Genomic DNA, 57,671 nt, shown 5'->3' with positions numbered 1-57,671 from the left:
GCAGATGCGTCGCTCGTCGTCGCGCCCTATTACAACAAGCCTACGCAGGAAGGCTTTTACCAGCACTTCAAGGCGCTGGCCGAAGCCACGGACCTGCCGATCTGCGTCTATAACATCCCCGGCCGCACGGGCAAGAACATCGAGCCCGAGACGATCGCCCGGATGGCCGAGTTGAAGAATATCACGATGGTGAAAGAGGCCACCGGCTCGATGGACCAGGCGTCGCAGGTCCTGGCGCTAACGAATCTCACGGTGCTCAGCGGCGACGACAGCCTGACGCTTCCCCTCTTGGCGATCGGCGGACGGGGTGTGATTTCGGTCGTGGGCAACATCGTGCCAGGGGACATGCTGGCACTGCTCCGCAGTTTCGAAGCCGGCAACTTGGCCGAGGCACAGCGCTGGCACAAGAAGCTGTTCCCCTTATGTCGCGACATGCTGGGATTGGCGACGAACCCGATTCCGATCAAAGCCGCGATGCGGTTGTTGGGACGAGACAATGGCGAGTTGCGCTTGCCGATGACGCCCCTTAGCGTTGCCGAAGAGGCGAAACTGCGCTCGACGCTGGCCGGATACGGTCTGCTGTAACCCCGTCCACTCGCGGCGAACTCGCCCGTCACTTCAAGGATCGCGCTCGAATGTCGCGCGTGCTGTTGCTGTTCGAGTACGCGACGCTCAACGGCGGTGAACAATCGTTGCTGGCCCTGTTGCAACGGCTGACGTCGCGCGGATTTTCCTTCCACGCTCTCGCCCCCGGCCAGGGTTCGCTGGCTCGTGAGCTAATGGTGCGAAACGTCGAAGTCCTGCCGCTTGAGGCAATCAGCGAAAGGCATCGCTCCTCACAAGAAGCACTTCGCCAGCAGATCAGTGCCGCGATCGAGCGAGTGCGTCCAGCGCTCGTGCATGCCAATAGCCTCTCGATGGGGCGGCTCGCGGGTCCCGTGGCCGCGAGCGCAAGCGTACCGAGCGTCGCACATCTGCGTGACATTATTCGGCTGAGCAATCAGGCCATCGCGGATCTCAATCAGAACACACGCCTGCTGGCCGTTTCGCAGGCCACGCGCGACCATCACATCGCCCAGGGCCTGTGCGTCGAGAAAGTGTCCGTTCTTTACAATGGCATCGATCTAGCAAAGTTTCAACCACGCCCGGCGACCGGCTGGCTGCACTGCGAATTGGGACTTCCGCGCGACGCGATCCTGATCGGTACGGTCGGACAACTCGTGCTGCGCAAGGGGCACGATGTGCTAGCCGCAGCCGCGCAATCTCTTGCGAACCACCTGCCTCACGCTCATTACATCATCGTCGGCGAGCGATACTCGACGAAAGCCGAAGCTCACGAACACGAACGAGAAGTATGCGAACAATCCTCGACGGGCCAGCTCGCCGGCCGAGTCCACTTCCTTGGTTACCGCGCAGACGTGCCGAGCATCCTTCCGGAGCTCACCTTGCTCGCACACCCGGCCCGGCAAGAACCGCTCGGGCGCGTATTGCTCGAAGCGGCGGCCACGGGCATCCCGATCGTGGCAACGGATGTTGGCGGCACAGCGGAGATTCTTCCACCCGGCGCGGCGCTGCTTGTCCCCTCCGACGATCCGGCTGCACTGGCAACTGCAATCCGTCAACTGGTCGACGATCCAATCCTGCGCCAGCGGCTGGCCGCGGCGGCTCTTGAGCGCATTCGCACGACATTCGATGCTTCGACCGCCGCAGATTGGCTTGCCAAGCATTACGCGGCGACAATTTCCTCTCAGTCCGATACACCTCAGGCGTGACACACCCGGCCGCCGGTCGGTAGATTAAGGGTCTTTCCGCCGCCCGATGCCCTGCGATACATCCCGCCCCGTGAGCCCTCGATGAGCCCCACGCATTCGCCACTCGTTGACGCTTACTGCAAACGCACGCCGGCGTCGGCTCAACTGTACAAGCGTGCCAGCCGCGTCTTTCCCAGCGGCGTCACGCATGATGGCCGCATTCTGGAGCCGCATCCCATCTATGTCGAACGGGCTGCCGGATCGCATAAATGGGACGTCGACGGCAACGAGTACGTTGACTACGCCGGCGGACATGGCGCGCTACTGCTAGGGCATAATCATCCCATCGTCACCGACGCCATCGCGCAGCAATTGCCTCGCGGCACGCATTACGGTTCAGGGCATGAGCTCGAAGTGCGCTGGGGCGAACTGGTTCAGCAACTGATGCCGTCGGCCGAAATGGTGCGATTCACCAACTCCGGCACCGAAGCCACGATGCTCGCGTTGCGACTGGCCCGCGCCTTTACAGGCCGTACCAAGGTGCTGCGGTTTGCGGGGCATTTTCACGGTTGGCACGATCACATGGCATTCGGTGTCGGCTCGCACTTCGACGGTACGCCCACGCCGGGTGTTCTGCCGGGCGTGGCTGATAACGTCCTGCTAGCGCCCCCGGGGGATATCAACGCGACCCGCGCCGTACTCGATCAGCATCCCGACATTGCCGCCGCGATCATCGAACCAACCGGTGCGAGCTGGGGTCAGATTCCCGTCGCGCAGTCATTCATCGAATCCTTGGTCGAGTTGACGCGCATGCGCGGCGTGCTGCTGATCTTCGACGAAGTCATCAGCGGCTTTCGCTGCTCCCCAGGGGGCGCTCAAGCTCATTACCGCGTAAAACCTGACCTGACGACGCTGGCCAAGATCTTGGCGGGCGGATTGCCGGGGGGCGCGCTCGTGGGGCGGCGCGACATCATGGAGCAGCTCGATTTTGCCAAATCAGCCGCCGCAGGGCGCGAAAAAATCTCGCATCACGGCACCTACAATGGCAATCCTCTCTCAGCCGCGGCCGGCATCGCGACGCTCGATATCGTTCGCACGACCGACGCCTGCGAACGTGCTAACGATTACGCTGCACGGCTGCGCGAGGCCGCGAATCGCATGCTGCGCGACGAAACAGTGCCGTGGGTGGTTTACGGCTCGTTCTCGGGCTTCCACATCTTTACCGACCCCACCGAGGTGCGCCCCTCGCAGACGGACATTGACGCCGGCAAGCTCGATTACCGACTGTTCAAGACGCCCGCCGCGCGATCGCTGATTATCAAGCTGCGGCTGGGAATGCTGCTTCACGGTGTCGATATCTTCTCCTGGCCTGGCGGGCCGACATCGGCCGTGCATACGGACAGCGATCTGGAGCAAACCGTGGACGCGCTGCGTCAAACAGTGCGTATGCTGCGTACCGAAGGCGAGATCGCATAAATGCTATCGCGTTCCATCCAGACAACAATTTAGGGATGTCCACGTCATGACCGTCTGGGACTCGCTGAAACTCGACGGCCGGCGCGCACTCGTGACCGGTGGTAGCCGCGGGCTGGGGCTCGAAATGGCCCGGGCTTTAGGTGAAGCAGGCGCCGAATTGGTACTCGTCGGCCGCGACAAGGATCAACTTTCCGCCGCGCGCGACGAATTACAAAGCACCTGCGCAGCCCCGATTTCGCTGCTGCCGGCCGATCTCGGCGTTCCGGCCGTGGCCGAAGCGATGTGCCATCAGGCCCTCGAGCAATTCGACTCAATCGACATTCTGATCAACAACGTCGGCGGCCGGCGAATCAACGTCCCCACCGAAGACCTGCCACTGGCGGATTGGCAGCGCATTGTCGACCTGAACCTGACGCAAGCATTTCTCTGCACGCGGATCATTGGCGGCGCCATGCTGCCGCGGCGCCGCGGACGCGTCATCAACGTCGCGTCAATCTCGGCCCTGGTGGCCGGCAAGCAGATGCGCGGCCGAGCCTACGAAACCACCAAGGCCGCCCTTGCCATGTTCACCAAGGCCGTGGCCGCCGATTGGGCGCCGCATGGCGTTACCGTGAACGCCATCGCGCCAGGCACGTTTCTTACTGATGCCAACCGTCGCTGGTTCGCCGACCGCCCCGAGCTGCGACAGGAGATCGAAGGAACGATTCCCATGGGCCGATTGGGCGACCCGCGCGAAATCGGCGGACTGGCACTCTTCCTGGCAAGCGACGCCGCCAGCTACGTCACTGGATCATTAATGGTCGTCGACGGCGGCCGACTACTGTGGTGAATTTCGCAGCGACAGCAGGGTTGTTAATGCGTCAACCGTCGCGAAACCTCGGTCACGTCCGAGAAGTACGTATGGCAGTGCGGGCACAGCGTATAGCACACCCGCACTTCGCGTTTGCACTTCGGGCAGATCTTGGTGTCGCGCGCCGACATGCTCGATTGGATCAAGCTCGAGCCTGAGCTGCCCGCCAGATCATGCGGACGAGGTTCCTCATGGACCGGGCGATCGTCCAAAGCCGGCGGTGGACCAATCAAGTCCGCGATCGCATCTTCGGATAACGGTTCCGGCAACTTGGGAACCAGCACGCGTGCCTGGCACTGAGGGCACAGGCCTGTCTGCCCCGCGTACTTATCTTTGACCTTCAACAGATGCCCATTAGGGCACTTGAACTGAATGGACATCGATCGACCCTCCGGCTGTGCGTTACAGCCAAGAATGTCGTTGCGTGATGCCTCGCTGCAGTAGGTTGCAGCGCTCTATCCCTGCTTTTGGCCACGCGCCAAAAGTTGTCCTGTCATTCAGTGGTAGCGCGTTGCCGCGCGTTCACGCGATCAGTTGCCGACAAGACGGAGAGCGAATGAGAAAAATGAAGAGATGAACCAGCGCCCCCCGTCACGCCTGGAAGCCATGCGTTACGCACAGTCGCAAACCGCACGTCTTCCCCTCCCCTCAATTTAGTGTAGCCAGCACATGACAGAAAATCCATGAAAGTTCAGGCGTGCGGTTCAGAGGTAGGATCCGACTAGCCAAGGCCTACTCCAGAATCACGTCCACCCGCGCCGGTTCGTTCCTCGGTCGGGCGATGATGCAGGACAACGGTCGTCTCGGCTGGCTTTGGTCGAAATGAGCCTGGATTTCCTCGGCGGCACGTTGGTTAGGGAGGACGGCGAATACCGTCGGCCCCCAAGACGATTGTGCGACGCCTGCCACGCCGAGCTTACGCAATTCGTCGACAGCCCACGTCATCTGGGCCGAGCCATAGACGCCTCCCTGCTGGGCCGCGAAGCAGCGCCCGGCGTCCTCGCCGAACCGAAACAGGGCACTGCTGAACGCCGAATAGTCGCCTTCGATCGCGGCCGGGATCATCTCCAGCAGCAATTCCTGGCACATCCGCGCCGTCACTTCGACGGGAACCGGGGGCAAGCGGCCGAAGGCCTGCCGCTCGTTCTCGCCCGACAGCCCCTCGCTCTCGGCCGAGCGGATCAGCAGAAATCGCCAATCCTCGGGGAGCGCGATCCGGTGCAACAGCGGTGAGATCTCTTCTTCCGAGCGTTTGCCCGCCTCGACGATCAGACCGCCGTGCCAGAAGCCGTACAGCCCGACCGCCGATCGTCGACCGCGGCCAACGGCTTGCACCAATTGAATCAGGTCCGGCGTCGGGCAATCAAAGAATCGGGCCATACCGGCTGCCACGGCCAAGGCCAACTGCGTACCGCTTCCTAACCCGGCGTGCGGTGGCGGAACGGACATAATCTGGATCTCGCAATCGGGCGTACGTCCGAACCACGGAGCATCGGCGATCGATTGCGCATGTCTCAGGGCAACCTCGGCCAGCGGACCGCTCGTTTTCAATTGCGTGGACGGCGAAATACGCAGCGCAACCCCCGCCGCATCGATCATCGCCCCGGCGCCGCCGAACTCGCGCACCCCGCGTTGGCCGAAGGAGAGCATGCCAAAATGCAATCGGCAGCCGGTCGTCACCTGAACCACACGGCGGGGCATAGCGCTCACTTACGGTGCCGATCCAACGCGTGGAGTAGTTTGTTGCGCAGCGGACGTCGATTTCGCTGCCGATGCCGCGGAGATACTGCTGCGAATGTACTGCGACAGAAAGTCGAATGCACGTCGCTCTTGGTCGCCCCCCGTTTTTTCGACCATTACCACGAGCCGCGCGAGCTCATTCAACAGATCAACGCCCTCGAGCAGATGCACACGCGTGGCGAGAATTGCCGCCTCGACGACCGCATGCTTGGCGCGGTTGAATCCGAAAAACTCGCGCAGGTGACCGTGGTCGACGACATCGGCCTCCATACGACTACGTGCCTCGCGAATATCGGCGTCGCGGACTTCGAAGGCGAACCATCGACACGAATCGGCCAGAATCCAGCCTTCGACGCGCTCGGCACGCACGAGCGGCGGCATGCGGTCAATCCGATCAATCGCCGCATGCGCGAGCAGCTCGACGTCGTCCGTGACATGGAACACCCCCTGCCGCGTGCGCATCAGGTTCTGGAACGTCGTCGACGTCTGAAAAGGGCGCAGCGTCAGGTGTGTGATTTCGTCATCGACCAGTGGGCCCATCGGCGCAATATTCACCGTGCCGTCAGCGTTCACCGTGGTTACGATGCCTTCAAGAATCATCGAGATTGGATCGCCGAGAGCGAAAACTGAGGAAACATGGCGGGAATGCCCGGCAGGCCAATCTGCCCGGGACCGTTCAGCATACCTGCCAAGGGCCGATCGCTGAAGGATCGATAGCCCATAGCTCTCTCACACCGTGGGCCCTGCGGAATCTTCCGCCCGTGGTCGCCCCGCGCCGCGGTGGCTCTTTTCTTCGACCGTCAAAAAGCCCCATTGCAAGGCCTCGTCCTGCCGATAGTCCTTGCCCAAGGTGAGCGCCGTTCGCGCTTTCGCCAACTCATACCCCAGATAGAACGCGTGTTCCGGGTTGAGCGGCCGGCGTGCCGTGGCCTGCATTTGACCGAGCAGTACGTAGGGATCGACACCACTAATGTGCAAGCCGACGCTAATTACGTGAATTTCTCCACGCGCGACGAATATCCGATAATTCGGATCTTTGATGTCGCGCGCCAGTCGCTCCAGTTCTTCGACCGTCGGTTCGTTCACGCGCGGATCGCGGAGCATCACGAGCCCCGGCTCGACGCGCTTCGGCAGCACCCGATTCGTAACGGCGTGAAATACCAGCCGCCGCGCCAGATCACATTCGCGGACGGCCGATCGCGACCAGTTGATTACTTGCGTTGTCAGAACGCTCTCGATCCCCTGCTCCTGGCAAAACCCAATCAAAATAGTGTTCACGCCCGCCGAATCCACGTCGGTCAGTTCGGTCAGATTGCCGATCCCCATCATCATGGGAATTTGCGGATACCGGGACCGGACGTCGAGATACCGCCCCAGGCCGCGTGCGAAGCCAAATCCGATCGGCTCCAGAATCGGATCGATCCGAAAACGGACGCCGGCTTGCTGCAGTCGGGCTACATTCTCTTCCAGGCCGGACAGGTCTTCCGTAGCGTCCGGCACCACGACCACCTCGCATCCCCAATCGACGGCCCGCTCGATATTCGTGGAATTGACGGACAACACCAGCTCGGCCCCGGCCTGAACGGCCGGCTCGATCTCGTCGACGTTCATGCTGTCGATCGACACACGCAACCCGGCATCGCGCAGCATCCGCACGGCGTCCGCCACCCCGGACCAGGTCTCGCCCGGATTGCAGCCGACGTCGATCACGTCCGCGCCGGCCGCTTTCAAAGCGTTCGCTGCCGCCAGCAATTCGCCCTGTGATAGGCGCGGAGCATGATTGATCTCGGCGATGATCTCGATCGAATAGGCCCCGTAATCGCCGCGATCGCCGATAGGGCTCGAAAACCAATCCGGCAGGTCCCGCAAATCTTTCGGGCCCCGGTCGACAGGCACGCCCGTCGCAGCCTCGACTTCCTGCAAATCTCCCGAGCAGTATCCGGGCAGCACCACGCGCGTCGTCCCTGCCGGCGGCGCCACGCGCTGCGCAACCCAACGTGGTGTCATCAGCGCCGCAACCGAGATGCCCAGCACGCCGACCGAATAGTCGAAATCGACGCGCGGCGCCATCTTGCCCAGCACATGGCGCAGGCTCTCCTCGGCAAGTCGACCGGTAACGAAATGGACGTGCCCTCTACTCATCGAAAAACATTCAATGTCCGCCATTCACGGCCACGATCTGCCCCGTAATAAAACTCGCGGCGGGCGAGGCCAAAAATCTTGCCACCCGCGCCACATCTTCCGGTGTCCCCCACCGTGCCAGTAGTGATTCTCGCACCGCTCGCTCCTGCCAGGCTTGCGGCGCGTTTTCACCCCAGGCTGTTTTGATCCAACCGGGCGCGAGACAGTTCACCCGCGCCTGCGGCGCAAGCGATCGGGCCAGGCTTTTCGAGAAAGCCATGATCGCCCCCTTCGACGCGGCAAATAGCTCGCCGCTGTCGCCCGCCATGCCGCGCTCGGCCTGATCCCAACCGACGTTCAGAATGACGCCATGTCCGGCCGCCTGCATCCGTTGGCCGATCGCGCGCGACAAAAAGATCGTGCCGCAAACATCCACCCGCCACAGAACGTCGAGCTTCTGTTCGAACGACCATCGCGCTGCGTCCCCCGTCAACGTGTCGGCGCCGGCGTTGTTGACCCAAATGTCCACGCCCCCGCGCCACTTCCAGGCGCGCTCGACGAGCTGTCGTCCTTCTTCGGGGTCGGCGATATCGGCCAACTCGACCGCGGACTCGGCGCCCCGCAGTCGAACAGCATGCACCGTCTCCTCGGCGGCGCTTCTTGACTGCCGCGCATGCACCAGCACCGCGGCGCCCCCCGCGGCCAGTTCCAGGGCAATCGCCCGGCCAATACCGCTGGAGGATCCGGTCACGACGGCCGTAAGGCCTGTAAGATCGCCCGTCGCCGGTTGTTTTTCACTTTCGATGGGCATCGAGAATTCTCATTGCCAGCTTATACTTGCTTTGTAATCCCAACGTGGGCTGCGGACAAAGGCCGCCCGGTCTCGACCGAGACTCGTGCCGCACAACATCCGCTTCCCGCCCGTTCACTTTCGACCCTTGCTGGCCGGCCCCCCGAATTCCCCTCTGTTTGCCGGCAAAGTCCGTAATTCGCCCTGACACCGTCCGGTGTCGCCCCAGCGCCTCGCCCGTCCAACGAAGTTCGCGGAGAACCGATCTGACGACATGGATAATCAAATCCGCGCGGACTTGATCCGCGATCGCCTGGCGACCACAGCCTTCGCCTTCCGCGGCTACAACAATACTAACCTGGGGCGGACCGCTGAACTGCTCGAACATCGGGTCTACGGCCCCGTCCTCGAGCGCTATTTGCGCGAAGATTCCGAAGCCTGCTCAACCGCGACCGGACGGAAGTTCGATCTGGTCGCCCGGGTTCGCTCCCGCCAGGAGAGCTCGCTGGAGACTTTTGCCGAAGATATCCCGCTGATCGTCGCCGTCGAACGGGCCCACATCGCACTGCTTAAGGAATTCTTCGATATCGACTACCGGCGATCCCGCCTGGCGTTCGGTTACAGCATCGGCGAGATCGCGGCCCTGGTTTGCAGCGGCGTTTACACCATGCCGGACCTGCTTCGCCCTCTGCTTTACCTTTCGGACGACTGCGTCGAGCTGGCCAAAACCGTGACGATGGGGGTCGTCTTCTCGCGCGGTCCCGCGCTCGACCTGGATGCGATCCTCAGGCTTTGCACCCGCATCACGGCCGAGTCCCATGGCGTGATCGACATGTCGAGCCACCTGGCGCCGAATACCGTGCTATTGCTTGGCCAGAACGAAACGATCAACCGCTTCAAAGAGCTCATGCCCGAGGCGCTGGGCAAACAGATCCACCTGCGTAAGAACTCTTACAAGTGGCCTCCGTTGCATACATCGATCCTGTGGAGTCGCAATCTTTCGAATCGTGCCGCCGCGATCATGCAAACGGTGACAGGGGGCTTCGTCGCGCCCGTGCCGCCGATTCTTTCGATGGTCAACGGCAAAGTTGCCTACAACGACTACAACAGCCGCAGCCTGATGAATCGCTGGGTCGACCATCCGCAACGGATGTGGGATTGCATCAACGAGTTGCTGACGATGGGCATCGACCTGATCTTGCACGTCGGTCCCGAGCCGAACCTGATTCCCGCAACGTTTCAACGGATAAGCGAAAACGTCAACGCCCAGGTCAATCGTTGGGCACTGAAGAGTAGCCTGGGCCGCCGGGCCGTGATGGGGATCGTGCGCCGGCCGTGGCTCGCGAAGGTCATCACCTCGAAAGCCGCGATTCTGCGCACCCCCTTCGTCGCCCACGTCGTCGTCGAGGATTGGTTGCTCGCGCAAGAAGTGAAATAGTGGTCCGCCGCCGCAGCGCGCGAACCTGGCAAAGGAGCTACTTCGCCGACGCACCTTCGAGAGATGCATCCTCGGGCGGGATATCATCGCCCCCGGTGCTGTCGGCCAGCGGCAATTCATAGCAGACCGCTTCCTCGTGGTTACGCACCAGTAGCTTGCGCCCCGAAATCGCCGGATTGTTCCAGGTCTTGGCCGTCAGGGCCGTGATACGTCCCAGCTCGACGAACGATTTCGGATTCGTTTCGACAAGCGCTAGCTCGCCTGCCTCACCCACGACCAGGAGCAACTCGCCCACCAGCAGCAACTGCCCGTGCTGATAGCGCCCGCCCCGCCAGCGGCGCTTGCCGGTCTCGGCCTCGATGCAACAAAGCACGCCGTCGTCAAGCGCATAGACGTAGCCGTCACGAAGCACCATGTTGGCAAACTTCGACTTCAGATTTCGCAGATTGCGGTCCGCCCACAACTGCTCGACGGTGAAGTTGCCGTCGCTACCGGGAACGATTCGTAATAGCGCACTTCCCAGCCCATAGCCGGCCGAAACCAGCACCGTATCGTCGCCGATGACCAGCGGCTCGGCACATTTCGGATTGGGCATCGGCCAGTCGTATTGCCACAGAATATGACCGTCGGCCGGATCGTGCCCCTCGACGTTCATCCGATTCACGATCACGATCTGCCGCCGCCCGGCCAACGTTGCTAATAGAGGCGAACTGTAGCTCGAGGGTGCATCACCGGCGTGCCAAAGCTCCTGACCGGTCTCCTTGTCGTACGCCACGAGCGAATGTCCGTCAGGACCGCCGGCCGATACGACCACGGCATTGTCCACGACCAGCGGCGAACAGCTCTTGCCCCACTCGGGCTTGCGGTCCGGCGTATCCGCGCCATTCTCAGCGGCCACGTCATGCGACCAAAGGCATTTTCCGGTTGCTCCGTCCAGGCAGTTCAAAAGCCCCAGCGCCCCCAGCGTGTAAACCCGACCATCGACCACGGTGGGAGTCGAACGCGGCCCCACGCCGGCCAGCACTTCTTCGAAGCGCACTTTGTCCGCGTGGTACCACACGGGCTTGCCGGTCGACAGTTCGTAACAGACGACTAGCTCATTCTCGCCGCGCTGCTCTTGCGTGACGGCATAATTCCCCACGATCGCGAACGAACTCCACGCCGCGCCAATCGGACGTCGCCAAATTTCGCGAGGAGGAGTACCTGACCAGTCACGGGCGAGCGCAGGGCCCGCGACCATGCCACGGCGGTCCTGGCCAAGAAACTCTGGCGAATCCTCGGCCGTGGTGGTCGACAAATCCGCCTTGCCGCCGACCAGGTCCGCAAATTCCGCGGCCAGCGCCACGTCGTGTTTGGGGGTCCAGCGCCACGCCAGCTTCGGCACGACGTCCCCTGACGTTTCGTCGATGCGCACCAACTGGAAGAAAACGCCCACGGCCGCGCCGAATCCGACGATCGTTCCCATCCGGGACAGCCATGACCAGGGCGCGGTAACGACCAGCCAACCGAAGATCAGTAGCGCGGTTCCGGCAATCGTCGACGCGGTAATGAGAAACGCGACCTGATGGTCTTTGTTCTCGCGAAGCTGTGCCCAGGCACAGACCCCCACGGCCGCCACGATCGCAGCGAACACCAGACCGAATCGCAACGCGGCGTTCGGGCTGACGGCTCCTTGAAGCCAGCGTCGAGCGGAATCGGTCATCGGCACAGTTCCTATTCCGTACGGCTGGTGACTTCCAATAGATGCCAGCCGAACTGCGTTCGCACTGGCCCCTGCACTTCGCCGACCGGAGCGCTGAATACGACCTTGTCAAACTCCGGCACCATGCGGCCCGGCGAGAATTCGCCGAGCGCGCCGCCATCTTTGCCAGACGGACACTGCGAGTGCTTCTTCGCCAGGTCGGCGAAATCGGCGCCCCCCTCGATCTGCGATTTCAGGTTCTCGCACGATTCCTTCGTAGCGACGAGTATATGACGCGCTGATGCTTTCTTAGCCATGACGGCCTCCAGAACTAATACAGAGAAGTCGTCTCTTTTGCCGACGAGCGTCCCGTTCGATGGCAATCCCCGCGAATCGCCCAGCCTATCGGACAGGTGCGGGGGAATTATAGCAGGAACGTATTCAATTACGTAACGCCGGACTGGCGACTTCGCTTTGCGTATCACCTAAAATGGGGACGCTGCCTCTCTCGTTCGAAACGGCCAGAGTCAATCTGTTCACCTCGAAGAAAGGGCAATCCGCCGATGGACACCGCCGAAGATCATCGTGCCGAGCCGCGCCGCGTGGCACGCTTCACCCTGGCGACGATGCTAGTCACGGTGACGGCCATCGCCATCGGATTATTTCTGTTTCTGGAAACTTCCAAGGTCGAAGTGACAGCTTATTTACAAGTCAAACGGTTGCGTTCCGACTCCGGCTGGCCAAAGGTTTTCAGCGACGCGGAAACGGACGAGGAGTACGGAAATTTCAAACGTACTCAGGTCGAGCTGATGCGCAGCAAGTCGAACCTAACCCGCGCTCTGCGCGATCCGGCCATTTACGGCGTCCCCTCTTTACAAGTTCACCGTGACCCTGTCGGCTGGCTGCAAGAGAATCTGAAATTCGACTACCCCAACGATGGCGAACTGCTGCGGGTTCGCCTGCTGACAGGCAGTCCCATGGAAGGGATGAAAGTCGTCGACGCAGTCGTCAATTGTTATTTCAAGGAGGTCGTTGAGCGGGGTGTGCTCGATCGGGCAAAGACTGAGCAAAAGCTGCGCGAGATCAGTGCTCGTGCCGATGAACAGCTGTTACTCGACAAGCACGAGCAGATCAATCTCCGCCGCGCGCTCGGCGAACGTGCCGCGACGAGTCCAGAATTGGAAGTGCGCGAGCGGCGCATTGCGATACAACAAGAAGCGGCCAACGAGATCGATCGCCAGCTTCAGCGCCTGTTGATCATCAAGCAAATGCCCTCGCGCGTGCAAAAACTCGACGATGCCACGGCCACGCCCTGATGCCTATCGGCAGATCGGCACGTAACGCCCACCAAGCGCGGAGTACCTGGTTCAGGCGCCAACGACGTCCGCAGCCGGCGCAATCGCGCGCGACCGCTTTACGAACGGCGCCGTCCTACGGCCGGGGCTGGCCCGGATTCTCTTGCGTCCCACCCGGCGGCGGCGAATCGACGTTCTCGCTGGGGGGCGGAGGCGTGTAATCCTTGTCCGATTTGCCGCAGCCCGAGCAAGCCAGCGAGGCGAGCAGTACCGCGACCGAGAAGAGCTTGGCTTTCAACGTTGACTTCCTTGTGTGAGTTAGAAACCTTCCCAATGACATCGAAAGCGAACGCCCCGCCGGCGCGGAAATTCGTTCGGCGCCGGCGGGTGTCGACCAATGATTCTACGTTTACTTCTTCGGCGGCGAGGCAACACCGATCACACCCACGGCCACGCGCCCTCCGGCGTCACCAACAGGCTGCGTGAACTTGTCGGGATTGGCGTGTACGACCAGTCCGCGGCCGAGAATGCTGTGGGGGCCGTCGAGTTCGAGCATGCTGTCCTTGATGTCGATCGTGGCTGTTCCGTCTTCGCCAGCGGTGATATTGCCCAGGTCGCCGACGTGCCGTTCCTTGTCTTCGGGCTTGCCGTGTGGCTTGTTTTCGGGATTGAAATGGCCGCCGGCCGATAGGCCATCGCTCATGCCGGTCACGTCACCGAACTGATGCACGTGAAATCCGTGCTGGCCGGGCTTTAGGCCGGTAACCTTGCCCGAGACATGAACCGCTTTGCCATCGCGCGAGAAATAGACCACGCCCGTAACACCGCTATCTCCGGTGGGCAGCAAAACCGCCACGGCGCGGTCGACGCCCCCTGCTTCGCCATGTCCGGCTGGCGCCTTGGCCTGTTCGGCGGTCACGACCCCGGCAAGCAAAACGACTGAGACAATCAACGCAATCATGGCACGCATAAGTTGTTTCTCCTCGAATGGAAATCTCGCTGGCTTGGAAGCGCGGCGTGGCGCTCAGCGTGCAAAATTAGGGGCTAATCGTCGTGACCGCAAGTGTCGCTCGGCGTTTTGACCTTCCTGGCGTCGCAAAAAGGGTCCCCTTCGCCGGCGCGAATGTCCTTTTGGAACCCGCGATCGGGCGGTAAGATAGCCGTTTCCACCCCGCGCCCCGTATTGCCCGCGCCCCGTATTGATTGAGTGCCTCCTCGTGGGGAGCATTCACAGTGGCCGCGAAAAATGCCCACCGCGAATTACCGCTCCCACCCGCTTTGCAGGGAAATAAAGGAAACCTATTAATGCGAATACTTACCGTCATGATTCTTGCCATCGGCATGACCTCGCCCCTGTTGGCGCAAGGGCCCAAGCGGACCCCGGTCGCGAAGCCGCCGGGCGAAGCCCTGCCGAAAGCCAATGCCGCCGATGCCAGCTATTCGATCGGCTATCGCATCGGCTCCAACTTCAAGCGAAAGAGCCTCCCTATCGATGGCGCCGCTTTAATTAAGGGATTGCAAGAAGGCATGGCCGGCACCAAGCCGACGTTGAACGACGAAGAGATGGACAATGTGCTCAAGGCCTTCGAGCAAGAAGTCTCGGCGCGCATTCCCGAACAGAACAAGAAAGACGGCGAAGCCTTCTTGGCTGCCAATGCCAAGGCCGAAGGCGTGAAGACGACCAAGTCCGGCTTGCAATACAAGGTTCTCAAGGAAGGGACCGGCAAGTCTCCGGCGAAAGCCGACACCGTCACGGCCCACTACAAGGGAACCCTGATCGACGGTACCCCGTTCGACAGTTCGTACGAACGAGGCGAACCCTTGAAGATTCCCGTCGGCGGCGTGATCCCTGGCTGGACCGAGGCGTTGCAACTGATGAAGGTCGGCTCGAAGTGGATCCTCTACGTCCCCTCGGACTTGGCTTATGGTCCCAACGGCAGCCCGCCGGTCATCGGCCCGAACGCGACATTGATCTTCGAGGTGGAGCTACTCGGCATCGGCGGCTAGTCCCTTGACATCGAGGGCTAACCCGTCGGCTGGTCGCGTTGCACCGGTTCAGGTAAATCGAAATCCGCGTCAGGGAGAATTCACGTGATCCATGTGATCGCCACGATCACCGTGGCTGCGGGCAAGAGGGCCGAGTTCCTAAAGGAATTTCATGCCCTGGTGCCTTTGGTACATGCCGAAAATGGCTGCGTCGATTATGGTCCGACCGTCGACGTTGCCAGCGGCATTCCGGTGCAAGGAGCGTTGCGCGACGACGTTGTCACGGTCGTCGAACGGTGGAAGGACCTCGATGCCTTGCGCGCCCACCTGGTCGCGCCGCACATGAAGACCTATCGCGACAAGGTGAAGGACATGGTCCTGGGCACGCAACTGCAGGTTCTGTCCCCGGCATAGCGCCCAACCATTCGCGACTTGCTGCGCGGCCGCAGGCCTGCGCAGTATAATGCCAGCGAACCGCGTTTCGATGCCCCGGGCCAGACGATGATGCGTGAGCTCATACCTCAGCTTCTAGAAAGCCTGTCAGCCGGGCGCGCTGTTGCTCATTGCCGGCTGGTGGAAACGCGCGGCTCGACACCGCAAAAGGCCGGCGCCGCGATGCTCGTGTTCGCGGACGGATCGCAGGCTGGCACCCTGGGGGGCGGTTGCGTCGAGGCCGAGGTGAAGCGCCGGGCATTGGCCGTCTTGGAGCAAGGCGAACCCGAATTGTGTTCGTTTCAGCTCGATAACGACTACGGCTGGGACGATGGACTGATTTGCGGCGGCCGGATGCTGATTCTGGTCGAGCCGCTCCGTTCGCTTTCCGAGGCGGCCTACTTCGCACGCCTGCAAGAACAGCTCGAACGGGGCAGCGGCTGCGTCGAGGCGATCGTCTTCGACGCCGAGAAATCTGGGCTGCCGGCCCCTACTTGTTATCTGGCAAGCGATGCCGGCCAATTGCTCTCCAGCCGTCACACAGGCGATACAGCCCCGTTGCCCGGCGTCGTGCGCGACGTGATCGCCGAAAGTGCTGCTCGCCACCGGCCGCAAGCGATCTCAGGCGTTGCTTATTTAACGCACCGCGCCCGCTGCCGGTTATTGATCGTGGGGGGTGGACATGTCGGTCAGGCCGTGGCGAATATCGCCGCGGACCTCGATTTCGATGTCTGGGTGCTGGATGATCGCGCGGAATACGTGGCGCGCGGCCGTTTTCCGCGCGCTGACCGCCTCATTCTCGGCAATATCGGCGAGTCGTTATCACAGCTCGAAATCACGCCAGATACTTTTGCCCTGATCGTGACGCGTGGCCACAATCACGACGAAGAGGCGTTATATCATCTGGTCGATCGCGGCGCACGGTACGTCGGCATGATCGGCAGCCGGCGCAAGATTCGCCTCATTTTCGACGACCTCGTTGCACAAGGGGTCTCGCCCGAAGCGCTGGCCAAGGTGTTCGCGCCGGTTGGAATCGAAATCGGATCGCAAACCGTGGCCGAGATTGCGGTGAGCATCCTGGCAGAGTTGGTCGCGCACAGAAATTGTGGCGGCCAGGTGCCCGGTCGTCCAGCGTCACTTCAGGCGTGTGATTCGTGAGCCGATCCATTTCGCCAGCCGAAGTGGTACCGAGATTCTTTGGAATCGTTCCCGCAGCAGGCCGCAGCCGGCGGATGGGAAAACCCAAGCTGCTACTCGACTGGAAGGGGCGTCCCCTCGTCGAGCATATTCTCGAACAATGGCGCGGCAGCCGCGTAGCGCTCGTCGTCGTGGTCATACATCCGGACGACCATGCACTTGCCGAGCATTGCCGACGCGCGGGAGCCGAAGTCGTCGCTCCGGACAATCCTCCGCCCGATATGAAATCGAGCGTTGGTCACGCCTTGGATTGGATTCGCGCGAATGCCTCGCCGCGCGCCGTCGATGCCTGGATGGTCGCGCCGGCCGACATGCCCCGTTTGAGCGCGGCGCTCATCGATCGCGTCATCACGACATATCGTCCGGATCTGCCGCAAATCATCCTGCCGGCAAGCGGTGGACGGACGGGGCACCCGGTGCTGTTTCCGTGGCCGCATGCCGCCGAGGTATCGCAGCTTGGGTCCGACGAAGGGCTGAACGCCCTGGTTGCACGAAGCGCGGTGAAAGAGATTTCCTGGGAGGATCCGACGGCTTTCGTGGACATCGATCATCCCGAGGATTATGAAAAGTTGATCGAAGAGGAAACCGACTAAACGAAACGTTTGCACACTACGCATTTACTGCCTATAGAACGCTTTTCTCGCGATTGCGTGTCCCTTAAACTCGAATGTAAGGTCATATTCGAAGCGCAGAGTAAGACCGGCATCTCTTCACTCGTTCGAGTCATCTTGTCAGGCCAGGCAGTAATCAGTCATGGACGAATCCCCTGGCATCGACAACCTTTCGCCACAGGATCAGCCACCCTCCTCGGCGTCCAATGGCGAGCCGGTCAGACGATTTGCGTTTCTGCGAAGACGTTGGAAGTCGTCGCTGTTGATCGTGGCCGTGATCGCGGCACTTGTGACTTTGATTGTCCGTCGCTCGACGCAAGACGCAACCAATGCCGCGCGCATCGCCGCCCAAGAAGCGCTCGACGAAGATAGCAAAGTGAAACGCCCGATTGATCCCTTCTCATTCGGACCATTCACACTTCGCCCGAGTGAAACGGATCGCGTCGAATCCGGCATCAAGCCGGGCCATTGGACAACGGGCTCGCTCGAGACCCGCGCGAATTTCGACGATTTCCGCGGCGACCTGGTCACCGAAATGGTGACCCCCACCGGCGACCCGGTCGACCTGGACGGCCAGGCCTTTCGGATGCGCAGCTCGCGTCCGGCGCTCTTGGCGAAAATGCAAAAGAAGATTCTCGATGTAGAAGTCTTCACGCCGACGCATAGCCCCCATCGGCAGATAGCTACCCGCCTACTCTCGTCGGGCGGTCGCGATATGTGGAACGCCCGTGAATTACTTACGCTGGTCCCCAACGAACAATTCTTCTTCGTTGTGTTAGCGCAGCAAGTCGAAGATTATCGGTACCTGCACACGCTTGACTCAATTTGGGCGCCGCGTGGCAGTATCGAGGATCGTGGCGCGCAGGCGCACTACCGCGTGCTGTTGCCCAAGATCACGGCCGCCGCTCCCCTGCCCGAACAACCGCTCTTCTGGACGAACACCGCGGTCGTGCTCTGGGACAGCCTCGATCCCAAGCTGCTCACGCCACCACAGCAACAGGCGATGCTCGACTGGCTTCACTGGGGAGGGCAATTGATCGTCAGCGGCCCCGATTCGCTCGATCTGCTGCGCGGCAGTTTTTTGGAGGGGGTTCTCCCGGCCGGCCCAGGCGACAGTTGGGAAATGGGCACAGACACTTTGGCCCCGTTGGCTCGCGTGTCGCCCGACGATTCGCGCAAACTACAGACTGCTCAGCCGTGGACCGGCCAGCATTTGAATACCGCTGACCGCGCAGCGAATATTCTGGCCGAGGACGACAGCAACCAGGCATTGGTCGCCGAACGCGCCGTCGGCCGCGGTCGCACCGTGGTCACGGCATTCCGACTCACCCAGCGAGATTTGGTCGAATGGCCCGGGTACGACGCCCTCTTTCATTCCCTGCTGTTGCGCGGCACGCCGCGCCGTTTTGTAAAAAGCTACGAAGATAAAGTTGGCGTCGGCTGGGCCGACGGTGTGTTGGACGATTCCGCTCGCGTGTCGCAGATGCGCTTCTTCACGCGCGACGCGGGCCGGTTGGCGATCGCGCCCCCAGCGCTCGATCAAATGCCCTGGAAAGGCGGGCTGCCACCACGCCGCTTCTCGAACAGCGCGGACCCGGCGATGCTCATTTTGCCGAATGCCGGCGAATTGGGCGGCGTCAACGGCGGCGTCGCGGCCTGGGACGATCAAAGCCAGGCGTCGCAAAAAGCGCGCGAGCTACTGAGAGAAGCCGCCGCAATTTCGGTTCCCCGCGCGATGTTCGTGCTCTATATGCTGGGTGCATACATATTCGTCCTCGTCCCGCTGAACTGGCTCGTGTTTCGTTCGCTGGGTCGCGTCGAATGGGCCTGGGTTGCGGCGCCGTTGATCGCCATTGTGTTTGGAGGGCTTGTCGTCCGGCTGGCTCAGTTGGACATCGGCTTCGACCGCTCGGCCACCGAAATCGCGGTCGTTGAAATTCAACCCGAATATGCTCGCGCACACCTGACGCGTTATTCGTTGCTGTATACCTCGCTTGCGACCAACTATTCCGTCGAGATGGCCAGTCCTTCGGCCGTAGCGTTGCCATTCGCTTCTGGCATAAACTTTCCCGTCCGACAATCCCGCGCCACGGTAACACTGCGTCAGGAGCCCGTCACCACGACCGCCGACCAGTACCCGCTGCAACTGACGAACCTCGCCGTTTCCTCGAACGCCACTGGAATGGTTCACAGCGAAGAAATGTATCCGCTCGCGGGACGGCTCCAATGGACCCATCTTGTCGATTCGGACGTCTATAGGCTGCACAATGGCACCGGGCTCGACCTGCGGAAAGTGATGATCGTTATTGATCGAGACAAGCCGTTTCACATCGGCTCCTTGGCCGCGGACGAAACACTCGATATCTCATTGACGGCACGCACCGCAAGGGGAAAGAACGGCGGCGAAAGAAACCTCGTGCCCGAAAAGGAAAATGCAGCCACCGGCCCGCTAGAACTTGATTCGCTAGTGGATCTTGCGCAAAGCGAAGTCGCCGCCGGAGAAGTGCGGTTGATTGCTTGGACGGGCGACGAGTTGCCCGGCGTCACGATCACGCCGGCAGCGACTCAGTCTCGTCGAGCATCGATCGTGGTCGCCCATTTGACTTACGGTCCAGCACTGCCCATTCAGATCGACTTCAACTCCCGGGCGCAAGTCGGCAACGACCTGGTCGACGAGGAAGTTATCGACTTCTTGCGTCAGCCCGCTGAGAATACTCCTTAAACCAAATTGCTGGCCTCTAGCGAGGCCACTGATCGACAGGACATGATCGAACTTATCGACTTCGGCAAGACTTACGGCGAATACGTTGCCGTCGAGTCGCTCAATCTCAAGATCGAGGCGGGTGAGCTCTTTGGCTTCATCGGACCCAATGGTGCCGGCAAGAGCACCACGATCCGCTTCCTTGCCACGTTGCTCAATGCGACGCACGGCGAGGGAATCGTCAACGGCCACAGCGTCACGCGCGATCCGCTGGCCGTGCGCCGCAGCGTCGGCTACATGCCTGACAATTTCGGCGTCTACGACGGCATGAAGGTTTGGGAGTTTCTCGACTTCTTTGCCGTCGCCTACCAGTTGCCGCGCTCGCGTCGCAAACAAGTGATCGGCGACGTGCTTGAGCTATTGGACCTGACCCACAAGCGCGACGATTTCGTGAACGGCCTGTCGCGCGGCATGAAGCAGCGTCTGTGCCTGGCCAAGACGCTGGTTCACGACCCGCCGGTGCTGATCCTGGACGAGCCCTCGAGCGGCTTAGACCCTCGCGCCCGGCTCGAGGTCAAGGCCTTGCTGCGCGAGCTAAGGCGGATGGGCAAAACGATTCTTATTTCGAGCCATATCCTCACCGAGTTAGCGGACTGCTGCACCTCGATCGGCATTATCGAACGCGGCCAGTTGTTGATGCACGGACCGATCGACGAGGTTTACAAGCGCATTCGCCGCAACCGCGTCCTGGAAATTCGCTTTCACGAGCGGATGGACGCCGGCCTGTCGATCATTCGCAGCCGGCCGGAGACGCTCGATTTGCAAATCGAGGGGACCCGGGCTCGCGTCGAAATGGCGGCCGATGATGCCTGCCTGGCCGCATTGCTCGAAGAGCTTGTCGCGGCCGGCGTTCGCATGCATTCCTTCGCGGAACGCGATCCTTCGCTGGAAGATGTGTTCATGCTGGTGACGAAGGGGCTGGTCGCCTGAGCGACTCGCGCTCGCGATCTCCCCGATAAGAGAACAGAGAAACCGCCTGGCTTGTTACGACGAGACCCGGCGACGATTGAACGCGGAAACGGAACACGAGGCGCCGCGCGACCATGTATTTGCGAGAGAATCCCGTCCTTCAACGCGAGCTGCTCGTAAACCTGCGGATGAACCGCGCGTTCCTGCTGCTCCTCACGTACGTATTGCTGTTGAGCGCCGCGGTTATGTTCGCCTGGCCCAAGGCGCAACGCCTCGACATGAGCGCCAATCCCGAGGACGGCAAGACCCTGGTCGAGCTGATCTTCCTCGAACAGTACTTGCTCGCCTCGTTGATGGCCCCCAGCTTTGCGGCCGGCGCAATTACCGGCGAGAAGGAACGCAAGAGCTACGAAATGCTGTTGGCCAGCCCCTTGCGCCCCGAGGCGATCGTGCTGGGCAAGTTGCTAGCCTCGCTGACCCACCTGGCCGTGCTGATCTTCTGTAGCCTGCCGATCGTGATGCTCTGCCTGCCGCTGGGCGGAGTGTCTCTCTACGAGGTACTGGCCGTATATCTGGCAGTGATTCTGTCGACGATCACCTTCGGCATGATCAGCTTGGCCGCCAGCAGTTATTTCCGCCGCACGTCGTCCTCATTGGTCGTGTCCTATCTGCTGGTGCTTCCGTTGGCACTCGCAGGCTTGTTCTTTTGGCAAGCGTTGGCCAACCAGCCGTCGCTGCGGCTACTCGCCTGTGTCACGGTGCTGCCTGCCATTACTCTGCTGATTTGCACGCCGCTCTTTGTTGCAACAAGCCGGCGGTTGTTGCATCCTCCCGACGTCGGCAGCGAAGGGAAAGAAGTCGTCGACGAAGAAGCCGAACAGCGGCAGGCCGTCGGGCTGATCATTCAGCGTGACAAGTTCCCGGACATGCTCTTTGCCCCGGCCAAGCGAGACGACCTGCTGGAAGACGGCGCGAATCCGATCTTCGATAAGGAAATGCGTAGCGAGATTTTCGCGCAGGGGACCCTGATGCTGCGCGTCGTCATCATGGTCAGCATGGCGCTGGCCGTGCCGATGATGGCTGGCTTCCTGTTTTTCTGGCCTGATCAGGCGCCGTGGTATGTCAGCTACGTGATCCTGTTCAATATGTTGGTGGGCCCCGTGTTCTCGGCCGGCAGCGTCACGAGCGAACGCGAGCGAGAAACCCTCGACCTGCTGCTGGTAACCTTGCTTTCCCCCTGGCAGATCCTGTGGGGCAAGTTGGTTTCCGCGTTGCGCGTGGCGACCGTGCTCACCTGTTTTTTGCTGTGGCCGCTGGTGCTGGCGTGCGGACTAGTATCGACATACTGGCCGAACTGGCAGACGGTGCTGGGCTACGTCGCGATCGTTTTGTTGACCTCGGTAACGACATCCACGTTGGCACTCTTCTGCTCAGTCGTTTTTCGCAAGACGTCCGTCGCCATGATGATGTCGTATCTGTTGATGGCTTTGCTCTTCATGAGCCCGATCGCGCTGGTCGAGTTTGGCCGCAGCTTCATAATTGGCGCAACGTCATGGCTTGATGGCGTCGCGTTTCTGACACCGTTTGGCGCAGCGTTTAGTTTGCCGCTGGACCACCGACTGCTCGGCGACCACGTCCGGGCCGGCAACTGGAACGTCTGGTTCGGTTTCGTCGCCTTTGACTTGGCGCTGATCGGCGCTCTCATCGGCGCCATGCTGTGGCTCTTCAAAGTGCGGTGGCGCGTGGCGTCTTAGCGATCGCAGCAACTCGGACACGTTTGCTAAATCGTCGGCGCGGCCACGGCACGGTTCCGCCCGGCCAGCTTGGCCGCGCGCAGGGCCTGATCTGCAGCTTCAATGATCAGAGCCTCGCCCAACCCACGCTGGGGCGAGAAGCAAACGTAACCGACACTGGCCGTCACGGCATCGTCCGAGGGCTCTGCGCGAGACGTCGTCCGCTGCCGCAACCGCTCGACGATCGTGGCCGCAGCGATTTCGCTGATATTGGTCAGCAGAACTCCAAATTCGTCGCCTCCCAGCCGGGCGACCGCATCGCCGCTTCGCACCCCTTGTCGCAAGGCTTGGGCCACCTGCATCAGCACCTGGTCCCCCGCCGAGTAGCCCTGCGTTTCATTGATTTGCTTGAAGTAGTCCAGATCGACAACCGCAAGACAATGCACCACGCCCGCGGTCGCGACATCTCGTAACTGGGCGTGCAGCACGCGTTGCCAGGCGCGGCGATTGAGCAAGCCTGTCAGCGGGTCGGTATCGGCCAGACGTTGCAGCCGCTGGCGATCGCGTCGCTCGCGCAACGCGCGCCGCCGCAGGCGCACGTTCTCCCCTAGCAAACGACAGGCGAGCACGATTTCTCGGGCCGTCGCCTCGACGGGCAAAACGATCGCATTCCGCGCAAGCGTGTCCGGCGAGAAACCCACTGCCGCCGCATCTCCAACGAACACAACCCCTTGACCGTGCCGCGCGAGCAGTTCCTGGCAAGTAGGGTCACTCACCCTGTCGATCGGAACGACCAGGACGTGGGGCGGCCGCTTCCGGCCAAGCTGCCCGCTTGCCCGCTCGCCCGTTACATCCGAGGGCGTTTCGAACAAATCGTTCGCGGCCAAAGCGTCCCGCCAACGAGCGGCGAGCGACACGTCTTCAAGCGAAATCTGCACGATAATAGGTGACTTCCGAGACATCTTGCGCATTCTAACAGGGGCCATGGCGAGGAAAGATGGCATTGCTTGCAGCCCCCTGCCCCGCTGCTAGAATCTGTGCCAACAGTTTGCGCGGCAGGATGCCGACTCTCTGCGCCCACGGGGAACCACGAAATGAGCACCAAGGTCGGTGAAATAAGCGCCGTGCCCGCTGCCTGGACTCGGCGGCATTTGCTTGGCTTAGAAGATCTTTCCGCGGAAGAGATCACGCTGATTCTGGACACAGCCGTCTCGTTCAAGGAAGCAACCGGCGGTTGCAAGAAGAAGCTCTCCTCACTCGCCGGGCGGACCTGCGCGAACCTGTTCTTCGAGAACTCGACCCGCACCCGCACCAGCTTCTCGCTCGCGGCGCGACGCCTGGGGGCCGATACGGTCGATTTCACGGCCTCGGGCAGCAGCCTGTCGAAAGGGGAAACCTTCATCGACACGGCCAAGAATATCGAGGCGATGGGCATCGACCTGGTGGTCGTGCGGCACCGCACGCCCGGTACGCCGCATCTGCTGGCCCAAAATCTCTCCTGCGCGGTGATTAACGCCGGGGACGGTCCCCACGAGCATCCCACGCAGGGTCTGCTCGACATCATGACCATTCGCGAGCAACTGGGAAGCATCAAAGGGCTGACCGTCGCGCTGGTTGGTGATATCGCCCACAGCCGCACAGCCCGCTCGAACATTTGGGGCCTCAAGAAGCTCGGCGCGCACGTGATTCTGTGCGGCCCGTCGACCTTGGTGTCGCCGCTATGGCGTGACGTGGGTGTCGAGGTATCACACGACTTGGATAAGATTCTGCCGCGCTGCGATGTGCTGAACTTATTGCGCATCCAGTTCGAGCGTCAAACGACCATGCCGTTCCCCTCGGTCCGCGAATACGCCCTGCTGTACGCGATGAACAGCGAACGACTGGCCAAGGCCAAGGAAGACATCCTGATCCTGGCCCCCGGACCGATCAACCGCGGCGTGGAACTGACCCCCGACGTGGCGGATGGTCCGCATTCGGTGATTCTCGAACAAGTCACGAACGGACTGGCCGTGCGCATGGCGGTACTGTGGTTGATTTGCGGCACGTTATGAACGAGTGCCTGATGGATTGACTGCATAGCGCAGAATCATCGGGCCTGACTCGATGCTGGTCCCATCGAATTCGATAGTAGTCACTTTAGCCACAGCGAAAGCGCCTTTATGTCACGCATCTTGATCGAGGGGGGACGCGTCATCGATCCCAGCCAGCAGTTGGATCGTGTCACCAACCTGCTGATCGAGGATGGCTGCATCGCCGGCTACGACGTCGCCGCGAATGGGCAGGATCTGATCCTCGACGCGCGCGGTAAGATTGTTTCGCCCGGCTTGATCGACATACATGTTCACCTGCGAGAACCAGGACGCGAAGAAGACGAAACGATCGCCACCGGCACGGCCGCAGCACTAGCCGGCGGATTCACCTCGATCGCCTGCATGCCGAACACCGAGCCTCCGCTCGATACGCAGGCGCAGGTCGAATTCGTGCATCACCAGGCAGCGCTCGCTGATAATTGCAACGTCTACGTCGTGGCCTGCGTCAGCCGAAATCGCGAAGGCAAGGAACTGGCCGAGATTGGCCAGCTTGTGCAGGCCGGCGCCGTCGGTTTCACCGACGACGGTACGCCCGTCTACGACGCCGAGCTAATGCGCCGGGCTTTCGAATATTCTTCGATGTTCGACAAGCCGATCCTGAATCACGCCGAAGTGCGCGAGCTAACCAGCGGCGGCGTCATGCACGAAGGAGCGGTTTCGCTGCTTTTGGGTCTGGCCGGCATGCCGGCCGCCGCCGAGGATGCGATGGTGGCGCGCGACATTCTGCTGGCCGAGGCCACGGGTGGCCGCATTCATGTCATGCACATTTCCACGCAAGGCAGCGTCGAGCTGGTCCGTCGGGCAAAGCGTCGCAACGTGCGCGTGACGACGGAAGTCTGTCCGCATCATTTCACGCTGACGGATGAATGCCTGCGCACATTCGATTCGAATTGCAAAATGAGCCCGCCGCTACGCGCGGCCCGCGACGTGGCCGGCTGCATCGAAGGATTGGTCGACGGCACGATCGACGTCATCTGTACCGATCACGCACCGCATGCCTTGGAAAAGAAAATGCAGGAGCTCGACCGAGCACCGTTCGGCATCGTTGGGCTGGAAACGGCGCTCGCACTGGTCGTGACGAAGCTGATCGAGCCCGGCATCCTGACCTGGCCGCAGGCGATCGCCAAGATGACGATCAATCCGGCCCGCGTCTTGGGACTGGAAAAGGGAACCCTGGCCATCGGCGCCGATGCCGACGTCACGATCATCGACCCGCAACGCAAGTGGCAAGTCGACGCCAGCCGCTTCGCCTCGAAGAGCAGCAATTCCCCGTTCAACGGCTGGAACCTGACCGGCCGTGCTGAAACCGTCCTGGTCGGCGGGCGCGTCAAGTATCAGGCGCCGCAAAACTAGCCAGAGCCTGCCTGTCTTTCGCGCGACTATTCTCGAAAATCGCTGGCATTCCGCAGAGGCCAACTCGCCGCGATTCTTACGTCGCTTTCGCGGGGCGCAGCGCACTTTGGCTGACCACGAATTTCTTCTGGCCGGCACCCGCGATGAACGCCACGGTCGCCGTGCGTCGCAGTCCGCTGCCGGACAGCGCGACGACCTTTCCCAGTCCGTATTCAGGATGACGAACCAACATCCCCTGAAAAAATGCATCCGGTGCAAGGCTCGGTGACAGCGGCGCCGCATCCGCCAACAGCTCGGCGGCCGTCTGCAACGATTTACCATGCCAGGCCGGCCCTACTGGACGCGCCACGGCCGGACTCGGAACCGATTGCTCAGGATCGTGCGACGACGATTGCTCCGAAGCTCCGAAATCGAACGATACGTCGTCCCCTTCGTCGTCCGGCGCGACTTGGCTCACGTCGTCATCAGCGTGACTCGGCGAGTAATTCGCAGCGGCCATCGGATCCAACCAGGTTTCTTCGGTTTGCTCGATTTCCTCCAGCGGCAACTCGAACAGAAACATGCTGGGAATGGTCATGCGACGCAAACCGCGGAACTCGCGGCTTTGCGCCAGGCTCAGGTGCAATTCCTGCTGCGCACGCGTGATTCCGACAAACAACAGCCGCCGTTCCTCTTCCAGGTCGTCCGCCTCATTCCGGCTGCGTTCGTGCGGAATTAATCCGTCTTCCACGGCCACCAAATGCACGACGGGGAATTCCAACCCCTTCGATGCATGCAGCGTCATCAGCGTCACGCGATCGACGTCCGACTCCCAAGCGTCGGTGTCGGAAGTAAGGCTCGCCTCTTCGAGAAAGTCTCCCAGGCGCGAATCGCCCGCGTGCCGCTCGTCGAACTGTCGGGCCGCGGTGAGCAATTCTTCGATATTGGCCAGCCGCTCCTGATCTTCCTCGAGTTCACTGTTGGCCAGGTACTCGCGATAGCCAGTCTCGGCCAGCACGTGTCCTAGAATTTCTTCCACTGAGCCGCTGGATAAGGCCACCAGACGATCGATCATCGCGACGAAGCGTCCCACGACCAAGGCCGTCTTCTTTTGCAGACCTTCGACCACGCCGCTCTCGCGGGCCGCATCGAGCAGCGTCAAGCGATATTGATTCGCGTGCCGCGCCAGTTTCTCGAGCGTCGTCTTGCCGATGCCGCGCGTGGGCGTATTAACAACCCGAAAAAAGGCCACGTCATCGCGCGGATTGTTAATCAGCAGCAAATAGGCCAGAACGTCTTTAATCTCTTTCCGCTGAAAAAACTCCAAGCCGTTCACGATCTGATACGGAATGCCCTGATCCCGCAGCGCGAACTCGAACACGCGCGACAGCGCATTGACACGGTAAAAGATCGCGAAATCGCGAGGCCGGCGGCGGCCTGCCCTTACTTCGGTGGCGATCCGGGCGGCGATCGTCTCGGCCTCGGTCCGTTGGGTTGCATAGCGGACAAAGCGGACCGGAGCCCCTTCCTGGTTATCCGTGAACAAGTCCTTATGCTTGCGGCGCTTGTTGTTGGTGATCAATTGCGCCGCGACGCTCAGAATTCGCTTGGTGCTGCGGTAATTCTGCTCGAGCCGCACGATTTCGACGTCCGGAAAGTCCCGCTCGAATTCCAGGATATTGCTTAGGTTCGCGCCGCGCCAGCCGTAAATCGATTGATCGGGGTCTCCCGTCACAGCCAGATTCGGATAGTCGACCGACAGCGCGCGCACAATCTTGTATTGGGCCAGGTTCGTGTCCTGGTATTCATCAACCATGATGTAGCGATAGCGCGCGTCCAACTCGGTGCGGACCTCGGGATGCTCGTGCAGCAGCGTCACGGTGTGGACCAGCAGATCATCGAAATCGACAGCGCTCGAGTTCAACAACCGCGATTGATACGCCGGGTAGACCCGGGCCACGATGCTGGCCAGCGGATTTCCGGGGCGCGCGGCGAACTGTTCGGCCGTCACCAGGCGATTCTTGGCGTTCGATATCACGGCCGCGATCTGTTGCGGCGTGTAATGCGTCGCGTCGATCTGCAATTCATCGATCGAACGTCGCAAGGCCTGCAAACTGTCCGACGTGTCGTAGATCGTGTAGTTCTCGCGCAGCCCGACTAACGAGGCGAACTCGCGCAGCAGCCGCGCGCAAAAGCGATGAAAGGTGCTGAGCATTACCGGCTGCCCAGGCGCTAGCATGTCGACGCGATTGCGCATCTCGTCGGCTGCCTTGTTCGTAAATGTCAGCGCCAGAATGCTGCGCGGCGGGATCCCCTCGCGGAGCATATTCGCGATGCGGTGCGTTACCACGCGGGTCTTGCCGCTGCCAGGGCCTGCCAAAATCAAGAGCGGCCCCGTGATGTGCTCGACGGCGGTCCGCTGAGCGTCGGTCAGCCCTTTGAACAAATCCTTCAACGCTGCGCCTTTCGTGAACTCAAAATCGGACGAAATGCAGGGCCAACGACCCTCAGAATTATAGGCATTTGCCGCGATTTTGTGATGGGGCTCGCACGCTGTGCCGCCCCCTTGGGAAACATCACCGCACGCGTTTTTGTGGTCGACCCAAGCGCGACGTAACGACACATCATCATCATCGATCGCGCTTCGGACAGCACTCCATTCGCTTGACGTGCTAGCACTGCATTATTACAAGTCGGCAAAAATTGCTAGGCGAAAAGCGCTCTCCCTCGCTATACTCACGCTCGACTTAGTTGCCGGTGACGGCTTCTGGCATGGATGCCGCCGCCCATCGTTAATGCAAACTCTAGGGAGGGAACCCATGACGCGCATTCCTTTAAGCGCCGTCGACGAGAAGGCCAAGGAACTGACCGAACGCCTGGAAATGAGCACCGCCGAGATCGGCCTCTCGGTGCGCACCACGAACTGTCTGGAAGAGCGCGGCATCTTTACCGTGCATGATCTCCTGCAGTGTACGCGCGAAGATTTGCTCAGTATCTCGAACTTCGGCGAGAAAACGCTCGACGAGGTCTACAAGGCGCTGGCCAGCATCGGCTTTGCCCGCCGCTGCAAGCCGCAAGCGGTCCCCGCTTAATACGCGTCAATTCGCGGGCCCACAGTACAAGCGACCAACGAGGCTCGGCGGAGTCGCGGCGAAAGCGTTCGTCGTCCGTCTCCGCCGGGCTTTGTTATTCGTTAATTCAGTTGCTCGCTAATTCATCGGATCGCGGTTTTCCGATCGCTCACGGCTGCGTTTCAAAGCAGCTCAGCCCTTCTTTGCTGCGTACGTAGATCCGGCTTCCCACGATCGCGGGCATGGTCCACGTCTCGCCCTTGGTGAGTTGGCTTGCCCCCATCTCTCGATACGCTTCGGGCCCCAAGCCGAGCACCGTCAGCCGGCCTCGCTCGTTGAGCGCAAACAGCCGCTGCCCCGCCACGATCGGCGACGAATAATACCCCTCGTTCCCGCCCGTCCATAGGGCCTTCCCATCGGCGAGACGCAAACAGGAAAACTCGCCGCCGTCGTTCATGCCGTAAACGTAATCGCCTGCGACAACCGTGCTCGACAGGTAGCTCGACAGGATTTCATTCGTCCATGCGACCTGCTTCGTCCATTTTCCTCCGTCGTGACTAATACGAAGTGCCGTCAGTGGACGGCCGGTTGCCGTAATCAGAACCATGCCAGGCCCAATGGCTGGCGTACTGATACTTTCGTCATATTGAATCTGAAACGGATGGCTCCATAAAAGTGCGCCCGTCTCGGTCGCCAGGCCAACCACGCGTGGCCCGGTCATCACGACGACTTGCACGACTCCGTCGAACTGCGCAATGACAGGCGACGAATACGAAACATTTTCATCAAGCGCCCTCCAGACAGGGCGGCCCGTGTTCTTATCGAAAGCGATAATCGTCCCGCCGCGTTCGCCGCCGACTGGGGTCACCAACGAGTTTCCACTCAGTGTTGGTGAACCCGTATATCCAAAGAGCGGAACCGGCCCCCCTTTGCCGTTCCCCAGCGGCACCGTGACATCGGTCGTGCCGTTCACCCGCGCTTTACCACCCGGCAGCGGGCGCGGCTCGCCAAACATCGCGGGATAGTTGACCTCCCAAATAAGTGCGCCGTCCGTCGCTTTACGGCATTCGAGCCGACCGGCGATCCCCACTGCATAAACCTTGTCCTCGTCCACGAGCGGAGTCGCCTTCGGCCCATTGCCGTGTTGCCGGCCGACCGGATGCGGATCAAAATCGACCGCGTGCCCCTCGGCCCAGATCTCGCGCCCGGTGTCGGCATCAAAGGCCAACATGCGTTCCGTGCCGTCGGTTCGATCGGTAATAAAGACCCGCCCGTCAGCGACGACGGGACTGGACCAGCCTGTGCCGAGCGGCGCGTGCCATAAGCGCTTCGGCGCACCGCTGGGCCACGGATTGGGAAGCGTGTCGGTGCCTAGAACAGCCCGACTGCCGGGGCCTCGCCATTGTGGCCACGTGTGCTGGCCCTGCACTTCCGCAAGCCGATCCGCTGCGATTCCGGAATTGCCCGCTGCCGCCAGGAAAATGAAAACCAGCCCGCAGAGAAATGCCAAACTTGTACAATGGACGCCGCCGTGGCGCAGTTGAATATGGTCCGAATGGCAGGCGATCGAATTTCGGCGCGGATCAATAGATGTCATCGAAGCAAAACGTTCTTTTTCAAGTGCCTTGTCGGGCCGCGCTCTCGTTTTGCCCGGCTTCCTGCTGCGGTAGGGCGTCATTATAGGACGTGCGGCAAGCCGCGGCATAGGTCGCGCAGGTCGCCGGACCGATTCGTCACATTCAGGGCAAATTCGCAGAGGATTTCGAGTTGTTCAGGTGGTCGCTGATCTTCGGGAAGAAACGCGGTGAACGTCGTACGGGATCGACGGTCGCAGGCCGCGCCGCGCTCGGTTTGTTTGCAGCATTCTTCTTCACGGCCGGCATCATCTCGCTCGTCTTCATCTTGCTCAAGTTCTCGATTCCGGAATGGCGGGCGAATCACAACTTTGCAGAAACCACCTGCCAGATCATCAGCACCCGTACCGCCGCCGACAGCGCTGGCGCCAAGCGCCCGGAAATCGAAGTCGCATACACGGTTGACGACCGTCCACAGACCGCTTGGAGCACGTACGACATCGCGGCGGTCTACCAGGCTGATGGCGCTTTCACGGAGAAGATCCTCGAAGAGTTCACGGCCGGAACGGAATGCGATTGCTGGTACGACCCGCGCGATCCGCAGACCGTGGTGCTGGCGCGCGGCTACACCTGGTTCGCCTGGCTGATGCTGCTGGTTCCCATCGCGTTTATTTCGCTGGGGGGCGCCGGCCTGGCCTTAGCCGTGCTGACGTGGGGCAAATCGACCGAGCGCATCGCCGCCACCACGCAAAACACGTCGAATCTTGATTTCCTTTTGCCCACGCCTGCTGCGCCGGCTCAGCCGTTCCCATTCGTGCCCGATCCACATCAACTGAACGACAGCCCCGGCACGTTTCTCTCCTATCGATTAACCCCCGGCACCGCCGTGTGGAGCACCGCAGCCATCGCCGTCGTGTGCGCGATGTGGAATCTGGCCGTGATCGTCTTCGGGCGCATGTGCGTACTGAGCTTTCGCAATGGCGAACGTGACTGGTGGCTGGCACTTTTCCTGCTGCCGCTCGTGGCAGGCGGAGTTTTCAGCCTGATCCTGTTTGTGCGTCGCTTGTTGATCGCCGCGAATATCGGACCAACGCTGGTCGAGATCTCGGCCCATCCGCTGGTGCCGGGCGGAACGTACGAGATCTATCTCTCGCAGGCCGGTCGCCTGGCTGTGAAAAAATTCGATTTGAAGCTGGTCTGCGAAGAGAATGCCACGTACCGGCAGGGGACGAACACTCGGAAATCGACGCGGCGGGTCTTCGAAGAATCGCTGGTATCGCGCGAGTCTTTCAAGCTGGGGCCAGGCGTTCCCTTCGAAGCTCGCGCGCGGCTATTCGTGCCATACGACGCCATGCATTCTTTTAAGGCCGGCCACAATCGCGTCGATTGGAAAATCGTGGTCGCGGGAGACGTCGAGCGCTGGCCCGGGTTCGAACGCACCTTTCCGATCGTCATTCGCCCCCGCAAGCTCGTCGAGGACAACTCGTGACGCTTGCCGAACTCAATCTGTCATTTCACGACGAGCGCACGGAATTCGCGCCTGGCGAAACACTCACGGCCGAATACTTCGCCGGCGAATCGTGCAGCGCCGAAGTCGAAGCTCTCGAGATCTCGGTTCTCTGGTTCACCGAGGGAAAAGGGGACGAGGATTTCGCCGTGCATTATTTCCAGCGCACCGAAACCAGCGAGGCGGCGCCGGTCGACTTTCGCCAACCGCGGCAATTCAGCACCATGCTGCCTAACTCCCCCCTCAGTTACGACGGCGTCATTCTGAGGATTCGCTGGTGCGTCCGGCTGCGAGCCTTCCTGACCCGCGGCAAGCAACTCGTCGAGCAGCGCACCTTTCGCCTGGGCAATGTCCCCGTGGCCCGCGCCGTTCTGCCATGAACGACTCGCCTGCCGATTCGCACGATCGCGCCCGTCAATCGCAGGCTACTGGCGACGGCATTCCCACTAACCCCTTCGCGTCGCGATATATTCGGCCCGGTGCGTTGCCTTACCACTTTCAGCAGGGCGAAGACGCCGCGACTCTCATCGCGCGGCTGCAAGCCCTCGGCTGGTGGGGACAGATAACCGGTCCGCACGGCACCGGCAAATCGACGCTCGTCGCGGCGCTATTGCCCAAGATCGAACGGGCATGCCGTCGCCCGCTTCTCATCACCCTGCACGATGGCGAACGCTCGCTCGTGGCCCACCGTAGGCGCCTTGCGCGGTGCGACGCGGTGACGTTGCTCGTTATCGACGGCTACGAACAACTCTCCCCTTGGAATCGGTTTTGGCTGCGCCGCGCCTGCCGCCAGCGCAAGTGCGGATTGCTGGTCACCGCTCATAAACCGGTAGGCCTTCCAACGCTTACAAAGACGGCAGTCGATGCGGCGCTCGCGCGAAACGTGCTTTACGAATTGCATCCTGCGGCCACGGCCGAGCACGAGGCCGTGCTCTCACGTTCGCTGCTTGCGCACTCCAGTAATCTGCGCGAAGCCCTTTTCGATTTGTATGATTTGGAAGAGTTGCGCAGGCGACGCTGACTCAGATTTTCTCTCTTCCCTGCAGCCTGACGTGACCTAGGGTTAACCGAAGTTCGTATTGCTACTGTTTTCTGGGAAGTTCTTTAGCCAGCAAGGCAGAGACGCCAGCAATCACTACAAGCGTTGCAAGCGGCACAGATTCGCTAGCTATAACGAGCGACCATTTGGTGCATTTACCCCGTCTAATGCTTGACAGGTACAGACGGAATATCTCTAACGAAACTATGCGGACCCATCCAATGCGTCGGGGGAGCAAAAGCATGCGTCGAACCATCCTGCGAAACGTGGCGATCGTAGCGGCCTTCTCAGGTCCGTTGCTTGTCGGACCAACCGAGAGCAAGGCGATTTTCCACTGGTGCCGCGGCTGTGGTGCGGCGCCGGCAGCGCCTCCTGCGCCTGCGTATGTTCCTCCGCCCGCAGTCAGCTACTACGCCCCGTGCGCTCCGCCCACGGTGGTGAACTACGTGCCGCAGACGTATCTGCGTCCGGTCGTGGTTAACACGCCCGTCACGACGTACCAGCCCGTAACCAGTTGCGGCTTGTGCGGACCGACGACGACCATGCGTCCCGTGACGACGATGGTGCAACAGACGCAATACGTGCCGTACAACTCGTACCGGCTCGTCTATTCGGCGGCGATGCCCGTCGTGACCGCGAACTATTTGGCGCCGGCGATTGCCCCGCCGCCGGTAATGGCCCCGGCGCCACCGCCCGCGCCGGCCTGTTGTGGTCAGGGAGCACCGGCCGCGATGGCTCCCGCACCACCTATCGGCATGGGCTCCCCGGCCCCCGGCATGTCGAACATCACGCCCACGCCTTCGTTGAATGGCCCGGTGCCCAACTCGTCGGGCTACGGCTCAGCGACGACTCCTTACGCGCCGTCGCCGTACCTTACTCCCAACACGGCCCCCAACATGCAAACCTATTCGCCCCCTGCCACGCCAGGCAGTGCCAACTATGGCCCGACATGGCCTGGGGCTACGCAGCCTGGGACCACGTTGCCAGGAACTACCGGGACCACGCAAAACTACGGTTCGTCCAGCAACTCGAGCAGCACGGTGACACCCAGCGCGCCGGCGAATAACGGCACGGCTCCGTCGTATGATCCATTGAATCCGACGTCGCCGCCGGACATCCACCTGAAGCCGGTGCCCGAGGATCCTGCTCCGCAAGCGGGCCCAACGTCGCGCCCGGCCGACGCCGATGCACGCACGGCCTCACGCACGATGGGTGGCGCGAAAGCGATGCCGACCGGCGTCATTCCGGCCATGTACACGCAGCCGACGGCGCCCATGCCGAACGTTGACTGGCGTCCCTCGTCGCGCTAAAGAATGCGATTACAGCCACAATCGCAACGACCGCTCACACGCTTCTAAGACCCACGCCACCCGATCCGCTTGCTCACCCGTGAGCTTGCTGGTCGGGTTTTTCATTTCCTGACGCATCATTTCACGCGTGCAAAGAAATCGAGAGCACCAGCGGATGCTCCAGGTCGTAGTAGTCGCGGTACTTCATGCGAATCGCCTCGCGGTGCGAGTTCCCTTCAAAGACAATCTCGTCGGCCCATGATAACGATTCGTCGATGATCGTTTCCATGCCCAGTTGCGAGCCGAAGGGCGGCATCGCGCCAACTTCGCAATCACGACATATCAGCGAGATTTCTTCCTCGCGAGCCAACTCGACTCTGACCAGGCCCATCGCCTGCCGGACCTTCTCCAAATCAACCCGGCTCGAGGCGGGCACCACCGCGAGGTAGTAGTACGGTCCCTGCCCTGCTTTCAACACGACACTCTTCGCGACCCAGTCCCCCGAGACATGCACCGCCTCGGCCATGCGCTGCGCGCCGTAAGCTGCCGGATGCTCGATCAACGTGTAGGTCGTGTGCCGCCCCTTCAAGAAATCTTGAACCTTCATGGCGTTCCCTTCCTGACGCTGAGTCCGTGCACTTCATTCTCCCCATCTGCAATCTTACCGATTTGCCCGATCCAGGTCGCAAAGACGATGCCAGCCAGCCGTGAATCACCACGGGCTGCCGCCATGACGCGCTACTGGGCCAGGGCCAACGAGTCGATTACTGGCGCACCACGTTCCGGACCGGGCGCCACGTTAAGATCGCCGCTCGACAGTTGGGAAAAGGCAATAACAAACAGCAGCGGTCGCCCCCAGCCGGTCTGGCCGGCTTACCGCAGCTTGCCCCGGGCCTCGATCGGCCATACGACCTCGACCCGGTCGTCCCGCAGGCCGTAGATCTCCTCGTGAAAAACGGTCGTCAGGTCCGCATAACCGGGAATCAATTCCAGCCGGTCGCCAATCCGCAGATCGCGCGCCGTGGGGCCGAGTTCGAGCGTCCCATGCTCGGCCGAGAGTCCCTTCACGCGGATGTCGTCGCGACCGGCGACGATCGGCATGGAAAGTTCCATGCTCAAAGATTTTCGTCCCGCGTCGATGATGGCGCGGTCCGGAGTCGGACGGCTGACGATCGTCGTCAGCACCGTCATCGCGTAAGCCAAATCGGAAATTTGGCAGCGGTTTCGATAAAACGCATCCATGAAGATGGCGCCGCCTGCTTGAATCTCGGTAATCCCCGGCTGCTCGACCGCGTACAGATAAGAGCCTGTTCCTCCGCACGAGACAATGTCGCACGGCATCCCCGCGCGCCGAATCGATTCGGCGCTCTCCGTCAGATCGCGAAGCGCCGCGCGAATCGCTGATCCCTTCTCATGCGCATCGTTGACCGTCAACAAGTGCCCCTCGTAGCCCATGATGCCCGCCAATTCGAGGCCGGGGCTTTCGACGATCTGTCCGGCCAAGGTCAGTGCGGCTCTGCCCGGCAATACTCCGACGCGTGCCAAACCGATGTCGACTTCGATCAACACGCGCAGCTTCAAATCTGCCTGGCTCATCACCTCGGAAAGCGCGGCGATCTGATCCACATGATCCACGCACACGATCGGATCGGCGCAGCGTCGTAGCTCGACCAGCCGCGCCAGCTTGATTGGACCGACGATCATGTTCGCGATCAACAAGTCCGTGATTCCCGCTGCGGCCATCACTTCGGCTTCGCCGAGCTTCGCACACGTAATGCCGATCGCTCCCGCGGCCAACTCTCGCTGCGCGATCGCGGGCACCTTGTGCCCCTTGGCATGCGGTCGCCAAGCAACTCCATGCGCGCGGCACGTCGCGGCGATGGCCTTGATGTTCGCTTCCATCACTGCCAGATCAACACATAACGCGGGAGTATCAAGCGCCGCCTTCGTACATTCCGACAACGCGGGTATTGGCTCAGTCATGCTCACGGCAACAGAACCTCTGCGGGACAAACGTCGGGTAGGCTCGGCGAGGAGGGCGAACCAGTGGGGAGTGACGGCAGGTGGGCGCGATACCCATGATCTTAGAAAACCCACCGGCGAAGTGCAAAATATTCCCCTTCCTTCGCCGCGAACGATTATCTGAGAACATTACGGTCAAACGACTTAAGCTGTTCTTTCGACGGAAAAAGCACGCCCATCTTGAAATTAAAACACTTGTTTTATACAATCATTTGAAACGCACGTTCCATGCTCTTACTCGGTGTATCCACGGGCGGAGTGGCGAAACACATGACCGACGACACGAAAAATCGATTGCTCGAAGCTGCGGGCGAGACGTTCGCAGCTCGCGGCTACGAATCAGCAACCGTTCGCGAAATCTGCGAGCGCGCCGGCGCGAATCTGGCCAGCGTCAATTACTACTTCGGTGACAAGCAACGGCTGTACATCGACGCGGTACGCCAGGCCCAGTGCGTTTGCGTCGAACAAGTTCCCACGCCCGAGTGGGATCCCGATTTGCCGCCGGTCGAGCGGCTGCGAACCTACATCCACACGATGCTCAGCCGCATGCTTTATGTCGAGCGTCCCGCGTGGCACCTGGGCTTGATGCTGCGTGAGTTGGCCAATCCGACAGGCGCGTGCGTCGCGGTCGTCGACGATTACATTCGCCCCATGGCCGAAGAACTCGAACGCATCCTGGTTGATCTGTTGCCGGACGGGACGCCTCGCCCGCAAGCTTATCTCACCGGTTTCAGCATTGTCGGGCAGTGCTTGTTCTATTACGTGCATCGCCCCATCGCCGAGCAATTGATCGGCGTCGACGAATATCGCCAGCTTTCAATCGATCGTCTGGCGGATCATATCGCAAGATTCTCCCTGGCGGCATTGGGCTATGGACAGCCGTTGGCCACCCCCACTGGCAAAGGGTAGCGCATGAATTGGGTCGCCTGGCGAATGCTGACAGGAGATCGCGCCAAGTATTTGGGCACGATCTTTGGCGTGGCTTTCGGCACGTTGCTCATTGCGCAACAGACCTCGATCTTCGTCGGACTGATGAGCCGCACGGCCAGTCAGATTCTCGACATTCGCGAAGCTTCGATCTGGGTCATGCGTCCCGAAGTGCAAAACGCCGACGAAATCAAACCGCTCGGCGAGAACGACGTCTATCGTGTGCGCGGCGTCCCCGGTGTCTCTTGGGCCGTGCGTTTCTACAAGGGGCTGGCCCGGGCGCGCGTCAGCGACGGCAGTTTTCGCCAGGTCATGCTTATGGGACTGGATGACGATACGCTCGTCGGTGCCCCCACCGAGATGCTGCTTGGCTCTCTCAAAGAACTGCGGCATCCGGACGCCATCATTATCGACAAGGCCGGCTACAGCTATCTCTGGCCGGATCAGCCACTCTCATTGGGAAAAACGCTGGAGATGAACGACCAGCGGGCGATCGTCGTCGGCATTTGCAAGGCGTCGCCGCCGTTCCAAACCTTTCCCGTCGTTTACTCGCGATACACGCAGGCAATGGAATTCGTCACCCAAGAACGGAACCGCATGTCGTTCGTCCTGGCCGAGCCCGACGGTGCGACATCGACCGCGGAAGCTTGCCGACAAATCGAAGCGCAAACCGGTTTGCTTGCCATGTCGCGACTGGACTTCGTCTGGCGCACCGTCGGCTACTATCTGCGCAGCACCGGCATCCCGGTGAACTTCGGCATCACAATCGCGCTGGGTTTCATCGTAGGCACGGCCATCGCCGGCCAGACGTTTTATCTGTTCACGCTAGAAAATCTTCGCCAGTTCGGCGCGCTCAAGGCCATGGGCCTGAGCAACGGACGACTGATCCTGATGGTCCTCTTGCAAGCCACGATCGTCGGCTGCATTGGCTTCGGCATCGGCGTCGGCCTGACGGCGTTGTTCTTCGAGGCGACCAAAAACGTGACGCACCTGGCCGGCTTCTATCTGCCGTGGCAAGTCGTCGCGCTCAGCGCCGCGGCCGTGAGCCTGATCGTGGTCCTGGCCAGCTTTGTCAGCGCTCGCAAAGTGTTGTTTCTCGAACCGGCGGAAGTGTTTCGTGCCTGAACGTATAGGGTGACCGGGGAGCGTCGCGCCGCGTCATGCGGCGCGACGCCCGCATTGAATGATGATCGCAACCTCGAACTCGATCGCCGTCGAATGCCGCGGCCTGGGCAAGGACTTTGGGGCCGGCAATACCGCCGTGCGCGCACTGATCGACGTCGATCTCTCCGTGCTGGCCGGAGAATTGACGCTACTGGTCGGCCCCAGCGGCTGCGGCAAAACAACGTTGATCTCGATCATCGCCGGCTTGTTGCGTCCCACGGCGGGGGATGTCGATGTTTTCGGCCAGACCCAGTCGCAGTTCTCGCCGCAACGGCTCGTGCGCTTTCGCGCCAAAAACATCGGCTTCGTGTTCCAACAATACAACTTGTTGCCCGCGCTGAGCGCCGTGGAAAACGTCGCCGTGCCGCTGTTGATCGCCCGCGTACCACGACGCACGGCGCTACACAAAGCACGTGCCCTGCTCGACGCCGTCGATCTCGGCGCTCGCGCCGACGCATTGCCGCGACAACTCTCCGGTGGCCAGCAGCAACGAGTGGCCATCGCCCGGGCCCTGGTTCACGAGCCTCGCCTCTTGGTGTGCGACGAGCCGACCGCCGCGCTCGACGCCCGGTCCGGTCAGACAGTTCTGGAGTTGATTCGCCGCGTGGCTGTGCAGAACGACCGTGCGGTGATCGTCGTAACACACGACAGCCGCATTTTTTCGTACGGGGATCGAATCGTGTCGATGGCCGATGGACGCGTCGAAAGCGTTACGGCACAAGCAGCCGGGGCACCGGCACAAGGAGAGCGTGATGCGCATGGGTAAATTAGCGCTGCCCGCCATCGGCGTCGTTTGCATCATATTTATGGGCTATCACTTGGCCCGGACGCATCAGACTCCGCCAGCCTACGGCCCGCTGGCCGAGCCGGCGCGCTCTCCGTATCTCGACGTCATCGCCGCGGCGGGCTTGGTCGAGGCGCGGACAGAAAACATCAAAGTCGGCTCCCCGCTTCCCGGCGTCGTGATCCAAGTGTTGGTCGGCGTCGGCGATCATGTAAAAGCCGGCGATCCGCTATTCCGCCTCGACGATCGACAGATCGTGGCCGAGCTGCGCGTACGTGAAGCACAACTGGCCGCGTCCCAGGCAACGCTCGCGCGGATCGAGGAATTGCCACGGCCAGAGGAAATTCCCCCCAGCGAAGCCAAGGTCCGTCGCGCCGAATCCGATGTTGTCGCGCAGCGCGATATGCTCGAGCGACGCGAAAAGCTGTTCGTCCACCGCGCCGTTCCCGAGGAAGAGGTCATCCAGCGACGACAGTCCCTGGCCAGTTCGATCGAGTCCCTGCTCGAGGCCAAGGCCGAGGATCAACTACTAAAGGCCGGTAGCTGGAAGCATGACAAGTCGCTGGCGCGCGTCGACGTCGAACGCAATCGCTCGCTTGTCGAGCAATACCGTACCGAACTTGATCGGCTGCAGGTTCGTGCGCCGGTCACAGGCCAGATCCTGAAGGTCGACGTTCGGCCAGGCGAATATGTCGGCACCCCGCCCGATCAGCCGCTCGTGGTGCTTGGCGACCTTGAGCGACTGCACGTGCGCATCGACATCGACGAACAAGACATCCCGCGTTTCCACCCAGGCATGTCGGGCACGGCCTGCATGCGTGGCAACGCCAGTCATCGGCTGCCGATGACATTCGTGCGCGTCGAACCGTACGTGCAGCCCAAGACCTCGCTAATCGGCAACAGCGTCGAGCGTGTCGACACGCGCGTGCTGCAAGTCATCTACGCGCTCGAACCCGACGCCAAGACGGTCTACGTCGGCCAACAAGTCGACGCGTTCCTCGATGCCTCGCCACCCAGTCCAACGGCCGTGGCCGACGCCACCCCGCGCATCCCCCTACGATCGCCCGCCCCCGAATAAAAACCCCTCTCCCTCCGGGAGAGTGCAGGGTGAGGGAGTTCGCCGCCAAGTGCTTGCGCATATTGGACGGCAAAATCGTAGAGCAATCGGGTCCCGCGCCGTCACCCCTTCTCAGCCGGCACAATTTGTAACGCGCGTAGCGCACCATCCCGTATCACGTGAATCGGCCACGCCATCCCGATGCGGTCATGCGTTAGCACGGCATGCAGATCATCAATACTGCCAATCGAACGGCCGGCGAATTCGACGATCAGATCCCCCTCGGCCAAGCCCGCCGCCGCGGCTGGCCCCCGCGGTTCGACACTCATCACGAGCACCGTCGTGCCAGCGAGAATGTCATGCTGACGGGCCAGGTGCCGCGGCAGTTCGATATTCTGCCCTGCCACACCGATCACGCTGCGTCGCACGCGGCCGTAGGCGATCAATTGCGTGGTTACCAGCCGCGCGGTGTTTACGGCGATCGCAAAACAGATTCCCTGGGCCGGCAGAATCATGGCCGTGTTAACGCCGATCACTTCGCCGTGCGAATTAACCAGCGGCCCGCCCGAGTTTCCGGGGTTCAGCGCCGCGTCAGTTTGAATGATATCGTCCATCAGTCGGCCACTGCCCGCTCGCAACGATCGCCCCAGCGCGCTGACGACGCCCGCAGTCACCGAGCAACTGAAGCCCAACGGATTGCCGATCGCGATGGCCAATTGTCCCACGCGGATCGCCTGGGAATCCCCCAGGGCAACCGGCGGCAGCTCTGACGCATGGGCCCGTATCACGGCCAAGTCGCTATCGGGATCGTCTCCCACGACATCGGCCGAAACCTTCTGCCCGTCCGAGAACATGACCTGCACTTTCGAGGCTTGCGAAACGACGTGGCTGTTGGTCAGGATGAATCCGTCGGGCGTAATCACGAAGCCTGATCCGCTACCGCCCCGGCCTTCTCCCCCCTGCCCTTGTTCGTCACGTCGCGCGGCATGGCGCACGTCGATCTTCACCACCGAGGGGCTAACCGTCTCGGCGGCATGCGTCACGGCCTGCGAATAGGCGTCCAGCAGCGGAAAATCATCGACACCGCGTCGCGCAGCCGGCACGCCAGGCAAACCCGTATGTTCTTCACGCGTCGACAAGTCCAAGAATCCAGGCATAACATCCTCCCTTTCGATCTCCCCAGATCGCACGCTTTCGCAGCGAGGGGTTAAGAATGCTATGCGCCGCGCAGACGCCCGGCAAGCGAGCCCCGCCCGAAGCACGCCAACGTGGCTGGCGCCATTCCTAACGGCTATCATGGCCGCAGCTACGGGCCCAAACGATCGGCCCAGGTTAAGCGCGAAACGAGCCTGACCGCCAAGGCGGAGGAATCTCCCCATGACATTGAATATTGACGCTACCACCCCGCGTCGCGAGTTCCTCAAATCGGCCAGCCTCGGCGCGGCCGCGATCGGCGCCGGACTCGCGACCGCCGGACAAACGGTCACCGCCCGCACCTACGCCGCCAATGAAACGATCTCGATCGGATTGATCGGCGTCGGTGGGCGTTGTCGACACTTGTTAAAGGCCTTGAAGCGCGTCCCCGGCGTGGCGATCAACGCCGTGTGCGACGTTTGGGACAAGAATCTGCAACTGGGAAGCGAGGCCGCGGCCGAGGCTGCGTTTGCCACCAAGGACTACCGGGCCCTGCTCGATCGACCGGACATCGACGCCGTATTGATCGCCACCCCCGACCACTGGCACGTGCCCATCACGGTCGACGCCTGTGCCGCCGGCAAGGACGTCTATGTCGAAAAGCCGCTCACGCATGAACTGTCCGAAGGCGCGGCCGTGATCGAAGCACAGAACAAGCACCAGCGGATCGTGCAGGTCGGCATGCAACAGCGCAGCATGCCCCAATTCCAAAAGGGTTTTGAGATCATCCGTAGCGGACAGCTAGGAAAAATTCACAAGGTCCACCTGACGTGGAATCGCAATCAGCCGCGTCATAACCCCAAGCCCGAAGAGATCGATCCGCACTCAGTCGACTGGCAAAAGTTTCTCGGCACAGCGCCGGAGCAACCTTTTGACCCGTACCGGTTCCGCAATTGGCGCTGGTTCTGGGATTTCGGTGGCGGCATTTTGACGGACTTGATGGTCCATTACCTGGACGTCGCGAATTGGTACTTGGAACTCGACCACCCGCAAACAGCCGCTACGATCGGCGATCATTTCCTGGCGCCAGGGCTGTGGGAAACGCCAGACACGGTGCAAACGCTGCTGCACTATCCCGAGCAAGGAGTTCAGATCTATTACGAGGGCACGTTCGTCAACGCGCGCAACGCGGCGATGCTCGAATTCATGGGAACCGAAGGAACGCTCTATCTCGACCGCGGCCGTTACGAGGTCATCCCTGAGAGAACCAGCAAGCTCGAGCGCAGCGAACTAATAATCGGCGAGGGACCGCGCGGCGCCGACTTTTACACCGAGCCCGACGGCGAATTCCTGCATCTCACCAATTGGGTCGACTGCATGCGCAGCCGCCAGCGCCCGAATGCCCCGGCCGAGGCCGGCGTCATTGCCGTCAAAGGGGCCCATCTGGGCAACCGCGCCCTGCGCTCAGGCCAAGTGGCCCAGTGGCAAACGACATAGCGCAAACGACGCCAAATCCTTTTCCCATCCGGAGTTGCCAGTGCAGACAGCATTCGGGGGCACCCCTCGGACCGGCAAAAAGGCTACAATCCAGCAGTGCATCGGGCCAGCAGCGTCGGGCAGACGATCCGCCGCAGTCTCGGAATGCACCGGGGGTGAGGGACCACCGTACAAAGAAGATGCCGGAAAAGGAGAATGGCGTTATGCGATATCGAACGAATCAAATCGGCATCGGGCTGATCATTGCCGGACTGTTGGTCAGCAATGTTGCTGCGGCACAGGAAGAGCTACCAACACCTCGTCCTGCTCCGGCCCCAGCCGGTCCGCCACCGCGTGCCCCGCTGCGTCGCCCGCTAACCGATGCACAGCGTGCCGAGCGTCGCGAGCGATTGCTGAACATTGGTGGCCAGGTCTTAAACGCCGTCGTCCCGCCCGACCCCAACGCCCCCGGCGCGGCGGCTGCGATCGATATTCCGAAACTGAATACCGCGATGGGCCCCCTTTTAACGACACTGCTCGGCGGCGGTCGCGACATCGAATCGTTGCGAATCGGCTTTGATCCCGAAGGGACGAATTTTGCCGAGGACCACATTCGTCTCAGCGTCGATGCGGCCTTGCGCCGCACAAACTGGGCCGAAGTACCCAGCCGGCTCAGCGGCAGCCTCGGCGCGCAAGTTGTTCAAAACGACGCCGGCGGATTGGTGGCTGTCGTTGATGGCCGGTTCCGTTTGCAAACGCCCGTGGTGGCCCTAGCGAACTACGCGCTCGCACAATACAAGCAGCGGCAAAGCAAGAAATCGGACGATGCCCCCCCCGCGCCCGCCGGGGCACAGACGCCCGAGTACGTCTTCGCATTCGCAACCACGGAAACCACGGACGAAATCTTCGGCCGTTTGTTGGACGAACGCCTCGCTCGCATCGATCACTTCGAAACGCTCGACGATGTGGCCGACCTGCTGACCGCCATCTCAGGCTTGCGACTAACGGCCGCCGATCTACGCATCGAGCAGTTGCGCGATCAGGCGCGTGCAGCGAAAGATCCGGCGGTGCGCGACGACCTCAACTCGCAACTTACGGAAACCCGGGCGCAACGCGACAAGCTCTTCGATGTCCGCCCGCGAATCTCACGTCGTCCGAACGGCGCGGTAGAGATGATCGGACTGGACATGGTCGGCTCAGAGATTTATCCCGGCGCGGACATGCGTCAATTGGAATGCCGCATCCAGGAAAACGAAATCACGCTGCAAGCCTCGGGAGCACTCACGCGCTGGGTGGAAATCTATCCACTGGCTAAACCCTTGGTGATGGGCGTCCTCCAACGCATTCAAAACGGTGACCCACGAGCGCTCGACGCAGTGCGGCCGTTTATCGAAGGTCCGCTCGGCCGCGGCCGGGCGATCATCATCGGCGAGCCGTAAGCGCGGTCACGCACAAGGCGAGAGCGAAGCAGATTTCTTTGCAGGCCGATGCCGACTCGGCTATGCTGACGCGCGATCGTTAGCCCGCTGTTGTCACGCCTTCGCTCCTTCCCCGCCGAGGTCCCGCCATGTCATTCCTTCGGATTGCCGTGCTCGTTTTATTCGCGAACGCCTTGCTCACTGTGGGCGCAATCTCTGCGGTGTTCAGTCACGCTGCCGAACCTGTGACGCTTGCGAACTACACCGCACCGACGGCAAACACGGCGGATGAACCGCTGGCCGCGGCCTTCTCGCTAACTCGCGCAGCCGATTTCCTGGATTCCGCCGCGCTCGACTGGCAACAAACGCGCGGCTGCATGACCTGCCACACGAACTACGCCTATCTGATGGCGCGTCCGGCGATCTCGGCCGACGTTCCGGCCCACGCCGAGGTGCGCAAATTCGCCGAGCAATTGGTCACCGAGCGTTGGCCCGACAAAGGCCCTCGCTGGGATGCCGAGGTCGTGGCGACCGGCACGATCCTGGCCTTCAACGATTCAGTAACCTCGGGCAAGCTGCATCCGATCACGCGGCAAGCGCTCGACAAGATGTGGACGCTGCAGCGTGAAGATGGCGGCTGGACCTGGTTGAAGTGTGATTGGCCGCCGATGGAGTCCGATGATCACTTCGGCGTCAGCTTCGCGGCGATCGGTGCAGGCGTCGCTCCGGATGGCTATGCCGACACGCCCGCCGCCAAGGCCGGCCTCGCGAAGATTCGCAAATATCTCGCCGAAAACCCACCGCCGACATTGCATCACAAGGCAATGGTCCTTTGGGCATCGACCTACGTGCCGGACCTGATGTCCGAGGCGGACCGGCAAGCGTGCATCGATTCGCTGCGAACGTTGCAGCACGAGGATGGCGGTTGGGGGCTGGCCACGCTCGGCGATTGGCAACGCGGCGACGGCTCGCCGCAAGACACCACGAGCAGCGACGGCTACGGCACAGGGTTCGTGATCTACGTCCTGCGCCGGGCAGGCGTTTCGGCCGATGACGCACAACTTCAGCACGGCGTCACCTGGCTGAAAACGCATCAGCGCGAAAGCGGGCGCTGGTTCTCGCGCTCGCTCCACGCCGACAGCAAGCACTACATCTCACACGCCGGCACCGCCTTCGCCGTGCTGGCCCTCAAGTCGTGCGAAGCAGCGGGCCCGACAAGATAGCCAGCGTTTTAAGCAGCAATGCGCCAAACGCAGGGGGCATCATTGTTCGTGGGCAAGCAATCTGTATTGACGCACCGGGGTGGCAACGCCCCCGGGCTAACCTTTTTTCTACACGGTGTAGACCGTCGAGAAGACGCGCGTGTACGATAAAGTCAGCAGCGAATGCAGTATTTAGCATCATGCAGTTCGACGTAACAAACTGACGTGCATAATGCGGCCCTTTTCGAGTGCGCCTTACTCCAGATCATTATTTTTTGTAATTACGTTCGCGTTGATATTTTTGGGTTTGGCAGTGCCGGCCCGGCAGGGTTCGCATAAAAGCTGGATGTGCTCTCTCCATGGCACATCGGCCGGGTGGGTCAAGCCCGTAGCGCATGGTTGGCCGTTTCGGTTTACGGAGCGCATTGAGTATCCCGGCATAAAGTCGTCGACGCTGAAGGTTGCCCCCTTCGACATTCTCGCGCTACTTGGCGACCTCATTGTAGCGGCCGTTATTGCAACGATTACATGGTTCGTGATCAGGCGTATCTTGCACGTCACGAGGCGCGGTTTTGCTTTCCGCCTTCGGTCGTTAATGCTTGTTGTCGCGATATTTGCTGTCATTGGCGCAATCTGCCAATGGAATATCAGACGAGTCAACTTCACCGTCGATGCGATCTCAAGATTGGATGCAGTTGCAGGCGTCCGTCCTTTCGTTTCCTTGGGCGAAATTCCCGATTGGCTCATGACCAAGTGCGGCTTCATCTGGATGTACCACGCGTATGTCGACCTGCCCGAGGACGAGGAGTCTATCGAACTTGTAAGGCGACTTGGCGCCCAGTATCCCGGCACAGTGACCCTTAGGATTGACCTTTCCCAATTTCCGTCTCCCTTGACCTTAGCACTGCCCTTCCGTGGGATTGACGAAGTTGAGGTCAGTGCTGACGGCAGTGAATCACTCGCCTTTCTGCAAGCCTTTCCCGATCTGCGATCTCTTCGCATTAGCGTATCCAGCTCCTCCGAGGATGCTCGCTTTGACTGCTCATCGCTGGGAAGACTCAGCACGCTTCGAGTACTTATCATTCAGGCGTATGGAATTCCGGACCTGTTGTCGGATGACGAGATCAAGGAACTTCTCGGTTTAACGCTACTCGAAATGCTAACGATTTCGAGTAGCGACATAACAGGCGATGGCCTGAAAGCGCTGTCGGAGCTTCCAGCGCTTCAGTCTCTGGTTCTGGTCGATGCACTGGTTGACGACGAAAGCCTTCGATACCTAGATACGTTTCCCTCGTTGAGCACACTGGGACTCGGCGGCACGGCTGTGACGGAAAAGGGACTCGAATACATCCGCAAGGCGCCACACTTACGTAGGCTAAAACTTGACCATTTACCTCTCACTGACGCCGGCATGCGATCACTCAGCTCCCTGCAAAAGCTCGAGGCCCTTTCTTTGAGCCATACGCGCATTAGCGATGCTGGATTTGCAGAGTTGGGCAAGATGCCGCAGTTGAAAGATCTGGACATTGACAAAACCGACATCAAATCGTTGACCCCGGCCGTTAATGGGTTCCCTCAATTGCATGTCCTGACGGCATCCGATACTCGCGTGACGGACGTTAATGCATCGGCATTGCAACAACGGAGGCCATCTATTCGAATTGTCCGTCAGCCGGACGCGGCCGCTGTTCAGACGTTGAAAGATCAACTAAATGGTATCCGGCAAGGACAGGGAGATACGATCGTAATCGGACCGACCATCAACAACGCCGATCTCAGCGGGCTTAATGCTTCCAACGTCGGAGGACTAACAACGATATGGAACGGGAGTTCGTTTATCGACAAGCGAGGAATCAAGTCATTGGGCAAGCTCACTTCCGTGTTGACGCTCCACTTGCGATGCCCTCACAGCAGCGACGAATGGAAGGCCTGGAGCGACGCATGCCCGAATATTAGGTTCCTCGAGTTGCAAGGCACAACGCTTGATGATGCTGACCTTGTCGATTTGGGCATGTTCAACAATCTGCGCGAAATATATGTCGGGGACACGACGGTGACAATTGCTGGAATCATTCCCTATTTACGGACGCAGAAAATCGAACTGCTTGGGATTGACGCTCATCAACTCGCAGAGGGGCGCGCCCACCTAACGTCTTTACGCTCGCTTCCGCGGGTCCACGTCGGTTCAGATTATCCACGCAACCTCCCAGACAATTGGCTCGAGATTCAGCAGGAAATCGAGCACGATTACCCAAATATCACCCTCTGGCAGTAACTGCCCTTTAAGACGAGCCTAGGAATCCACGTGATCGAGACTAGGCACGATCGCACGTGAAATGGGTTGCGTTGCGTCGCCCGCGTCATAGTCCATTCTCATTGCGCCCAAGGGATGTGATATCCCTCGGCGCCGAGCGTGATCCGATACAGGCTCTTGTCGACGGTCACATACAACGTGTGCGCGTCGGCGCCGATTCCGAATTCGCAATTGCTCGGCAGGCCGACCGGCTGCGCGGCATCCGGCTGCGATGGGCCTGTCGCAATATAGGCCAACTCCTTGCCCTGCGGATTCAAAACCAGCACACCCGGCCGCTTCGCGCTGCGTGCGGTCAGATACAGGTTGCCGCGCGCGTCGACCGTCATGCCATCGCAACCATCTTCGCTGCCGAAATCGATCACAGTGCGCCGCGCCCCGCTGACTGCGCCGCCGGCATCCAGCGGAAACGCGTAGACTTTCATCGCCCCCTTGGCTGGCTTCTCGCCCAGCGTGATTCGATCGCTGCCGTTATTGGTGTCCGCCACGTACAGCGTTTGCTGGTCCGGGCTGATCGCGATGCCGTTCGGTTTTTCCACTTCGCGCGTCACTTCAACAACCTTGCCGTCAGGATCGATGCGATAGACGGCACGCACGTCCAACTCGCGCGGCTCGGCCCCCAGGTAACGCGGATCGGTGAAATAAATATGTCCGCTCTTGTCGATCGTCACGTCGTTTGGCGCGTTGAATCGCTTGCCGTTGAACCGATCGGCCAGCACGGTGCGTTTGCCCGTCTTCACGTCCCAGCGAGAAACACACTGCCCTCCCTGGTCGGACCCTTCGCAGGCAATGAGCCCCCCTTTCGCGTCGAAGATCAAACCGTTGGCCTTACCGCTATCGTCGGTGAAGACACTCGTCTTCTGCGTGTTCGGATCGAAACGGACAATCAGCCCTCGATCCGCCCCCTCGGGTATGTCGGTGAAATAAATAGTTCCATCGGGGGCCGCGGCCGGTCCTTCGGTCAGTCCACCCTTGATGGGTGCCGTGCGTGTGTACAACAGTTCGAGTTTGGCGCCAGCCGGAACGATTTCCTGATCAGCACCGCTCGCTGTGGCGATAAAGGACACAAAGATCGCGATCGCGTGAACGAGTAGTTTGGTCTTTAAATGCATAGGGCAAGGTTCCTTAACGGATGCGTAATATTGGCGTCATATCACGCGGTCATGGCGATGTCACGCGCCGGTCATTCCGCAATGCGTGACGTTTCACCGACAGGCGGCACGAATTTGCACGGCGCTAACGGGTCGTGTTTAATGATCGTTGTCCACGAGACACAAAGGCTTGCGAGCGATTCGAGCATCGACAATCGCTCGTTCCCGTACGCCCCATTCTGATTCACTTGGGAGGCCCTGCCATGACTCGCGATTCGCGTTCCTGCCCTGACTGTGCTTCGTCGGCCGATCGGATCGAACCGAATTCGTCCGTCAACCGGCGCGACTTTTTGCGCACCGCAGGCATCGTGGGCGCGGCGGCCTCGACCGGATTATGGACGCCCGGCCGTAGCTGGGCCGCGGACACGACCCCCAGCGGCTCGGCTCCGGAATCGCTCGTCAAGGTCCTCTACGAGGCGCTCAAGCCCGAGCAGCGGGCCAAGGTTTGCTACGAATGGGACCATCAGGATCCCAAACGCGGGCTGTTGCGAACGCACGTCGCCAACAACTGGAAGATCAACGACGAGGAAATCGCCGGCGATTTCTACACCGCCGATCAACAAGACATCATTCGCAAGATATTCGAAGGCATCATCCAGCCCGACTGGCACAAGCGGATCTATCAGCAGTTGGACGACGACGCCGGCGGTTACGGCAATGATCAAAGCATCGCCATCTTCGGCGTCCCGGGCTCAGGCAAGTACGAGTTCGTAATGACCGGCCGGCACATGACGCTGCGTTGCGACGGCGATTCGTCCGACAGCGTCGCCTTCGGCGGACCGATCTTCTACGGTCACGCCGCGGACAGCTTCAACGAAGGCCCCACGCATCCGGGCAATGTTTTCTGGCCGCAGGCCGTGGCCGCGAACAAGGTCTACACGATGATGGACGAGAAGCAGCGCAAGGTGGCGCTCGTCGACAAGCTGCCTGCCGAGAACAAGGTGAGTTTCCGCGGCGATGCGGGCGGTTTCCCCGGCATCCCCGTCACGGAATTGTCGAGCGATCAGCGCGAAGAGTTGCAAAAGGTCTTGCAAGTGCTGGTCGAGCCATACCGCCAAAGCGATCGTGACGAGGTGATCAATTGCCTCAAGGCGCAAGGGGGCCTCGATAAGTGCTCGCTGGCATTCTACAAGGACGGCGATATCGGCAACGACAAGGTGTGGGACTGCTGGCGATTGGAAGGCCCAGCGTTCGTCTGGTACTTCCGCGGCACGCCCCACGTCCACGTGTGGGTCAACGTCGCCAGCGATCCGTCAGTAAAGCTGAACGCGTAAACGCGCGAAGCTGCACGAAATACGCGAATTGTCACCGGCGGTTCACGGCGCCTGGCGATAAGCCTCGCGCTCGAACGGGTTGTCCCAGTAGGGGCTTCGTCCGGCGAGCCATAACGCCAACGAGCAGATTCCATAGGCTGGCAGAAACGCCGGGCCCCAACGCTCGTATTGTGCGACGTGAACCAACTCGTGGTCGCGCGTCGCGTCGAGTGCGTCTCGGTCGAGCCCCAAAATTATATGCCCAAGCGTCACGGCAGCCGCGCCGCGCACGGGCGGAACATGCGTGAGCATCCACGTCACGGCGCCGCCCCAGCATTCCAGCGTCCGGCCGCGCCGCCTTACGCGGCTCCCGGTGGCCAATCCGAGCAGTCCGGCCAACAGCCCCAGCGCGCTCGCTGGTGACGCCCAGACGATCACAACCACAAGGCGCAAAGTTGCCATGGCGCAGGCGACCCGATTAAGAAATCTCGCGACTAGCCGGCCGTGAGTAGGATTTTGCCGTCGCGTCCCGACTTCATCGCATGGGCGAGCGCTTCGGTGATCTTCGACAGCGGGTAGGCCGCTTCGACCTCGGTGCGCAGGGTCCCCTCGGCAACCAGTTTGATCAGCTCGCCAAAGACGGCCATCTGATCCGCCGGCGTTGCCTGATTGAACCAATGCGCCAGCCAAAATCCACGCAGCGTCACGCTGCGAAAGATCACATCCTGTTGAGTCACGATGCACGGCTGTCCCGACAGGGCGCCATAGTTCACCACCGTGCCGCCGGGCGAAACGCTATGCGCCAAGCGCCCCGTCGCTTCGCCCCCCACGGCGTCGATCGCCAACCGGATCGTGGCTTTCCCCGTCGCTTCGGCAATTTTTTTGTGCAAGTCGGGCCCGTCAACCACGACCACATCGGCCCCCAGCTTCTTTAGCGGCTCGACCAGCGCTTCACGCCTTACGACGTTGACGGTCTTTAGTTGGCGTCGCCGCGCCAGCGTGATCAAGTACGACCCCACGCCTGAATTAGCAGCATTCTGAATGACCCACTCGCCGGGCTTCAAATCGACAATGTCGCGAAGCATTAGTAGCGCGGTCGGCGGATTCACGGTCAGCATCGCCAGCTGCTGGCGATCGGCGTTCGCCGGCATCGGCACCAGACGCGCGGCGGGCACCAGCATCTTTTCGCGCCACGCGCCCACGCCGGCCGGCAGCAACACGATGTCGCCGACTTTCACGTTCTTCACTTCGGGGCCGACTTCGAGGACGCGTCCCAGCCCTTCGTTACCCGGCACGGCGGGTAACTTCGGCAGAATGCCGTACTGCGCCGATAGCGTCAGTACGTCCGAAGGATTGATCGGCGACGCCTCGAGCGCCACGATGGCCTGCCCGGCTGCCGGAGCGACCGGATCCGGTAATTCGACGCACTTCGCGACTTCCAACGGATTCCCAAACGCCTCGATCTGAACGGCCTTCATGCGTATGCCCTGCGAAGTGTCTTGAAAATGAAAAAGAATCGACTGTAAAGACTCAGCGGACCGCGTCCGATTACGTGGCGAGTAAGAAGATCGCTCACGATTTCCTGGAACCGGCCGCGGCTCCGCGCTCGGCAAGCGGCAGATCGCGGGCCAAGGCCTCGCTCTCGGCGCGCCAGGCCCGATCCGCGGACATAAGCGGCGCCAACTGCCGGGCGCACCAGCGGCGCGCCACCACAATGGCCCGCGCATCGCCATCCGCCTGAAAATTCCACTGTGCGTCGTCCAGTAACAGGGCCGCGGCCATGACTCGCGCCAGGCTATAGGCGAACGCTCGAGCGCCGGCTTGCTGATAGTCGCGCCCTTCGGCCAGCGCCGCCGGCAAAAAGGCGCGCACCTGCCGGGCTGCTTCGGCTGCTCGAGCAACGGCCGGAGCCAAATCGCTGAGAGTCACGCCCGACAGCAGCTCGTCGACCTCGGCCATAAACGGACCGAACGCGTCCGATTTCTCGATCGCGCGCAGCGCGTCGAGGCTCAACACGTTGGTCGTCCCTTCCCAGATCGACAGGACCTGCGCGTCGCGCAGCAACCGCGGAAAGCCCGTGTTCTCGACGTAGCCCGCCCCGCCAAATCCTTCAACGACCTCGCTGGCCGAGGCGACCGATTGTCGGGCCGTGTACAGCTTTGCCAACGGGGTAAGCAGCCGCAGCACCGCCGACTCTTCGCTGGTCGCGGCGCCGCATTCTTCTTTTCCCAACAGATCGAGCGCGCGGAACGCCAACTGAAATCCGGCCTGAAATTCTATGGCCAAGTCGGCCAGCGTCTCGACGTGCAGCGGCTGATCGATCAAGAATTTGCCGAACGCCTCGCGCCGCTGGGCGTAATCACGCGCCAAGGCGAGGCCCCGGCGCATTCCCGAGATCGCGCCAATCACGTTGTGCAGTCGCGTGATGTTGACGAGCGTCGTGATATTTTTGACGCCGTCCCCCGTCTCACCAAGCAACTTGGCCCGCGTCCCCTCCAAGCTCAACTCGGCCGTCGGCAGGCTGCGCGTGCCCAGCTTGTCTTTCAGGCGATGGATCAGGATGTGGTTCAATTCGCCCGATGGCTGACGCGTTTCGAGATAGAACAGGCTCAGGCCCCGGCTGCCGGGCGTTGACTTGCCGCTCTCATCCTCGATCCGGGCCAGGGTCATGGTCATCTGCGCCGTCGTGGCCGAGGTGAACCATTTTGTTCCGTGCAGCTGATACCACGGTCCAGCATCATGTCGGGCGACGGTTTCCGTACGGCCGACGTCCGAGCCGCCGGTGCGCTCAGTCATCCATTGTCCGCTGGTCCAGAATTGCTGCGGATCGCGCGACGTCAAATGGCGAAACGCGCCAGCTTGCAATTCCTTGTCGCGCATCACTTCGATCAGCCTGGCGGCCCCATCAGTCATGGCCAAGGGGCAAGAATAAGTGGCTGACGAAGGATTGAATAAATAGAGCTTGGCGAACTGATAGATCCGCGACAGCGCGCCGAGCTTCCGCTCGTAGCCGATCGCGATCAGCCCTTCCTCGGCGCTCACGCGCTCCAGATCTTGCCAGCCTTGCGCCGTGTCGATTCGATCGATGCGCCGTCCCCACGGGTCGAACTGCACCAGCTCCGGCTCGTGGGCATGGGCGTCCTCGCCCATCGCCAACACGTCGCTCGCGACCCGCTGTCCGAAGCGATGCAAGTCAGGCTCGATCTCGGCCAGCATCTCGGCCGGCAGACGGCGCGTCAAAAAACGACGCAGGACATGATCGTCGTCGTATTGATTGGCCAGAACCGGCGCATCCTGAAAGAAGTTCGCCACAGGATAAGCTCACGCGATTTTGTGCCGCAGGAATTCGGTCCCGAAAATTCCACGCGGCGGGAAATGATGCGATCAAGGACCAGCCGTGCATTGTATCCCTGGCCGTCCCCCTAACAATCAAAGGTCACCGCCCAGACTCGCTGCCCTCTGCCTACTGCCTACGGCACCAGATATCCGGTCTATGCGGCCCCAATCGGCCGGTCTGGCCCGAATTGTGGACCGCACCGCTGTAAGCTACGTTCAAACAGGCGTCCGGCGGCACGAAACCGGCGGTAACACGCCTGAAAATCCGCAGCAAGCGAGGCTTACCCACTATGAGCGATCCCGACCACGAAGCCCGACATCCGGCCGATGCGGCAGCGACGCCCGGGACATTTGAAAGCCTGGGTCGAAAACTCGACGAGCGTCCCGAAGTACGCGCCGCTGAGGAAGCCCTTCGGCAGGCTCAAGCACAGTTCGAACATGCCAAGGCGCACTACCACGAGATGCGCGAGCAGGCCGTGGCGGATGTACACGATGCTCGCCGCCGTAACACCGGCGACTTCCTTTCCACGGCCCTGGAACTGGTGCGAAAATACCCGGGCGCTGGCGTTGTCGCCGCGCTCGCTTGCGGGTGGTTTGCCGGAAAGATTTTTCGCCGCTAAGAGTCGTTCGCGGCGCAGGACGTGCTCCTAGCCCGGACGACGGCTCGATTCCTTCGCGCATTCCCAAGGTTCCGCAGATGGTCTCCCGTCGCGTCATTGATGCCGAGATTGCTTCGCGCAAGCGGCAATTGCGGGCGGAAATCGCGCAGTCGCGGGCTGCAACCCGCGCGACGATCAGCGACCTGGAGCAACAACGCCGCCGGCTGACTTCCTGGCGAACTTACGTACAACAGTTCCCGGTCGCGGCGCTGGGGGTCTCGTTCGGCGTGGGCATTTTGCTCACCGCAGTCCGCCCCGGCCGACGCCTGCCGAGGACGATCGCGACAAGCCTAATCAATTGGGGGCTCACCTCGGTACGTCGAGGCGCACTCAACGAACTACTGGGTGTATGGTCCAGCCTCCGACAGCCCGACGACCTCGATTCCGAATAATCCGAATTTGATGGCGCAAGACAAGGACTCACTTTTTGGCCCAACGATGGCTGACCTCGGTCGGCTTCGCGAGGAGCTGCGCGCCTTGGTCGCTATCCGCTGGGAACTCGCCCGGCTGGAACTGGTAACCGCCTTTGCCGACGTACGACGTCTGGTCGTCGCTCTGGTGATTGCGGGACTGCTGGCCCTGATTTCCTTGCCGGTGCTCGTCGTCGCCACGGCAAACGCCCTGGGAGGCGTTCTAGGGCTCAGCGTGACCGGCTGGCTCTTCATTTCCTTTGCCACCCTGGTCGTGGCTGCCGGGGCCGTTGCCTGGTTGGGATGGCGCCGATTCCAACGGCATTTCGTCGGCCTGGAAGAAACGCTCGAGGTCCTGCAAGAGGATCAGGCCTGGGTCGAATCGCTCACGGCGTCCGTTAAGCCGAAGAGCCGCTAGGCTCGCTCTCCGACATTTCCTGGCCAGCGTACGTGCGAACTTGCCACGTAGCAGTCCCAAGAAAGCTCATCCGCAGATTGCGCAGATAGACGCAGATTTGAAGACGCCGGCGGCAGCATCAAACCACCCCAGGGAAGTCATCTGCGTAATCGGTGAAATCTGCGGCTAAACGTCTTTGATGGACAGGCGAGGCGGACGCGCCCTGCCCGCCAACAGCCTGGGGATTAACCAACCCCTGGCATGGCGTCCTGGTCGCACATCGAGTCCATGCCCAACCGCGTCCGCAACTCTTCGAATTCGCGGAAGTAGTTGTCGCTCGACGAATGAACATGCTCGGCTTCGGTGATGAATTTCATCTGGTCGTCGCACGGCATGCTGCGTTCGCGGAAGACGTTCTCGAAATGGGTCAGATCCTCGCCGTAAACGATCAGCAGCTTGTGCTCGTCGAATTGCACTTCCTGCGGCACTGCAGGATTCAGTACGGCAATGCCTACGCAGCCATCGTTCAACAGCAGATCTTCGTAGTCCCAGAGGATGCTCTTTAGCACCGGCATGTCGATGTGCTCGCGGTACAGATCCACATGCCCGCGCGCTTCGCGGTTGTGGCTCGTTTCGAGTACAACGTCGACCTCGGGTCCCAACGGATCGAGCAGGTCCATGAAAATCTCGAACAATTCCTCGCGCGAGGCCGCGCCCATCAACACCGGCACCGAGCAGCGATTGTCGGCGTCGTTGTACATGTCGTGCCGGTAACCCTGGCGAGGCACTACCTGCAAGTCGTACGACGGACGAATCGCGTCGGTCAGCGTGAAATCGCCATAGCGACCCACGCCGAGATGGGCTTCCAAATCAGCTTCGCTCAATTGCTCGAAGCTGCTGGTACCCGTCGGGGCAGCGCCATCGCGGAAGACATTGCGGAAAAAGCGTTTCAAAAAGCCCATGGATCGAGGGTCCCGAATCAGTTGTGTGGGCAAACAATGCGTCGATACGGCCGGCGATTGACCGAATCCTCAAAAAACACTAGGTCACTGTTCCATTCACGCCCGGGGTGCGTCCTCACGAAATCCTGACGTTCCGGGCCGGGCAGCCGTAGAAGTCCTACGATCGGCCCCAGGCTTATAATGGTTTCTGGCACCCGATTTCCCCCGTCGTGCCCCCCCTCATTCCGAGGGACACGACAACGGGCAAATGGTCGCTGGATCGTGAACTGTTGTTCCTAAAAATTAGTTTAGCACTCGCCCTGAGATCAGGAGCCAAACCAGCTCGTGTGTCGCGGAGAAATGTCTTGGTTGTCGCGCAGAAATGCTTGTTCGGCCGGCTTCAAATCTCGTTGCATCTCACGTAGTTGAAAAACTCGCATCTCCTGTTCCGCAAGGGCAACAAAAAAGGAAGCCTCTCTCACGCGTGCCTGCGTGCGAAAAGACTTCCCTGATCAGCGTCGAATTGTACGTATCCTTCGATCGTCGCCCGTTACCATCCGTACTGGTGGCATCGGCCGATCGAATGTTGGCTGGTACAAGTCCTTCAGGTACCAGCCCTGTAACCACTGCTACCACTACGGTACGCGTGGTGACTATATTTCGTTCGATTTGTTTTGCGAAGGTTCCGAGAGTCAAGTTGGATCGAGTACTACCAGTCAGGCCGACTGCCGGCCATCAACTCGAATACAGGCCAACGAGACGTTCGTCAGAAACCGCGCATGCGTTTGGGCCGAACCATCGATCCTGGAACCAGGAGCACGACCCCGGTGAAAAACATAACCGGCCACCCCGCCTCGTCAGCCAATCCTAGAGTCATGCGGCCAATAATCCAGTGGCCGGTGCCGGCGCTAGTTTTTGCGGCCGTAATATCGGTGCTATCGTTCGACTTGGTCCCGGAAATATGCGGTCTGTCCGCAGTGCTGAAGGCCGCTCCGCCTCCCGCCTCTTCCGCGGAAAGTGCTACCAGAGCAGGCGCGAGCGCCGACACTCGACGGTCGAAATTGCTCGACCGCGAGGAATGGGACGTCTATTACATCGGCGACGCCCAGTTGGGTTACGGCTATACCCGCTGGCAAGCCGTCGCGGACGCCCCCGACCTGATCCGGGCCGAGGGCCTGCTGCACCTCTCGATCAAACGATTCGGCGAAGAGACAGTTTCCGAAGCACGCATGTCCGTTGTCGAAACCTCGGCCGGGCTGGTGCGCAGTTTTTCCTCGGATACCAGGCTGGGGCCAACGCCCAACGTTACGCGGGGCGAACTGGCCGGCGACAAGATGCAGATTACAACCGAGTCCG

53 protein-coding genes (2 of these 53 cut by a window edge) are annotated in these 57,671 nt (G+C 61.1%); 33 read left to right on the top strand and 20 right to left on the bottom strand.

Annotation, left to right across the window (positions count from 1 at the left end; all coding sequences use genetic code 11):
* The 4 genes from dapA to VGN12_13355 all read left to right on the top strand — a co-directional run.
* On the top strand, positions 1-585 hold the 3' portion of the coding sequence (dapA, locus tag VGN12_13370) for a 4-hydroxy-tetrahydrodipicolinate synthase (GenBank protein ID HEY4310436.1). The gene continues 303 nt to the left of window position 1, outside the view; 585 of the gene's 888 nt are visible here — the last part of the coding sequence; its start codon lies off the left edge, out of view; the stop codon is at positions 583-585.
* Positions 586-635: 50 nt separating this feature from the next.
* On the top strand, positions 636-1,772 hold the full coding sequence (locus VGN12_13365) for a glycosyltransferase family 4 protein (GenBank protein HEY4310435.1): 1,137 nt from the start codon (positions 636-638) through the stop codon (positions 1,770-1,772).
* An 81-nt stretch (positions 1,773-1,853) separates the two neighbouring features.
* On the top strand, positions 1,854-3,227 hold the full coding sequence (locus tag VGN12_13360) for an aspartate aminotransferase family protein (GenBank protein HEY4310434.1): 1,374 nt from the start codon (positions 1,854-1,856) through the stop codon (positions 3,225-3,227).
* A 46-nt stretch (positions 3,228-3,273) separates the two neighbouring features.
* A complete protein-coding gene (locus VGN12_13355) occupies positions 3,274-4,056 on the top strand; it encodes an SDR family oxidoreductase (GenBank protein HEY4310433.1) in 783 nt (260 codons plus the stop codon).
* Between the two features lie 23 nt (positions 4,057-4,079).
* Here the strand turns inward: VGN12_13355 and VGN12_13350 are convergent, their stop codons facing one another.
* The 5 genes from VGN12_13350 to VGN12_13330 all read right to left on the bottom strand — a co-directional run bounded on the left by VGN12_13350 (position 4,080) and on the right by VGN12_13330 (position 8,749).
* Positions 4,080-4,457 (bottom strand): hypothetical protein, encoded by a 378-nt coding sequence (locus VGN12_13350; protein HEY4310432.1) that lies wholly within the window; start codon positions 4,455-4,457, stop codon positions 4,080-4,082.
* Between the two features lie 352 nt (positions 4,458-4,809).
* Positions 4,810-5,778: a hypothetical protein gene (locus VGN12_13345; protein ID HEY4310431.1), complete on the bottom strand. Its 969-nt coding sequence runs from the start codon at positions 5,776-5,778 to the stop codon at positions 4,810-4,812.
* A 9-nt stretch (positions 5,779-5,787) separates the two neighbouring features.
* The gene (locus VGN12_13340; GenBank protein HEY4310430.1) at positions 5,788-6,417 is read right to left on the bottom strand and encodes a DUF447 domain-containing protein; all 630 of its coding nucleotides are present in this window, start codon (positions 6,415-6,417) and stop codon (positions 5,788-5,790) included.
* 129 nt (positions 6,418-6,546) lie between these two features.
* The gene (locus tag VGN12_13335; GenBank protein ID HEY4310429.1) at positions 6,547-7,959 is read right to left on the bottom strand and encodes a DUF6513 domain-containing protein; all 1,413 of its coding nucleotides are present in this window, start codon (positions 7,957-7,959) and stop codon (positions 6,547-6,549) included.
* Positions 7,960-7,969: 10 nt separating this feature from the next.
* Complete coding sequence (locus VGN12_13330; protein ID HEY4310428.1) at positions 7,970-8,749, bottom strand: SDR family oxidoreductase; 780 nt, start codon at positions 8,747-8,749, stop codon at positions 7,970-7,972.
* A 253-nt stretch (positions 8,750-9,002) separates the two neighbouring features.
* On the opposite strand from VGN12_13330, the gene VGN12_13325 reads away from it, so the two are divergent.
* Complete coding sequence (locus tag VGN12_13325) at positions 9,003-10,166, top strand: hypothetical protein (GenBank protein HEY4310427.1); 1,164 nt, start codon at positions 9,003-9,005, stop codon at positions 10,164-10,166.
* 37 nt (positions 10,167-10,203) lie between these two features.
* Here the strand turns inward: VGN12_13325 and VGN12_13320 are convergent, their stop codons facing one another.
* Positions 10,204-11,868 (bottom strand): PQQ-binding-like beta-propeller repeat protein, encoded by a 1,665-nt coding sequence (locus tag VGN12_13320; protein ID HEY4310426.1) that lies wholly within the window; start codon positions 11,866-11,868, stop codon positions 10,204-10,206.
* A gap of 11 nt (positions 11,869-11,879) precedes the next feature.
* A complete protein-coding gene (locus VGN12_13315) occupies positions 11,880-12,164 on the bottom strand; it encodes a peptidylprolyl isomerase (protein ID HEY4310425.1) in 285 nt (94 codons plus the stop codon).
* A 246-nt stretch (positions 12,165-12,410) separates the two neighbouring features.
* Between VGN12_13315 and VGN12_13310 the strand changes: the two genes are divergently transcribed.
* On the top strand, positions 12,411-13,163 hold the full coding sequence (locus VGN12_13310) for a hypothetical protein (protein HEY4310424.1): 753 nt from the start codon (positions 12,411-12,413) through the stop codon (positions 13,161-13,163).
* Between the two features lie 115 nt (positions 13,164-13,278).
* Here the strand turns inward: VGN12_13310 and VGN12_13305 are convergent, their stop codons facing one another.
* Both VGN12_13305 and VGN12_13300 read right to left on the bottom strand, forming a co-directional pair.
* Positions 13,279-13,440: a hypothetical protein gene (locus VGN12_13305; protein ID HEY4310423.1), complete on the bottom strand. Its 162-nt coding sequence runs from the start codon at positions 13,438-13,440 to the stop codon at positions 13,279-13,281.
* 111 nt (positions 13,441-13,551) lie between these two features.
* The gene (locus VGN12_13300; GenBank protein ID HEY4310422.1) at positions 13,552-14,112 is read right to left on the bottom strand and encodes a superoxide dismutase family protein; all 561 of its coding nucleotides are present in this window, start codon (positions 14,110-14,112) and stop codon (positions 13,552-13,554) included.
* A gap of 335 nt (positions 14,113-14,447) precedes the next feature.
* On the opposite strand from VGN12_13300, the gene VGN12_13295 reads away from it, so the two are divergent.
* The 7 genes from VGN12_13295 to VGN12_13265 all read left to right on the top strand — a co-directional run bounded on the left by VGN12_13295 (position 14,448) and on the right by VGN12_13265 (position 22,792).
* Positions 14,448-15,149: an FKBP-type peptidyl-prolyl cis-trans isomerase gene (locus VGN12_13295; protein ID HEY4310421.1), complete on the top strand. Its 702-nt coding sequence runs from the start codon at positions 14,448-14,450 to the stop codon at positions 15,147-15,149.
* A gap of 84 nt (positions 15,150-15,233) precedes the next feature.
* Complete coding sequence (locus VGN12_13290; GenBank protein ID HEY4310420.1) at positions 15,234-15,542, top strand: putative quinol monooxygenase; 309 nt, start codon at positions 15,234-15,236, stop codon at positions 15,540-15,542.
* 87 nt (positions 15,543-15,629) lie between these two features.
* Entirely contained in the window at positions 15,630-16,718 is a 1,089-nt protein-coding gene (locus VGN12_13285; protein ID HEY4310419.1) for an XdhC family protein, read from the top strand.
* Complete coding sequence (locus VGN12_13280; GenBank protein HEY4310418.1) at positions 16,715-17,350, top strand: nucleotidyltransferase family protein; 636 nt, start codon at positions 16,715-16,717, stop codon at positions 17,348-17,350. The genes VGN12_13285 and VGN12_13280 overlap by 4 nt, the downstream gene beginning before the upstream one ends.
* A gap of 160 nt (positions 17,351-17,510) precedes the next feature.
* Complete coding sequence (locus tag VGN12_13275; GenBank protein HEY4310417.1) at positions 17,511-20,090, top strand: hypothetical protein; 2,580 nt, start codon at positions 17,511-17,513, stop codon at positions 20,088-20,090.
* Between the two features lie 42 nt (positions 20,091-20,132).
* Positions 20,133-21,059, top strand: coding sequence for an ABC transporter ATP-binding protein (locus VGN12_13270; protein ID HEY4310416.1), 927 nt, complete (start codon positions 20,133-20,135; stop codon positions 21,057-21,059).
* A 113-nt stretch (positions 21,060-21,172) separates the two neighbouring features.
* Entirely contained in the window at positions 21,173-22,792 is a 1,620-nt protein-coding gene (locus VGN12_13265; protein ID HEY4310415.1) for an ABC transporter permease subunit, read from the top strand.
* 26 nt (positions 22,793-22,818) lie between these two features.
* On the opposite strand, the gene VGN12_13260 is transcribed toward VGN12_13265, so the two are convergent.
* Positions 22,819-23,733 carry a GGDEF domain-containing protein gene (locus VGN12_13260; protein HEY4310414.1) on the bottom strand — a complete coding sequence of 305 codons (915 nt, stop codon included), beginning with the start codon at positions 23,731-23,733 and terminating at the stop codon, positions 22,819-22,821.
* A 132-nt stretch (positions 23,734-23,865) separates the two neighbouring features.
* On the opposite strand from VGN12_13260, the gene VGN12_13255 reads away from it, so the two are divergent.
* A complete protein-coding gene (locus tag VGN12_13255; GenBank protein HEY4310413.1) occupies positions 23,866-24,822 on the top strand; it encodes an aspartate carbamoyltransferase catalytic subunit in 957 nt (318 codons plus the stop codon).
* 108 nt (positions 24,823-24,930) lie between these two features.
* Positions 24,931-26,214 (top strand): dihydroorotase, encoded by a 1,284-nt coding sequence (locus VGN12_13250; protein ID HEY4310412.1) that lies wholly within the window; start codon positions 24,931-24,933, stop codon positions 26,212-26,214.
* 76 nt (positions 26,215-26,290) lie between these two features.
* Here the strand turns inward: VGN12_13250 and VGN12_13245 are convergent, their stop codons facing one another.
* Complete coding sequence (locus tag VGN12_13245; protein HEY4310411.1) at positions 26,291-28,648, bottom strand: UvrD-helicase domain-containing protein; 2,358 nt, start codon at positions 28,646-28,648, stop codon at positions 26,291-26,293.
* Positions 28,649-29,012: 364 nt separating this feature from the next.
* Here VGN12_13245 and VGN12_13240 point away from each other — a divergent pair, with 364 nt between their 5' ends.
* A complete protein-coding gene (locus tag VGN12_13240; protein ID HEY4310410.1) occupies positions 29,013-29,285 on the top strand; it encodes a DNA-directed RNA polymerase subunit alpha C-terminal domain-containing protein in 273 nt (90 codons plus the stop codon).
* A 148-nt stretch (positions 29,286-29,433) separates the two neighbouring features.
* On the opposite strand, the gene VGN12_13235 is transcribed toward VGN12_13240, so the two are convergent.
* A complete protein-coding gene (locus tag VGN12_13235; GenBank protein HEY4310409.1) occupies positions 29,434-30,861 on the bottom strand; it encodes a PQQ-binding-like beta-propeller repeat protein in 1,428 nt (475 codons plus the stop codon).
* A gap of 170 nt (positions 30,862-31,031) precedes the next feature.
* Here VGN12_13235 and VGN12_13230 point away from each other — a divergent pair, with 170 nt between their 5' ends.
* From VGN12_13230 to VGN12_13215, 4 genes are all read left to right on the top strand, one after another.
* The gene (locus tag VGN12_13230; GenBank protein ID HEY4310408.1) at positions 31,032-32,327 is read left to right on the top strand and encodes a DUF3592 domain-containing protein; all 1,296 of its coding nucleotides are present in this window, start codon (positions 31,032-31,034) and stop codon (positions 32,325-32,327) included.
* Positions 32,324-32,725 carry a hypothetical protein gene (locus tag VGN12_13225; protein ID HEY4310407.1) on the top strand — a complete coding sequence of 134 codons (402 nt, stop codon included), beginning with the start codon at positions 32,324-32,326 and terminating at the stop codon, positions 32,723-32,725. Before VGN12_13230 ends, VGN12_13225 begins: the two co-directional genes overlap by 4 nt.
* Complete coding sequence (locus VGN12_13220) at positions 32,722-33,366, top strand: hypothetical protein (protein HEY4310406.1); 645 nt, start codon at positions 32,722-32,724, stop codon at positions 33,364-33,366. The genes VGN12_13225 and VGN12_13220 overlap by 4 nt, the downstream gene beginning before the upstream one ends.
* A gap of 260 nt (positions 33,367-33,626) precedes the next feature.
* On the top strand, positions 33,627-34,694 hold the full coding sequence (locus tag VGN12_13215) for a hypothetical protein (protein HEY4310405.1): 1,068 nt from the start codon (positions 33,627-33,629) through the stop codon (positions 34,692-34,694).
* 121 nt (positions 34,695-34,815) lie between these two features.
* Here VGN12_13215 and VGN12_13210 read toward each other — a convergent pair whose 3' ends face one another.
* On the bottom strand, positions 34,816-35,280 hold the full coding sequence (locus VGN12_13210) for a YbaK/EbsC family protein (GenBank protein HEY4310404.1): 465 nt from the start codon (positions 35,278-35,280) through the stop codon (positions 34,816-34,818).
* Between the two features lie 266 nt (positions 35,281-35,546).
* On the bottom strand, positions 35,547-36,656 hold the full coding sequence (locus VGN12_13205; protein ID HEY4310403.1) for a DSD1 family PLP-dependent enzyme: 1,110 nt from the start codon (positions 36,654-36,656) through the stop codon (positions 35,547-35,549).
* 309 nt (positions 36,657-36,965) lie between these two features.
* Between VGN12_13205 and VGN12_13200 the strand changes: the two genes are divergently transcribed.
* Genes VGN12_13200 through VGN12_13185 form a run of 4 tightly spaced genes read left to right on the top strand, consistent with a single transcriptional unit; the run spans position 36,966 to position 40,648 of the window.
* Entirely contained in the window at positions 36,966-37,604 is a 639-nt protein-coding gene (locus VGN12_13200; protein HEY4310402.1) for a CerR family C-terminal domain-containing protein, read from the top strand.
* Positions 37,605-37,607: 3 nt separating this feature from the next.
* On the top strand, positions 37,608-38,747 hold the full coding sequence (locus VGN12_13195; protein ID HEY4310401.1) for an ABC transporter permease: 1,140 nt from the start codon (positions 37,608-37,610) through the stop codon (positions 38,745-38,747).
* A 58-nt stretch (positions 38,748-38,805) separates the two neighbouring features.
* Positions 38,806-39,552: an ABC transporter ATP-binding protein gene (locus VGN12_13190; protein ID HEY4310400.1), complete on the top strand. Its 747-nt coding sequence runs from the start codon at positions 38,806-38,808 to the stop codon at positions 39,550-39,552.
* Entirely contained in the window at positions 39,539-40,648 is a 1,110-nt protein-coding gene (locus tag VGN12_13185) for an HlyD family efflux transporter periplasmic adaptor subunit (protein ID HEY4310399.1), read from the top strand. Before VGN12_13190 ends, VGN12_13185 begins: the two co-directional genes overlap by 14 nt.
* Positions 40,649-40,749: 101 nt before the next feature.
* Here the strand turns inward: VGN12_13185 and VGN12_13180 are convergent, their stop codons facing one another.
* Positions 40,750-41,784: a trypsin-like peptidase domain-containing protein gene (locus tag VGN12_13180; GenBank protein ID HEY4310398.1), complete on the bottom strand. Its 1,035-nt coding sequence runs from the start codon at positions 41,782-41,784 to the stop codon at positions 40,750-40,752.
* Positions 41,785-42,004: 220 nt separating this feature from the next.
* Between VGN12_13180 and VGN12_13175 the strand changes: the two genes are divergently transcribed.
* From VGN12_13175 to VGN12_13160, 4 genes are all read left to right on the top strand, one after another.
* Entirely contained in the window at positions 42,005-43,258 is a 1,254-nt protein-coding gene (locus VGN12_13175; protein ID HEY4310397.1) for a Gfo/Idh/MocA family oxidoreductase, read from the top strand.
* Between the two features lie 203 nt (positions 43,259-43,461).
* Positions 43,462-44,676 (top strand): hypothetical protein, encoded by a 1,215-nt coding sequence (locus VGN12_13170; GenBank protein HEY4310396.1) that lies wholly within the window; start codon positions 43,462-43,464, stop codon positions 44,674-44,676.
* Between the two features lie 128 nt (positions 44,677-44,804).
* On the top strand, positions 44,805-45,878 hold the full coding sequence (locus VGN12_13165) for a squalene--hopene cyclase (GenBank protein ID HEY4310395.1): 1,074 nt from the start codon (positions 44,805-44,807) through the stop codon (positions 45,876-45,878).
* Between the two features lie 280 nt (positions 45,879-46,158).
* Complete coding sequence (locus tag VGN12_13160; protein HEY4310394.1) at positions 46,159-48,132, top strand: hypothetical protein; 1,974 nt, start codon at positions 46,159-46,161, stop codon at positions 48,130-48,132.
* A gap of 98 nt (positions 48,133-48,230) precedes the next feature.
* On the opposite strand, the gene VGN12_13155 is transcribed toward VGN12_13160, so the two are convergent.
* A complete protein-coding gene (locus VGN12_13155; GenBank protein ID HEY4310393.1) occupies positions 48,231-49,280 on the bottom strand; it encodes an SMP-30/gluconolactonase/LRE family protein in 1,050 nt (349 codons plus the stop codon).
* A 242-nt stretch (positions 49,281-49,522) separates the two neighbouring features.
* On the opposite strand from VGN12_13155, the gene VGN12_13150 reads away from it, so the two are divergent.
* Positions 49,523-50,593: a DUF3500 domain-containing protein gene (locus tag VGN12_13150; protein ID HEY4310392.1), complete on the top strand. Its 1,071-nt coding sequence runs from the start codon at positions 49,523-49,525 to the stop codon at positions 50,591-50,593.
* 42 nt (positions 50,594-50,635) lie between these two features.
* Here the strand turns inward: VGN12_13150 and VGN12_13145 are convergent, their stop codons facing one another.
* The 3 genes from VGN12_13145 to VGN12_13135 all read right to left on the bottom strand — a co-directional run bounded on the left by VGN12_13145 (position 50,636) and on the right by VGN12_13135 (position 53,884).
* Complete coding sequence (locus VGN12_13145) at positions 50,636-51,034, bottom strand: hypothetical protein (GenBank protein ID HEY4310391.1); 399 nt, start codon at positions 51,032-51,034, stop codon at positions 50,636-50,638.
* 32 nt (positions 51,035-51,066) lie between these two features.
* On the bottom strand, positions 51,067-52,050 hold the full coding sequence (locus tag VGN12_13140) for a zinc-dependent alcohol dehydrogenase family protein (GenBank protein HEY4310390.1): 984 nt from the start codon (positions 52,048-52,050) through the stop codon (positions 51,067-51,069).
* A gap of 94 nt (positions 52,051-52,144) precedes the next feature.
* Positions 52,145-53,884: an acyl-CoA dehydrogenase family protein gene (locus VGN12_13135; GenBank protein HEY4310389.1), complete on the bottom strand. Its 1,740-nt coding sequence runs from the start codon at positions 53,882-53,884 to the stop codon at positions 52,145-52,147.
* Between the two features lie 314 nt (positions 53,885-54,198).
* Between VGN12_13135 and VGN12_13130 the strand changes: the two genes are divergently transcribed.
* From VGN12_13130 to VGN12_13120, 3 genes are all read left to right on the top strand, one after another.
* Positions 54,199-54,528: a hypothetical protein gene (locus tag VGN12_13130; GenBank protein ID HEY4310388.1), complete on the top strand. Its 330-nt coding sequence runs from the start codon at positions 54,199-54,201 to the stop codon at positions 54,526-54,528.
* A gap of 77 nt (positions 54,529-54,605) precedes the next feature.
* Entirely contained in the window at positions 54,606-54,959 is a 354-nt protein-coding gene (locus tag VGN12_13125; protein ID HEY4310387.1) for a hypothetical protein, read from the top strand.
* Positions 54,913-55,395, top strand: a complete 483-nt coding sequence (locus tag VGN12_13120; GenBank protein ID HEY4310386.1) for a phage holin family protein — start codon at positions 54,913-54,915, stop codon at positions 55,393-55,395. Before VGN12_13125 ends, VGN12_13120 begins: the two co-directional genes overlap by 47 nt.
* 224 nt (positions 55,396-55,619) lie before the next feature.
* Here the strand turns inward: VGN12_13120 and VGN12_13115 are convergent, their stop codons facing one another.
* Positions 55,620-56,336 (bottom strand): hypothetical protein, encoded by a 717-nt coding sequence (locus VGN12_13115; protein ID HEY4310385.1) that lies wholly within the window; start codon positions 56,334-56,336, stop codon positions 55,620-55,622.
* A gap of 1,040 nt (positions 56,337-57,376) precedes the next feature.
* Between VGN12_13115 and VGN12_13110 the strand changes: the two genes are divergently transcribed.
* A protein-coding gene (locus VGN12_13110; GenBank protein HEY4310384.1) for a transglutaminase family protein crosses the window boundary here: on the top strand, positions 57,377-57,671 show its 5' end (the start). 1,115 nt of this gene lie beyond the right edge of the window; the window shows 295 of its 1,410 coding nt (coding positions 1-295); the start codon lies at positions 57,377-57,379; the stop codon falls past the right edge of the window.

The organism is Pirellulales bacterium, assembly GCA_036499395.1.
GTDB lineage: Bacteria > Planctomycetota > Planctomycetia > Pirellulales > JACPPG01 > JACPPG01.
Note: the sequence above shows the minus strand (reverse complement) of the source record. Positions and strands in the feature narration are given on the sequence as shown.

Bases quoted from the DNA above. Each gene is read 5' to 3' on its own strand.
- VGN12_13175 (HEY4310397.1), top strand. From the start codon at position 42,005: ATGACATTGAATATTGACGCTACCACCCCGCGTCGCGAGTTCCTCAAA.
- VGN12_13240 (HEY4310410.1), top strand. From the start codon at position 29,013: ATGACGCGCATTCCTTTAAGCGCCGTCGACGAGAAGGCCAAGGAACTG.
- VGN12_13330 (HEY4310428.1), bottom strand. From the start codon at position 8,749: ATGCCCATCGAAAGTGAAAAACAACCGGCGACGGGCGATCTTACAGGC.
- VGN12_13255 (HEY4310413.1), top strand. From the start codon at position 23,866: ATGAGCACCAAGGTCGGTGAAATAAGCGCCGTGCCCGCTGCCTGGACT.
- VGN12_13260 (HEY4310414.1), bottom strand. From the start codon at position 23,733: ATGTCTCGGAAGTCACCTATTATCGTGCAGATTTCGCTTGAAGACGTG.
- VGN12_13285 (HEY4310419.1), top strand. From the start codon at position 15,630: ATGATGCGTGAGCTCATACCTCAGCTTCTAGAAAGCCTGTCAGCCGGG.
- VGN12_13140 (HEY4310390.1), bottom strand. From the start codon at position 52,050: ATGAAGGCCGTTCAGATCGAGGCGTTTGGGAATCCGTTGGAAGTCGCG.
- VGN12_13170 (HEY4310396.1), top strand. From the start codon at position 43,462: ATGCGATATCGAACGAATCAAATCGGCATCGGGCTGATCATTGCCGGA.
- VGN12_13220 (HEY4310406.1), top strand. From the start codon at position 32,722: ATGAACGACTCGCCTGCCGATTCGCACGATCGCGCCCGTCAATCGCAG.
- VGN12_13235 (HEY4310409.1), bottom strand. From the start codon at position 30,861: ATGACATCTATTGATCCGCGCCGAAATTCGATCGCCTGCCATTCGGAC.
- VGN12_13350 (HEY4310432.1), bottom strand. From the start codon at position 4,457: ATGTCCATTCAGTTCAAGTGCCCTAATGGGCATCTGTTGAAGGTCAAA.
- VGN12_13270 (HEY4310416.1), top strand. From the start codon at position 20,133: ATGATCGAACTTATCGACTTCGGCAAGACTTACGGCGAATACGTTGCC.
- VGN12_13145 (HEY4310391.1), bottom strand. From the start codon at position 51,034: ATGGCAACTTTGCGCCTTGTGGTTGTGATCGTCTGGGCGTCACCAGCG.
- VGN12_13340 (HEY4310430.1), bottom strand. From the start codon at position 6,417: ATGATTCTTGAAGGCATCGTAACCACGGTGAACGCTGACGGCACGGTG.
- VGN12_13115 (HEY4310385.1), bottom strand. From the start codon at position 56,336: ATGGGCTTTTTGAAACGCTTTTTCCGCAATGTCTTCCGCGATGGCGCT.
- VGN12_13180 (HEY4310398.1), bottom strand. From the start codon at position 41,784: ATGCCTGGATTCTTGGACTTGTCGACGCGTGAAGAACATACGGGTTTG.
- VGN12_13190 (HEY4310400.1), top strand. From the start codon at position 38,806: ATGATGATCGCAACCTCGAACTCGATCGCCGTCGAATGCCGCGGCCTG.
- VGN12_13325 (HEY4310427.1), top strand. From the start codon at position 9,003: ATGGATAATCAAATCCGCGCGGACTTGATCCGCGATCGCCTGGCGACC.
- VGN12_13310 (HEY4310424.1), top strand. From the start codon at position 12,411: ATGGACACCGCCGAAGATCATCGTGCCGAGCCGCGCCGCGTGGCACGC.
- VGN12_13275 (HEY4310417.1), top strand. From the start codon at position 17,511: ATGGACGAATCCCCTGGCATCGACAACCTTTCGCCACAGGATCAGCCA.
- VGN12_13165 (HEY4310395.1), top strand. From the start codon at position 44,805: ATGTCATTCCTTCGGATTGCCGTGCTCGTTTTATTCGCGAACGCCTTG.
- VGN12_13265 (HEY4310415.1), top strand. From the start codon at position 21,173: ATGTATTTGCGAGAGAATCCCGTCCTTCAACGCGAGCTGCTCGTAAAC.
- VGN12_13210 (HEY4310404.1), bottom strand. From the start codon at position 35,280: ATGAAGGTTCAAGATTTCTTGAAGGGGCGGCACACGACCTACACGTTG.
- VGN12_13250 (HEY4310412.1), top strand. From the start codon at position 24,931: ATGTCACGCATCTTGATCGAGGGGGGACGCGTCATCGATCCCAGCCAG.
- VGN12_13300 (HEY4310422.1), bottom strand. From the start codon at position 14,112: ATGCGTGCCATGATTGCGTTGATTGTCTCAGTCGTTTTGCTTGCCGGG.
- VGN12_13365 (HEY4310435.1), top strand. From the start codon at position 636: ATGTCGCGCGTGCTGTTGCTGTTCGAGTACGCGACGCTCAACGGCGGT.
- VGN12_13215 (HEY4310405.1), top strand. From the start codon at position 33,627: ATGCGTCGAACCATCCTGCGAAACGTGGCGATCGTAGCGGCCTTCTCA.
- VGN12_13335 (HEY4310429.1), bottom strand. From the start codon at position 7,959: ATGAGTAGAGGGCACGTCCATTTCGTTACCGGTCGACTTGCCGAGGAG.
- VGN12_13315 (HEY4310425.1), bottom strand. From the start codon at position 12,164: ATGGCTAAGAAAGCATCAGCGCGTCATATACTCGTCGCTACGAAGGAA.
- VGN12_13155 (HEY4310393.1), bottom strand. From the start codon at position 49,280: ATGCATTTAAAGACCAAACTACTCGTTCACGCGATCGCGATCTTTGTG.
- VGN12_13320 (HEY4310426.1), bottom strand. From the start codon at position 11,868: ATGACCGATTCCGCTCGACGCTGGCTTCAAGGAGCCGTCAGCCCGAAC.
- VGN12_13295 (HEY4310421.1), top strand. From the start codon at position 14,448: ATGCGAATACTTACCGTCATGATTCTTGCCATCGGCATGACCTCGCCC.
- VGN12_13200 (HEY4310402.1), top strand. From the start codon at position 36,966: ATGACCGACGACACGAAAAATCGATTGCTCGAAGCTGCGGGCGAGACG.
- VGN12_13125 (HEY4310387.1), top strand. From the start codon at position 54,606: ATGGTCTCCCGTCGCGTCATTGATGCCGAGATTGCTTCGCGCAAGCGG.
- VGN12_13130 (HEY4310388.1), top strand. From the start codon at position 54,199: ATGAGCGATCCCGACCACGAAGCCCGACATCCGGCCGATGCGGCAGCG.
- VGN12_13185 (HEY4310399.1), top strand. From the start codon at position 39,539: ATGCGCATGGGTAAATTAGCGCTGCCCGCCATCGGCGTCGTTTGCATC.
- VGN12_13355 (HEY4310433.1), top strand. From the start codon at position 3,274: ATGACCGTCTGGGACTCGCTGAAACTCGACGGCCGGCGCGCACTCGTG.
- VGN12_13195 (HEY4310401.1), top strand. From the start codon at position 37,608: ATGAATTGGGTCGCCTGGCGAATGCTGACAGGAGATCGCGCCAAGTAT.
- VGN12_13345 (HEY4310431.1), bottom strand. From the start codon at position 5,778: ATGCCCCGCCGTGTGGTTCAGGTGACGACCGGCTGCCGATTGCATTTT.
- VGN12_13360 (HEY4310434.1), top strand. From the start codon at position 1,854: ATGAGCCCCACGCATTCGCCACTCGTTGACGCTTACTGCAAACGCACG.
- VGN12_13150 (HEY4310392.1), top strand. From the start codon at position 49,523: ATGACTCGCGATTCGCGTTCCTGCCCTGACTGTGCTTCGTCGGCCGAT.
- VGN12_13205 (HEY4310403.1), bottom strand. From the start codon at position 36,656: ATGACTGAGCCAATACCCGCGTTGTCGGAATGTACGAAGGCGGCGCTT.